The sequence below is a fragment of the Sphingomonas echinoides genome (assembly GCF_029623395.1).
GTDB lineage: Bacteria > Pseudomonadota > Alphaproteobacteria > Sphingomonadales > Sphingomonadaceae > Sphingomonas > Sphingomonas echinoides_A.
The window spans coordinates 1-57671 of the sequence record NZ_JAPYKK010000005.1 but is presented as its reverse complement, the minus strand read 5'-3'; the positions used below and the strand labels follow the sequence as shown (position 1 = coordinate 57671).

The 57671-nt window shown below is 65.7% G+C and carries 47 protein-coding genes (1 of these 47 running past the window's edge); 22 read left to right on the top strand and 25 right to left on the bottom strand.

Translation table 11 applies throughout. From position 1 onward, the window contains the following. From QBJ92_RS04675 to QBJ92_RS04660, 4 genes are all read right to left on the bottom strand, one after another. Positions 1 to 1274, bottom strand: the 5' portion of a protein-coding gene (locus QBJ92_RS04675) for a leucyl aminopeptidase family protein (RefSeq protein ID WP_277968528.1). 118 nt of this gene lie to the left of the window's left edge; 1274 of the gene's 1392 nt are visible here — the first part of the coding sequence; its start codon is at positions 1272 to 1274; its stop codon lies beyond the left edge, outside the window. Next, on the bottom strand, positions 1271 to 2668 hold the full coding sequence (locus tag QBJ92_RS04670; protein WP_277968527.1) for a serine hydrolase domain-containing protein: 1398 nt from the start codon (positions 2666 to 2668) through the stop codon (positions 1271 to 1273). The genes QBJ92_RS04675 and QBJ92_RS04670 overlap by 4 nt, the downstream gene beginning before the upstream one ends. A 72-nt stretch (positions 2669 to 2740) precedes the next feature. Then, positions 2741 to 4072 carry a 30S ribosomal protein S12 methylthiotransferase RimO gene (gene rimO, locus QBJ92_RS04665; RefSeq protein ID WP_277968526.1) on the bottom strand — a complete coding sequence of 444 codons (1332 nt, stop codon included), beginning with the start codon at positions 4070 to 4072 and terminating at the stop codon, positions 2741 to 2743. Between the two features lie 117 nt (positions 4073 to 4189). Continuing rightward, entirely contained in the window at positions 4190 to 6253 is a 2064-nt protein-coding gene (locus QBJ92_RS04660; RefSeq protein ID WP_277968525.1) for a M13 family metallopeptidase, read from the bottom strand. Positions 6254 to 6389: 136 nt separating this feature from the next. Here QBJ92_RS04660 and QBJ92_RS04655 point away from each other — a divergent pair, with 136 nt between their 5' ends. After that, entirely contained in the window at positions 6390 to 7991 is a 1602-nt protein-coding gene (locus tag QBJ92_RS04655) for a carboxyl transferase domain-containing protein (RefSeq protein ID WP_277968524.1), read from the top strand. Positions 7992 to 8173: 182 nt separating this feature from the next. On the opposite strand, the gene QBJ92_RS04650 is transcribed toward QBJ92_RS04655, so the two are convergent. After that, positions 8174 to 8590 (bottom strand): endonuclease domain-containing protein, encoded by a 417-nt coding sequence (locus tag QBJ92_RS04650; protein WP_277968523.1) that lies wholly within the window; start codon positions 8588 to 8590, stop codon positions 8174 to 8176. Between the two features lie 101 nt (positions 8591 to 8691). On the opposite strand from QBJ92_RS04650, the gene QBJ92_RS04645 reads away from it, so the two are divergent. From QBJ92_RS04645 to QBJ92_RS04635, 3 genes are all read left to right on the top strand, one after another. Further along, a complete protein-coding gene (locus QBJ92_RS04645) occupies positions 8692 to 9180 on the top strand; it encodes a nuclear transport factor 2 family protein (protein WP_277968522.1) in 489 nt (162 codons plus the stop codon). 1 nt (position 9181) lies between these two features. Next, positions 9182 to 11038, top strand: coding sequence for an acetyl/propionyl/methylcrotonyl-CoA carboxylase subunit alpha (locus tag QBJ92_RS04640; RefSeq protein ID WP_277968521.1), 1857 nt, complete (start codon positions 9182 to 9184; stop codon positions 11036 to 11038). Positions 11039 to 11186: 148 nt separating this feature from the next. Then, complete coding sequence (locus QBJ92_RS04635) at positions 11187 to 13913, top strand: TonB-dependent receptor (protein WP_277968520.1); 2727 nt, start codon at positions 11187 to 11189, stop codon at positions 13911 to 13913. A 13-nt stretch (positions 13914 to 13926) separates the two neighbouring features. Here the strand turns inward: QBJ92_RS04635 and QBJ92_RS04630 are convergent, their stop codons facing one another. From QBJ92_RS04630 to QBJ92_RS04620, 3 genes are all read right to left on the bottom strand, one after another. Then, complete coding sequence (locus QBJ92_RS04630) at positions 13927 to 14613, bottom strand: NAD(P)H-dependent oxidoreductase (protein WP_277968519.1); 687 nt, start codon at positions 14611 to 14613, stop codon at positions 13927 to 13929. Positions 14614 to 14692: 79 nt separating this feature from the next. After that, complete coding sequence (locus tag QBJ92_RS04625; protein ID WP_277968518.1) at positions 14693 to 17095, bottom strand: TonB-dependent receptor; 2403 nt, start codon at positions 17093 to 17095, stop codon at positions 14693 to 14695. 195 nt (positions 17096 to 17290) lie between these two features. Further along, a complete protein-coding gene (locus QBJ92_RS04620; protein WP_277968517.1) occupies positions 17291 to 17548 on the bottom strand; it encodes a hypothetical protein in 258 nt (85 codons plus the stop codon). A 185-nt stretch (positions 17549 to 17733) separates the two neighbouring features. Here QBJ92_RS04620 and QBJ92_RS04615 point away from each other — a divergent pair, with 185 nt between their 5' ends. The 6 genes from QBJ92_RS04615 (at position 17734) to QBJ92_RS04590 (ending at position 23793) form a co-directional block, all read left to right on the top strand. Next, positions 17734 to 18447, top strand: a complete 714-nt coding sequence (locus tag QBJ92_RS04615) for a response regulator (protein WP_277968516.1) — start codon at positions 17734 to 17736, stop codon at positions 18445 to 18447. Beyond that, positions 18447 to 19754, top strand: coding sequence for an ATP-binding protein (locus QBJ92_RS04610; RefSeq protein ID WP_277968515.1), 1308 nt, complete (start codon positions 18447 to 18449; stop codon positions 19752 to 19754). Before QBJ92_RS04615 ends, QBJ92_RS04610 begins: the two co-directional genes overlap by 1 nt. Before the next feature lie 142 nt (positions 19755 to 19896). Then, positions 19897 to 20592 carry a carbonic anhydrase gene (locus QBJ92_RS04605; RefSeq protein WP_277968514.1) on the top strand — a complete coding sequence of 232 codons (696 nt, stop codon included), beginning with the start codon at positions 19897 to 19899 and terminating at the stop codon, positions 20590 to 20592. Beyond that, complete coding sequence (locus QBJ92_RS04600; protein ID WP_277968513.1) at positions 20589 to 22118, top strand: SulP family inorganic anion transporter; 1530 nt, start codon at positions 20589 to 20591, stop codon at positions 22116 to 22118. Before QBJ92_RS04605 ends, QBJ92_RS04600 begins: the two co-directional genes overlap by 4 nt. 171 nt (positions 22119 to 22289) lie before the next feature. Further along, entirely contained in the window at positions 22290 to 23099 is an 810-nt protein-coding gene (locus QBJ92_RS04595; RefSeq protein WP_277968512.1) for a TorF family putative porin, read from the top strand. A gap of 103 nt (positions 23100 to 23202) precedes the next feature. Then, positions 23203 to 23793: an NADPH-dependent FMN reductase gene (locus tag QBJ92_RS04590; RefSeq protein ID WP_277968511.1), complete on the top strand. Its 591-nt coding sequence runs from the start codon at positions 23203 to 23205 to the stop codon at positions 23791 to 23793. 9 nt (positions 23794 to 23802) lie between these two features. Here the strand turns inward: QBJ92_RS04590 and QBJ92_RS04585 are convergent, their stop codons facing one another. The 10 genes from QBJ92_RS04585 to cyoA form a co-directional block, all read right to left on the bottom strand. Beyond that, positions 23803 to 25101, bottom strand: a complete 1299-nt coding sequence (locus QBJ92_RS04585; protein WP_277968510.1) for an Hsp70 family protein — start codon at positions 25099 to 25101, stop codon at positions 23803 to 23805. Positions 25102 to 25191: 90 nt separating this feature from the next. Then, positions 25192 to 25821 carry a glutathione S-transferase gene (locus tag QBJ92_RS04580; RefSeq protein ID WP_277968509.1) on the bottom strand — a complete coding sequence of 210 codons (630 nt, stop codon included), beginning with the start codon at positions 25819 to 25821 and terminating at the stop codon, positions 25192 to 25194. Then, positions 25818 to 26198: a ribonuclease HI gene (locus QBJ92_RS04575; protein WP_277968508.1), complete on the bottom strand. Its 381-nt coding sequence runs from the start codon at positions 26196 to 26198 to the stop codon at positions 25818 to 25820. The genes QBJ92_RS04580 and QBJ92_RS04575 overlap by 4 nt, the downstream gene beginning before the upstream one ends. Positions 26199 to 26271: 73 nt before the next feature. Beyond that, a complete protein-coding gene (locus tag QBJ92_RS04570; protein WP_277968507.1) occupies positions 26272 to 26805 on the bottom strand; it encodes a response regulator transcription factor in 534 nt (177 codons plus the stop codon). Further along, positions 26795 to 28108 (bottom strand): ATP-binding protein, encoded by a 1314-nt coding sequence (locus tag QBJ92_RS04565; RefSeq protein WP_277968506.1) that lies wholly within the window; start codon positions 28106 to 28108, stop codon positions 26795 to 26797. The genes QBJ92_RS04570 and QBJ92_RS04565 overlap by 11 nt, the downstream gene beginning before the upstream one ends. Continuing rightward, a complete protein-coding gene (locus tag QBJ92_RS04560) occupies positions 28105 to 28806 on the bottom strand; it encodes an SURF1 family protein (protein WP_277968505.1) in 702 nt (233 codons plus the stop codon). The genes QBJ92_RS04565 and QBJ92_RS04560 overlap by 4 nt, the downstream gene beginning before the upstream one ends. Further along, complete coding sequence (cyoD, locus tag QBJ92_RS04555; protein ID WP_277968504.1) at positions 28803 to 29204, bottom strand: cytochrome o ubiquinol oxidase subunit IV; 402 nt, start codon at positions 29202 to 29204, stop codon at positions 28803 to 28805. Before cyoD ends, QBJ92_RS04560 begins: the two co-directional genes overlap by 4 nt. Beyond that, entirely contained in the window at positions 29201 to 29824 is a 624-nt protein-coding gene (gene cyoC, locus QBJ92_RS04550; RefSeq protein ID WP_277968503.1) for a cytochrome o ubiquinol oxidase subunit III, read from the bottom strand. The genes cyoD and cyoC overlap by 4 nt, the downstream gene beginning before the upstream one ends. Next, a complete protein-coding gene (gene cyoB, locus QBJ92_RS04545; protein ID WP_277968502.1) occupies positions 29821 to 31824 on the bottom strand; it encodes a cytochrome o ubiquinol oxidase subunit I in 2004 nt (667 codons plus the stop codon). The genes cyoC and cyoB overlap by 4 nt, the downstream gene beginning before the upstream one ends. A gap of 12 nt (positions 31825 to 31836) precedes the next feature. Further along, positions 31837 to 32895, bottom strand: coding sequence for a ubiquinol oxidase subunit II (gene cyoA, locus QBJ92_RS04540; RefSeq protein WP_277968501.1), 1059 nt, complete (start codon positions 32893 to 32895; stop codon positions 31837 to 31839). A 184-nt stretch (positions 32896 to 33079) separates the two neighbouring features. Between cyoA and QBJ92_RS04535 the strand changes: the two genes are divergently transcribed. Then, complete coding sequence (locus QBJ92_RS04535; protein WP_277968500.1) at positions 33080 to 34414, top strand: MFS transporter; 1335 nt, start codon at positions 33080 to 33082, stop codon at positions 34412 to 34414. Between the two features lie 92 nt (positions 34415 to 34506). Here the strand turns inward: QBJ92_RS04535 and QBJ92_RS04530 are convergent, their stop codons facing one another. The 6 genes from QBJ92_RS04530 to QBJ92_RS04505 all read right to left on the bottom strand — a co-directional run bounded on the left by QBJ92_RS04530 (position 34507) and on the right by QBJ92_RS04505 (position 41745). Next, complete coding sequence (locus QBJ92_RS04530) at positions 34507 to 37620, bottom strand: helicase-related protein (protein ID WP_277968499.1); 3114 nt, start codon at positions 37618 to 37620, stop codon at positions 34507 to 34509. 210 nt (positions 37621 to 37830) lie between these two features. Beyond that, on the bottom strand, positions 37831 to 38673 hold the full coding sequence (locus tag QBJ92_RS04525; RefSeq protein ID WP_277968498.1) for a LysR substrate-binding domain-containing protein: 843 nt from the start codon (positions 38671 to 38673) through the stop codon (positions 37831 to 37833). A gap of 186 nt (positions 38674 to 38859) precedes the next feature. Next, a complete protein-coding gene (locus tag QBJ92_RS04520) occupies positions 38860 to 39300 on the bottom strand; it encodes a hypothetical protein (RefSeq protein WP_277968497.1) in 441 nt (146 codons plus the stop codon). Positions 39301 to 39359: 59 nt separating this feature from the next. Further along, on the bottom strand, positions 39360 to 40817 hold the full coding sequence (locus QBJ92_RS04515) for an AMP nucleosidase (protein WP_277968496.1): 1458 nt from the start codon (positions 40815 to 40817) through the stop codon (positions 39360 to 39362). Between the two features lie 85 nt (positions 40818 to 40902). Beyond that, positions 40903 to 41175: a hypothetical protein gene (locus tag QBJ92_RS04510; RefSeq protein ID WP_277968495.1), complete on the bottom strand. Its 273-nt coding sequence runs from the start codon at positions 41173 to 41175 to the stop codon at positions 40903 to 40905. Positions 41176 to 41265: 90 nt separating this feature from the next. Further along, on the bottom strand, positions 41266 to 41745 hold the full coding sequence (locus QBJ92_RS04505; RefSeq protein ID WP_277968494.1) for a peroxiredoxin: 480 nt from the start codon (positions 41743 to 41745) through the stop codon (positions 41266 to 41268). A gap of 124 nt (positions 41746 to 41869) precedes the next feature. Between QBJ92_RS04505 and QBJ92_RS04500 the strand changes: the two genes are divergently transcribed. The 11 genes from QBJ92_RS04500 to trxA all read left to right on the top strand — a co-directional run bounded on the left by QBJ92_RS04500 (position 41870) and on the right by trxA (position 56232). After that, a complete protein-coding gene (locus tag QBJ92_RS04500; protein WP_277968493.1) occupies positions 41870 to 42430 on the top strand; it encodes a YqgE/AlgH family protein in 561 nt (186 codons plus the stop codon). A gap of 142 nt (positions 42431 to 42572) precedes the next feature. After that, positions 42573 to 43988 (top strand): adenosylhomocysteinase, encoded by a 1416-nt coding sequence (ahcY, locus tag QBJ92_RS04495; RefSeq protein ID WP_277968492.1) that lies wholly within the window; start codon positions 42573 to 42575, stop codon positions 43986 to 43988. Positions 43989 to 44154: 166 nt separating this feature from the next. Then, on the top strand, positions 44155 to 46509 hold the full coding sequence (locus QBJ92_RS04490) for a sensor histidine kinase (protein ID WP_277968491.1): 2355 nt from the start codon (positions 44155 to 44157) through the stop codon (positions 46507 to 46509). Positions 46510 to 46561: 52 nt separating this feature from the next. Next, the gene (locus QBJ92_RS04485) at positions 46562 to 46810 is read left to right on the top strand and encodes a type II toxin-antitoxin system CcdA family antitoxin (RefSeq protein WP_277968490.1); all 249 of its coding nucleotides are present in this window, start codon (positions 46562 to 46564) and stop codon (positions 46808 to 46810) included. Beyond that, positions 46810 to 47109, top strand: a complete 300-nt coding sequence (locus QBJ92_RS04480; RefSeq protein ID WP_277968489.1) for a CcdB family protein — start codon at positions 46810 to 46812, stop codon at positions 47107 to 47109. Before QBJ92_RS04485 ends, QBJ92_RS04480 begins: the two co-directional genes overlap by 1 nt. 1 nt (position 47110) lies before the next feature. After that, positions 47111 to 47551: a tRNA (adenosine(37)-N6)-threonylcarbamoyltransferase complex ATPase subunit type 1 TsaE gene (gene tsaE, locus QBJ92_RS04475; protein ID WP_277968488.1), complete on the top strand. Its 441-nt coding sequence runs from the start codon at positions 47111 to 47113 to the stop codon at positions 47549 to 47551. Next, positions 47548 to 48516 carry an aminoglycoside phosphotransferase family protein gene (locus QBJ92_RS04470; protein ID WP_277968615.1) on the top strand — a complete coding sequence of 323 codons (969 nt, stop codon included), beginning with the start codon at positions 47548 to 47550 and terminating at the stop codon, positions 48514 to 48516. Before tsaE ends, QBJ92_RS04470 begins: the two co-directional genes overlap by 4 nt. Further along, a complete protein-coding gene (locus tag QBJ92_RS04465) occupies positions 48513 to 49277 on the top strand; it encodes a nucleotidyltransferase family protein (protein ID WP_277968487.1) in 765 nt (254 codons plus the stop codon). The genes QBJ92_RS04470 and QBJ92_RS04465 overlap by 4 nt, the downstream gene beginning before the upstream one ends. Beyond that, positions 49270 to 52227 (top strand): double-strand break repair protein AddB, encoded by a 2958-nt coding sequence (gene addB / locus QBJ92_RS04460; protein ID WP_277968486.1) that lies wholly within the window; start codon positions 49270 to 49272, stop codon positions 52225 to 52227. Before QBJ92_RS04465 ends, addB begins: the two co-directional genes overlap by 8 nt. Before the next feature lie 168 nt (positions 52228 to 52395). Next, the gene (gene addA / locus QBJ92_RS04455; protein WP_277968485.1) at positions 52396 to 55845 is read left to right on the top strand and encodes a double-strand break repair helicase AddA; all 3450 of its coding nucleotides are present in this window, start codon (positions 52396 to 52398) and stop codon (positions 55843 to 55845) included. 63 nt (positions 55846 to 55908) lie between these two features. Next, entirely contained in the window at positions 55909 to 56232 is a 324-nt protein-coding gene (gene trxA, locus QBJ92_RS04450) for a thioredoxin TrxA (protein ID WP_277968484.1), read from the top strand. Positions 56233 to 56421: 189 nt separating this feature from the next. Here trxA and argJ read toward each other — a convergent pair whose 3' ends face one another. Beyond that, complete coding sequence (argJ, locus tag QBJ92_RS04445; RefSeq protein WP_277968483.1) at positions 56422 to 57642, bottom strand: bifunctional glutamate N-acetyltransferase/amino-acid acetyltransferase ArgJ; 1221 nt, start codon at positions 57640 to 57642, stop codon at positions 56422 to 56424. Between the last annotated feature and the right edge of the window lie 29 nt (positions 57643 to 57671).

The following is a 57671-nucleotide window of genomic DNA, read 5'->3' as shown; positions in this document are numbered from 1 at the left end:
GCCCAAGGCGTGTTTGCGGGAATGAACCGGCGTAGGAACAGCGCCGCGGTCACCGACCCGGCAAAGCCGCCATCGGGCGCGTTGACCATGTCCGCGATGTCGGAGGCGAGCATATCGTCATATCCGTCCCACAACGGCAACCGCCACAGCGGATCGCCGGTCGCGGTCCCGGCCGCGAGCAGCGCCTCGGCCAAGGCGTCGTCATTGGCGAAGGTCGCGGGCAGATCCGGGCCGAGCGCCACGCGCGCCGCACCGGTCAGCGTCGCGAAATCGAGGATCAGCGTGGGGGCGTCCTCTCCCGCGCGCGTGATCGCGTCGGCGAGGACGAGGCGCCCCTCCGCGTCGGTGTTGGTGTTCTCGACGGTCACGCCCTTGCGGGTCGCGAGCACGTCGCCCGGGCGGAAGGCGTTGCCCGAAATGCTGTTCTCGACCGCCGGGATCAGCAGATGCAGCCGAACGGGCAAACGCGCGCCCATGATCAGCAACGCCAGCGACAGCGCATGTGCCGCACCGCCCATGTCCTTCTTCATCAGGCGCATCCCCGACGACGGCTTGATATCGAGCCCGCCCGAATCGAAGCACACACCCTTGCCGATCACGGCGATCCGCGGATGCGCGGGGTTGCCCCATTCGACTTCGATCAGCCGGGGTTCGCGCCCCTTTGCCGCAGCCTGGCCGACCGCGTGGATCATCGGATAACCCTTCACCAGCGCGTCGCCCCGCGTGACGCTCAGCGTGCCGCCGTGCGCCTGCGCGAGCGCGGCGGCTTCCGCCTCCAGTTCTGCCGGGCCCATGTCGGCGGCGGGGGTGTTGACGAGATCGCGGACCTTGGCGACCGCCTGTGCGATCTGGAGGGTTTCCGCGATCCGCGCGGGCTCGCCCGTCAGCAGGACGCGCGGGCCGTCCGCCGCGTCATCCTTGCGGTAGCGGTGGAAGCCATGCTGTGCGAGCACCCAGCCGAGCATCGCGGCGCCGGGTTCGCCATTGGCAAGGCGGTAGGTGCCGGCGGGAAGCTGCGCGCCGAGCGACGCGATTCGCCACGGCGAATCGAGGCTTTCGTTGCAGACCAGCAGCATCGACCAGTCGTCCGCGCCATCACCCGGCAATACCGCGCGATTGCCGGGCTTCCCGGTCACGCGATGCGCCGCCACGGTGCTGCGCACGCGCTGCGGTTGTGCGGTCAGCCACGTTTCCCACGCATCGGGATGGACGACGTGAATCGTGCGCGCGGGTTGGCCGCGATCGGGTTGGAGCAGGGGGGCGAAATCGGTCATTGCGTTGGGGCCACGATGAATTGCTCCAGCTTTCCGTTGGTGCCGGGCTCGGCATAGGTGCTGATCGACAGGGTCGCGTCGGCATAGCGCACCCGGTACGACCGATTGACAAAGCCCCCGCGCAAGCGGGGCTTGCCGTTCTGGACGATCGCGACGGGCGCGCCGAGCGGGGCGAGGCTCGCGCGGTAATCGCCCAAGGTGGTCGGGGTGAAGTAGAAGTTCGCGTTCTCGGTCAGCATCGTGCGATCGAGCGACCCGTCGCGTAGCTGATCGAACACACGGCGCACCCGCGCCAGCGCGGCAGCGTCGGCGGGATCGGTCGCGGCCGGGCTCAACACGATGCCGGCGAGCTTCTGCGCGATTGTCTGATACGCATTGCTCGACCAGGTGTTGGTCAGCACGACGATCGCGGCTTTCTGGTCGGGATAGACGATGTTCTCCGACAGGAAGCCGACCGCCTCGCCGCTATGTTCGATGGTGCGGCGTCCGTCCGGAGTGCCCACAGAGACACCGAGGCCGTAGCCGCTAGTGCTTCCATCGGCGAGCTTGACCGGGGTCTCCTGTGTCGCCCAGTCCTCGGGAGCGAGCACGGTGTGGTCGAGCCGTGCCACATCCCATGTCGCGAGCGCGCGCGCGCTCATCGCGAGTTCGCCAGCGGCATAGAGCCACCCACGCGCGGGTGGCTGGACCGGGCGGACCGGTCCGAGCGCTGCGCGGCCATAGCCTTGCGGAAAGCCCGGGCCGACCGCCAGATCCTGATCGTAAACGGTCACGCCGAGCGGCTTGAAGATCCGGGCCTTGAGGAAGTCGAGCAGCGGCTTCCCCGACACTTTCTCGACAATCATGCCTGCGACGACATAGCCGGTATTGGAGTATTGCCACTGCGTGCCCGGTTTGAAATCAAGCGGCGTCTTCGCCCAGCGATCGACGATCTGCTGCGGCGTGACCGGGGTCGCCATCGCCTTGAAGCTGTAATCCTGCGGCCAGTAATCGCGCAGTCCCGACGTGTGGCTGAGCAACTGGCGGATCGTGATCGTGTCGCCGTTGGTGATGCCGGAAACGTATTTCGAAACGTGATCGTCGAGGCTCAGCTTGCCCTCGCGCTGGAGCAGCAGGATCGCCGCGGCGGTGAACTGCTTCGAAACCGACGCGATCTGGTACGGCGCCTCGTCGCGCGTCGTACCGGTCTCAGCCTGCTTGCCATACGCTTTGGCGTAAACGATTTGCCCGCCGCGCACGATCGCGACCGATGCCGAAGGGACGCCCGACTTAGCGAGCGTCGCGGTGACGGTCTGGTCGATCTGCGCGGTTTCCGCCGGGGTCAGCGACTGCGCTGCGGCGGGGGCAGCGACCAGCAGAAGGCCGGTCGCCAGCCAGGAATGAGCAAGCTTCACGGGAGCGGGATCCTCAACGAGACACGGGCCGATATGTCACCGTCCCATCCCGAAAGGGAAGGGGTGCCCGCGTCAAACGGTCGGGACGCCGTAAAGATCATGCTCGTCGGCATCTTCGATCGAAACCGCCACGATATCGCCGACCGACAGATGCCCGGCGTCGCGCAGGAACACCTCGCCGTCGATCTCGGGCGCGTCGGCCTTCGATCGGCCGGTTGCGCCGCCTTCGTCATCGACTGCGTCGATGATGACGTCGAGCGTGCGGCCGACCTTGGCCTGGAGCTTGTCCGCCGAGATGCGTGCGGTCAGTTCCATCAGGCGGGCGTAGCGCTCTTCCTTGATCTCCTCGGGCACGTGGTTGGGCAGGTCGTTGGCCGCAGCGCCCTCGACCGGCTCGAACCGGAACGCGCCGACGCGGTCGAGCTGCGCTTCCTCGAGCCAATCCATCAGATAGGCGAAATCGTCCTCGGTCTCGCCGGGGAAGCCGACGACGAAGGTCGAGCGGATCGCGATGTCGGGCGCGATGGTGCGCCAGTTTTTGATCCGCTCGAGCACCTTGGTCTCGTTCGCCGGGCGCTTCATCAGCTTGAGCACGGTGCGGCTGGCATGCTGGAACGGGATGTCGAGATAGGGGAGGATCAGCCCCTCGGCCATCAACGGGATGACCTGATCGACGTGCGGATAAGGGTAGACATAGTGGAGCCGCACCCACGCGCCGAGCTTGCCGAGTTCGCGCGACAGATCGGTCATGTGCGCGCGGACTTCGTTACCGTGCCACATCCGCGGCTGATGCCGGATGTCGACGCCGTATGCCGAGGTGTCCTGGCTGATGACGAGCAGTTCGCGCGTGCCCGCTTCGATCAGCTTCTCGGCTTCGCGCAGGATCGCATCGGGACGGCGGCTGACCAGGTCGCCGCGCAGACTGGGGATGATGCAGAAGGCGCAGCGGTGGTTGCAGCCCTCCGAAATCTTGAGATAGCTGTAGTGCCGCGGGGTGAGCTTGAGTCCGCTTTCGGGGACGAGATTGAGGAATGCGCTCGGCGGCATAGGGGCGGCGGTGTGGACCGCGCCAACGACTTCCTCATATTGATGCGCGCCGGTGACCGCAAGGATGCCGGGAAATTTCGCGCGGATCATCTCCGCTTCCTTGCCCATGCAGCCGGTGACGATCACGCGCCCGTTTTCCGCGATCGCCTCGCCGATCGCCTCGAGCGATTCTTCCTTGGCGGAATCGAGGAAGCCGCAGGTGTTGACCAGCACGACGTCCGCCCCCGCATAATCGGGCGACATGGCATAGCCATCGGAGCGCAGCTTGGTCAGGATCCGCTCGCTATCGACCAGATTCTTGGGACAGCCGAGCGAGACCATGCCGATTTTCGGCGGGGAGGGGAGTATTGTTGCCATGGGAATGGCGGCATGTAGGCGCGTTCGCGGGAATTTTCCAGCCAGTTGCGTCAGCGCGTCGATCGCGGCCGACGCGACGGCCCCCCGGCCTGAACCTGGGAACCGTCGCGGCGGGCTTTACCAGACGTGGACCCGGTCTGCCGGCGCGAGATACAGCTTGTCGCCGGGCTGGACCTTGTAGGCGGGATACCAGGCATCGAGGTTGCGGACCGTGAGGACGCGGAACATCGCTGGGGCGTGGACGTCGGTGGCGATGCGCGCGCGGAGCGCCTTGTCGCGCATCTTGGTGCGCCAGCTCTGCGCGAAGGCGAGGAAGAAGCGTTGGTCGCCGGTCATGCCGTCGATCACGGGGGGTTCCTTGCCGGCATAGGATGCACGGTACGCCTCGTAAGCGGCTGTAAGGCCAGCGGTATCCGCGATATTTTCGCCGAGTTCCTGGCGGCCCTTGAGCTTGAGGCCCGGAAGCGCTTCGTAGGCGTCATATTGCGCGATCAGCGCCGAGCCGGCCTGTTCGAACCGCTTCAAGTCGGCGGGCGTCCACCAGTTGCGATACTTGCCGGTCGAGTCGAAATCAGCGCCGAGATTGTCGAAACTGTGGCTGATTTCGTGCCCGATTACCGCACCTATAGCGCCATAATTGGCAGCCGAGTCGTATTTTGCGTCGAAATACGGCGCCTGCAAAATCGCCGCGGGGAAGTTGAGTGCGTTCTGGAGCGGCAAATTGACCGCATTGACGGTTTGCGGAGTCATCCACCATTCGGTCCGGTCGGGGGCCTTGCCGAGCTTGCCGACCTGATAGCGGTATATCGCCAGATCGGCGCGTTCGAGATTGCCGATCGGGTCCTTCGCATTGACCGCGAACTTGGGGAACGCGCGCCAGTGATCGGGGTAGCCGACGCCGACGTACAGCACCGAGAGTTTGCGGCGTGCCTCGGCCTTGGTCGCGGGGGCCATCCAGTCGAGCTTGCTGATCCGCTGGTCGAACGCGCCGACGATGTTCTTGACCATCGTCTGGATCTCGGCCTTCGACTGCGCGGAGAAATAGCGCGATGCGTACAGCCGCCCGACTTCATCGCCGAGCGCTGCGTTGACCGCCGCGATGCTGCGCTTGTCGCGGGTTTGCTGTGCCGGGGTGCCGTTCAACTGCTTGCCGTAGAAGGCGAAGCGCGCGTCATCGAACGCCTTTGGCAGGACCGACGCGACCGCCGAGATGCGATGCGCGGTCAGCCAGTCCTGCCACGCGTCGAGCGGTTCGCTGGCGACGAGCGCGGAGAGCTTGGTGATCGCTTCGGGCTGCCACGCGATGAAGTCCTGCTGGCCGGCGGGGATACCCGCGGCGGTCCAGTAGGTCGCCCAGTCGATCCCCGGCGCCTTGCGCGCGAAGTCGGCGCGGGTCCACGGGTTGTCGCCCTTGCTGGCGTCCTGACTTGCCTCGATGTCGGTCTGTGCGGCGGCGATCTTCATTTCCAGCGCGAAGACGCGCGCCGCGCGGGCGGCGGGGTCGCTCAGCCCGGCGAGGCCGAAGATCTGTGCAAGATACGCCTTATAGCCCTCGCGGAGTTCCGCCATCTGCGGGCTTGGCGACAGGTAATAATCGCGGTCCGCGAGGCCGAGGCCGCCCTGCATCAGATAGGGCACGTTGCGCTTGGGCTGGTTGAGATCCTGCGAAACGAACAGGCCGAACAGGTTGGTCGTGCTCGCGTAATTGTTGTTGTTGAACGGGTCGGTGTCGGCGCGCATCTGCGCGCCCATCACCTTCGCCAGTGCAGCCTTGTCGCGCAGCGCGTAATAAGGCGCGATCAGCGTCTTGAGCGGCGCGACCCCGCGCGCTTCGATCGCGGCGGCGTCGTGATAGGCAGCGTAATAATCCGCGATCAGCCGCTGGCTGCTGCCCGGGGCGGCGTTCGCCTTGGCGGCATCCTCGATGATCGTCGCGTTGCGCATCTCGGCGACCTTCGAGACTTCGACGCCGACACCGGTCGAGGAGCGCGCGGGCTCGATCTCGGCGGTCTTGCGCCAGGTGCCGTTGGCATAGTCGTCGAAATTGTCACCCGGCTTGACGCTTTGGTCGATCAACGCCTTGTCGACGCCCGATTGCGTGCCGACCGCCTGCGCTGCGAGCCCGGTGCCGATTGCCGAGGTCGCGAGCAGCGCGATGGAAAAGACGGTCAGGCGTTTCATCGACAAGTATCCTCGGTAACTATCACGTGGGGCGGCGATAGACCCGCGCCACGGTTCTGCCAATCGGCTTTCCTTCGCCGTCCGGGGTCGCTAGGCAGTTTCAAATGCAACGGATACTGCAAGCAGGAAACCGCCCTTGAGCGCCCCCGTCCTAGACTCTAAGATCAGCATCGACAGCGGCACTTTCAACGCCAATGCCGCGCACAATCGCGCGCTTGTAGAGCGGCTGGCGGCGGACGTCGCGACCGCCGCGCTGGGGGGCAACGCCAAGAGCCGAGAGCGCCATACCGCGCGCGGCAAATTGCTTCCGCGTGAGCGGGTCGAGCGGCTGCTCGATCCGGGGTCGCCGTTCCTCGAGATCGGCCAGCTTGCGGCGAACGGCCTGTATGATGACGAGGTGCCGGGCGCGGGCGTGATCGCGGGGATCGGGCGCGTGTCGGGGCGGCAGTGCATGATCCTGTGCAACGATGCGACCGTGAAGGGCGGGACCTATTATCCGCTGACCGTGAAGAAGCATCTGCGCGCGCAGGAGATCGCCGAGGCGAACCATCTGCCGTGCATCTACCTCGTCGACAGCGGCGGCGCGAACCTGCCGCATCAGGCGGAGGTGTTCCCGGATCGCGATCATTTCGGGCGGATCTTCTTCAACCAGGCGAACATGTCGGCGAAGGGCATTCCGCAGATCGCCTGCGTGATGGGAAGCTGTACTGCGGGCGGGGCGTATGTTCCCGCGATGTCGGACGAGACTATCATCGTGCGCGGGCAGGGGACGATCTTCCTCGCCGGACCGCCGCTGGTGAAGGCGGCGACGGGCGAGGTGATTTCGGCTGAGGAACTTGGCGGTGCGGATACGCATGGACGCAAGTCGGGCGTGGTCGATCATGTTGCGGAGGATGACGATCATGCTCTGACGATCGTGCGCGATATCGTTTCGATGTTGCCGCCGCAGACTGAGGGTGCGGTCAATTACGTCGAACCGCGGTTGCCGAAGTTTGCTGCCGAGGAATTGTACGGGATCGTGCCTGCAGATGTGCGTGCGCCGTATGACGTGCACGAGATCATCGCGCGGCTGGTCGACGGGTCGGAGTTCCACGAGTTCAAAGCGTTGTACGGGACGTCGCTGGTGTGCGGGTTTGCGCATATCTGGGGAATTCCGATCGCGATCCTCGCCAACAACGGCGTGCTGTTTTCGGAGAGCGCGCAGAAGGGCGCGCATTTCATCGAGCTCGCGTGCCAGCGGAAGATCCCGTTGCTGTTCCTGCAGAACATATCGGGGTTCATGGTTGGCGGGCGGTATGAGGCGGAGGGGATCGCCAAGCATGGCGCGAAGCTCGTTACCGCCGTTGCGACGGCTACGGTGCCCAAGATTACCGTGCTGATCGGGGGGAGCTTCGGGGCGGGGAATTACGGGATGTGCGGGCGGGCCTATTCGCCGCGGTTCCTGTTCAGCTGGCCCAACAGCCGGATCTCGGTGATGGGGGGCGAGCAGGCGGCTTCGGTGCTGGCGACGGTGCACCGGGATGCTGAGGGCTGGTCGCCGGATGAGGCGGAGGCGTTCAAGGCACCGATCCGGCAGAAATATGAGGATGAGGGCAATCCCTGGTATGCGACCGCGCGGCTGTGGGATGATGGGATCATCGATCCGGCGCAGACGCGCGACGTGCTGGGGTTGGCGTTCGCGGTGACGCTGAACGCGCCCATCCCGGAGCGGCCGGCGTTTGGCGTGTTCCGGATGTGATGGGGGTGCACGCTTTTCAATCCTCCCCCAACGGGGGAGGGGGACCGCCAGTCTTCTTCAGACTGGTGGTGGAGGGGTCTGCGCGACCGCAGACGTCGCACCCGGCATCCACCCCTCCACCGGTCGCTGAATGCTCACGGTCCCCCTCCCCGAGCAGAGCTCGGGGAGGATTTAGGAGAGAATCATTCCTTCCCGAGCTCGTTTCGGGGAGGGGGACCGCCCGGCGCAGCCGGGGGGTGGAGGGGTGCGCGCTCCGTAGCGTGCGCGACGATGGCCCGCAGGACTGCATCGAGGTCGCGCAGGATGTCGATTGCCGGGATTCGCAGCGTGACGATCCTCTGTGCTTCGAGCCAGGCGTCCCGTCTGGCATCGCGTTGCGGCCGGTCGCTGCGATTGTGTGCCTCGCCGTCAACCTCGATGCAAAGCCGCGCGGCATAGCAATAGAAATCGAGCGAGTAGTCGCCTGCGGGATGTTGCCGCCGCCATTTGTGCCCCGTGCCGCGTTTGCGCAACTGCTGCCACAGCAAGACCTCGGGCAAGGTCATTTCGCGCCGCGACGCGCGCGAGCGACGAAACGCGTCGGCTGTGCCCCTGATCATGCTGCTCGCTCCCCCAAGCGTCGCGCCAACCCCTCCACCATGCTTCGCATGGTCCCCCTCCCCGAGACAAGCTCGGGGAGGAATTTGCCGGAGTGCCTGCCATGTCGATGATCTTCGCCCTTCTCGCTGCGCAAATGTCGTCGCAAGTCACCCCGGTGCAACCGATGCCCAAGGGCACCGGCCTGCCGCCCCCCGCTTCCGAGGAGGGGCAGGTCCTCGCCCCCGTCACCGCGCTGCTTGCCGGGATCGGCGCGCGCGATGCTGCGCGGATCGGGGAGGCGATGCGCCCCGATGCGACTGCCACCGCAGCGACGGAAAACGCCGACGGTACCCGCACCGTAAAGCACATGACTCGCGCCGAACTGCTCGCACGTTTCGCCCCGGGAGCGGAGCAGTACGCGGAAAAGATCGCCACCCCCGCGATCGAGATCGACGGTGATATCGCCATGGTGTGGGCGCCTTATACCTTCAGCATCAACGGCGTGCGGCACCATTGCGGCTACGATCATTTCGATCTGGTCCGCGAGAACGGGCGCTGGCTGGTGCAGAACATCACCTGGTCGTCGCGGACGACGGGTTGCGAGAACTGACGTGATCCAATCGCTGCTCATCGCCAATCGCGGCGAGATCGCCTGCCGCATCATCCGCACCGCGCGCCACATGGGGGTGCGGACGATCGCGGTCTATTCCGACGCCGATGCGGGCGCATTGCACGTGCGCGAGGCGGATGAAGCCGTCCACATCGGGCCGAGCCCGGCGCGCGAAAGCTATCTGGTCGGCGACAGGATCATCGCGGCGGCACGCCAGACCGGCGCGGAGGCGATTCATCCGGGCTATGGCTTCCTCTCGGAGAATGCCGATTTCGCGCAGAGCGTGATCGACGCGGGGCTGATCTGGGTCGGACCTAATCCCGACAGCATCCGCGCGATGGGGCTGAAGGATGCCGCCAAGGCACGGATGATCGAAGCGGGTGTCCCGGTGACGCCGGGCTATCTTGGCGAGGACCAGTCGCCCGAACGGCTTCGCGCCGAGGCGGATGCGATCGGCTACCCGGTGCTGATCAAGGCGGTCGCGGGCGGCGGCGGCAAGGGGATGCGACGCATCGAAAGCGCAGCCGAGTTCGCCGACGGGCTGCTGTCGTGCCAGCGCGAGGCGGCGGCGTCGTTCGGCGATGCGCGCGTGCTGATCGAGAAGTATATCCTGTCGCCGCGCCATCTCGAGGTGCAGGTGTTCGGCGATACACAGGGCAACGTCGTCCATTTGTTCGAGCGCGACTGTTCGCTCCAGCGCCGCCACCAGAAGGTGATCGAGGAAGCGCCGGCCCCCGGCATGACGCCCGCAACGCGTGACGCGATTTGCGCGGCGGCGGTGCGGGCGGCGAAGGCGGTCGATTATGTCGGCGCAGGCACGATCGAGTTCATCGCGGATGCGAGCGAGGGGCTTCGCGCCGACCGCATCTGGTTCATGGAAATGAACACCCGGCTGCAGGTCGAGCATCCCGTCACCGAGGAAATCACCGGGGTCGATCTGGTCGAATGGCAGCTTCTGGTCGCCAGTGGCGAGCCGTTGCCACGGCAGCAGAATGAGCTGAGCATCAACGGCTGGGCGATGGAAGCGCGGCTCTATGCCGAAAATCCGTCGACCGGCTTCCTGCCCTCGACCGGGCCGCTCGATCATCTCGTCCTGCCCGAGGACGCGCGGGTCGAGACCGGGGTCGAGCAGGGGGGCGCGGTGTCGCCCTTCTACGATCCGATGATCGCCAAGCTGATCGTCCACGCGCCCACGCGCGTCGCGGCGATCGACCGGCTGTGGGACGCGACCACCGAGGTCGAGGTGTGGCCGGTCCAGACCAATGCGGGCTTCCTCGGGCGGTTGTGCAGCGATCCAGATTTCCGGTCGGGCGCGGTCGACACCGGGTTGATCGCGCGGCGGGGGGATGCGCTGACGCAACCGCCGGAGACCGAGCCGGCTGCGTTGCACGCGGTCGCTGCCGCGCTGGTGAGCGCGGACGAGAGCGCGCCGTGGACGGCGGGTAGCGGGTTCCGGTTGAATGGCGCGCCACGCCGGACCGTGCGGATCGTCGATCAGGCGGGGACGGTCCATGCGATCGAAAACGTGATCCCGGACGACGATCTGGCGGAGGACGAAATCACGCTGTTCGCGCTCGGCGAGGCGCGGTCGTATCGGTTGTGGCGGCCGTACGGCACCGCGTCCGGGGCGGCGGCGGATGGCGCGATCCTGTCGCCGATGCCGGGGCGGATCATCGCGGTCGATGTCGCGGCAGGGGATGTGGTGACCAAGGGGCAGAAGCTCGTCACGCTCGAGGCGATGAAGATGGAGCACAGCCTGACCGCGCCGTTCGACGGCACCGTCGCCGAGCTGTCGGCGGCGAGCGGCGGGCAAGTGAGCGAGGGTACGGTGCTGGTGCGGATCGCGCGGGCGGACTGAGGGGCAGCTCTCCACCTTCGTCATCCGGGCTTACCGCCGGGATGAAGGCGCAATTGTTTCGCCCGGCGCGATCCCCGGCACAATCTTGCGACACTTGCGCCGTACCGGGGGCATGCACCCTGCGCCACTGCACTACACCGGAACCCCAATGACGCGATCGACTGTCCTGCTTACGCTCGCGCTTGCGGCGACCCCAAGCTTTGCCCTGGCGCAACAGGCGACCGTGCCCGCGCAGGCCGCCCCGCCCGTGACCGAGGCAGGCGAGGGTGGCACCGATGCGGGCGAGGACGGCCCCGATATCGTCGTGCAGGGCGCGCGTCCGCCAGGGTCCGTGGTCGGCGACATTCCGCCCGAACAGCAATTGAGCCCGGCCGACATCCGCTCCTACGGCGTCGGGTCGGTGACCGAATTGCTCGCCGAGCTTTCCCCGCAGATCCGCAGCGATCGGGGCAGCGGGGGCGCGCCGGTGGTGCTGATCGACGGCAAGCGCATTTCGGGGTTCCAGGAGATCCGCGACCTGCCGACCGAGGCGATCCAGCGCGTCGATATCCTGCCTGAGGAAGTCGCGCTCAAATACGGCTATCGCGCCGACCAGAAAGTGGTGAACTTCGTCCTGCGCAAGCGCTTCCGCGCGGCGACGGTCGAACTGGCCGACCGGCTGGCGACCGCGGGCGGTCGGAATGCGCCGCAAGCCGAGCTCGACCTGCTCAAGATCGCACGGACCGGCCGGCTCAACCTCCACCTCGAATATCAGGGCGCGAATGCACTGACCGAGGACGAGCGCGGAATCGTCCGCACCCCGACGCCGTTCGCGCTCGGGGGCAATGTCGTCGGGCTTGGCGGCGCGGCGATCGATCCGGCGCTTGGCACCGCGACGATCGCCGGCGTGCCCGGCACGACCCCGACGCTCGCGGACTTCGCGGGCACCGCCGGGCGCCCGAACAGCACCGACGTGACGCGGTACCGCACGCTGTTGCCCGAGACGCAGACGTTCAACGCCAACGCCACCTACGCCCGGTCGATCGGCAAGGTGTCCGCGACGATCAACGGCACGCTGGGGACGACGACCAGCGATTCGTTGCTCGGGCTGCCGACGGTCGCGCTGACCTTGCCGGCGGGGAATCCGTTCTCGCCGTTCGCCAACACGGTGGTGGTCGATCGCGCGCTCAGCGGGGACTATCTGCCGCTCAGCCAGCATGCGTCGACCGTCGCAGCCCACTTCGGGACGGTGCTCAACGGGACTGTCGGGTCGTGGCAATGGTCGGTCACCGGGGGTTATGATCATAGCGAGGCCAAGACCTTCACCAATACCGGGCTCGACGCGAGCGGGTTCCAGGCCCGCCTCTCCGCCAATGACCCGAGCGCCAATCCGTTCGGGTTGCTGACCCCCGGCATGATCGGTCCGCTGCCGTCCAATTTCGGCTATTCGGTATCAAACGATACGCAAGTCGATGCGCTGTTCACCGGCAGCCTGTTCAAGCTGCCCGCTGGCGACGTGACCACCAGTATCCACGTCGGCGGCGACATCACCGATTTCAGCAGTCGTTCGTTGCGTGCCGGGCTGACCTCGACCGGGGCGGTTTCGCGCAAGACCGGGAGCGGGCAGCTTAACCTCGACGTGCCGATCGCCAGCCGGGCAAAGGACGTGCTCGGCGCAATCGGGAGCCTGTCGGTCAACGGCAATTTTGCGCTGGACGAGCTTTCCGACTTCGGGACGCTCAAGACGATTGGCTATGGCCTCAATTGGTCGCCGGTGGTGCCGCTGCGGATCATCGCGTCGGTGACCGATCAGGACGGCGCTCCGACCCCGCAGCAACTCGGCAACCCGCAGATCACCACGCCGAACGTGGCGGTGTTCGATTACGTGCTTGGGCAGAATGCGGTGGTCACGACCTTGTCGGGCGGCAACCCCAATTTGCGCGCGAGCAACAGCCATACGGTCAAGGTCGGTGCGACCTTGAAGCCGTGGAGCACGAAGCAACTCACGCTGTCGGCCAATTACGTTCAGGCGCGGGTCGAAAATCCGATCGTGGCTTTCCCGACCGCGACCGCAGCGATCGAGGAGGCGTTTCCGGATCGCTTCCTGCGCGACACGAGCGGTGTGCTGCAACGCCTTGATACGAGGCCGATAAACTTTGCCGAGACGAGCCGGTCCGAGTTGCGCTGGGGAGTCAATTTCTCCGCGCCGCTCAAGTCCAAACTTCAGAAACAGATCGAGGCCTTCCGGGCCGGGACCGGGCCGAACCCGTTCGCGGGGATGCGTCGCCCCGGTGGCGGCGCGGGCGCGGGCGAGGGTCCTGGGGCGGGTCGTGGTGCTGGTGGTCCTGGTGGTCCAGGTGGCGGCGGTGGTGGTCGGGGCTTTGGCGGCGGCGGACGCGGCAATGCCGGGGGGCGGTTGCAGTTCGCGCTGTATCACACCTGGCACTTCACCAATCGCGTGCTGGTTCAGCAAGGCGGCCCCGCGCTCGACTTGCTCAACGGCGATGCGATCGGCGCGAGCGGCGGGCAGCCGCGGCACGAGCTCGAAGGGCAGGCGGGGTATAACAACAACGGTCTCGGGGTGCGCATGTCGGCCAATTGGCAAAGCGCGACCGACGTCAACGGCGGGACGATCGGCAATCCGCAAAACCTGCGGTTCTCGGGGCTCGGCACGGTCGGCGTGCGGTTTTTCGGCGATCTCGGGCAGCGGCTCGATCTCGTCAAGGCGCACCCTTGGATGCGGGGCATGCGCGTGGCAGTGTCGGTCGACAACCTGTTCGACACGCGCCAGCGCGTGACCGACGCGAATGGCACGACACCGGTCGCCTATCAGCCCGGCTATCTCAACCCGCTCGGACGGACGGTGCGGCTGTCGATCCGGAAACTGTTTCTCTAACGAAGCCGCCCGGTCACTCCGCGATCGCGAACGTTCCGATCGCACGTTGCGCGCCGATGGCGTGACGCGCGGCGGCGAGCGTGCTGCAAATCTTGCGCGCGTTGTGCTCGACGGTCTCGAGCATTTCGCGCGCATATTGCGGGTTGAGATTTTCGACGACCGCCTCGAAATGCGTGTGCCCGCCATCGGCCATGGCGAAGATCGACAACAGATAGCGGTCGAACGCCTGATGGAGCGATTGCCACTGGCCCTGTTCTTCCAGCCAGGCGCGCGTCGTGGCGGAGGTCGAGAAGGTCGCGAAGGTTCGACCATTCAGCACCGCATCCGGAACGTTGTGCACGATCGCATCCGGGGTGAGCGCCGCGCCGAGGACACGGTCGACATAGCCCTTGATGATCGCGGGCGGCATGCCGAACCACAAGGGATAGACGAAGACGACGACGTCCGCTTCCCGCAACAGCCCGAGTTCGCGGGAGACATCCGACGACAGATGGTTGCTGACCGATCCGGGGCGATGTTCCGCGCGAAGGCGCGGGTCGAAATCGAGCGCATACAGGTCGCGCAGAACCACTTCCTGCCCGCGCGCGCGAACCGCCTCGCAATAGCGTTCGGCAATGGCGTGGTTGAAGCTGTCGGGTGACGGGTGGCCAAGCACGACGACGTGGCGAAGCGACTGCGCTCTACTGGTACCATGCGCCACGACTGATCTCCGATAAGGGACGTTCGGGGCAGTGTGCTGTCGGCGTCCGGTGTGCGCCATCCGTAGTGTTACGCAGCCCTTATTGCCGCGCGCGCCATGTTATGCCGATCACGCGCGGTTCGCTCGGCGTGCCAAGAATGAGCCCGGAGTTGCCGGCCTGGATCGTCACGTTCTGGATGTAGTTCGCGTTGAACAGGTTGCGTGCAAATAGAAAGATTTCCAGTCCCTTTGCGGCACGGAATCCGAGGCTTGCGTTGGTCTGGTTATAGCCTTGGATCAGGGTGAAGCGGGACAAGGTCGGATCGCCGTAATAGCGCGACCGGAAGTTGGAATCGGCGTGAAGCACGATCGTGCCAGACCCCAGGGGAAGCGCATAATCGACGCCGATCGTCTCCGACCATTTCGACAGCCCCGCCAGCGGTCGCCCGGTGAGGTCGCACGCGGTGGTCGCGTTGGTTTGTCGCTCCAGCGGGCAGGGGCCGGCGGGATAGGCGCTGTAGCGCCCGTCCGCAAAGGCAAGGTTTGCCCGCAGCTGAAACCTAGGCGTCACTTGCGCGGTGAGATCGGCCTCGACCCCTTTGACCGTCACTTTCGGAATGTTCGACAGATATCCCCGAAGCGCGACGGTCTGCGAACTGTCGACCAGCGTTGCCTGGAAATCCCGAACGTCCGTCAGATAGGCAGCCAGGTTCGCGGTCAGGCGCCGGTCGAAAACCTGCGATTTCAGCCCGGCTTCGTAAGTCTGGTTGCGTTCCGGGCGGATGACGGCGGTGGTCAGCACGGGCCGGTTCTGCGCGTCGAGCGGCAAGCCGGACAGGTTGATCCCGCCCGATTTGAACCCCCGCGCGTAACTTGCGTAGGCGAGCACCTGATCGGTGACTGTCCACGCGAGGTTCACGCGGCCCGAAGTATTGCTTTCGGCGTTGTGCGCATCGTAGCTTTGTGGGCGCAGTACCCCGAGTTTGGCGTTGAGCAGCGCGGCGTTGGTCGTCTGCAATCCGCCGAAAACGAAGCTTGCGTAGCTGCCGTCTTTGATCTCACGCGTGTAGCGCACGCCGCCGGTGAGCGTGACTCGTGGGACGATCCGGGCATTGACCTCGGCAAAGGCGGCGTAGCTGTCCTGCGTAAGTCGGGTCTTGCCATCGGTGCCGTACCCGTCGAGCAAATTCACAGGCACCCGCACGGTATTCGTGCCGGTTCCGGTGGTCGGCCCGATCAGCCAATAAGCGGCCTGCGACCCGTAGACACTGTTGGGCCGGCCGACGATTTTCTGATCGAAGACATACAGGCCAGCGACATAGTCCAACCGGTGATGGCCGTTGGAGGCGAGCCGCAGCTCCTGACTGAACTGGTCCTGCCGTGACGGGATGTGCTGGATCAATTGGATCGGAATGCCGGTGTAATCGCGATCGTTGGCCGCATCCCAGTTCCAGAAACGCCACGCGCTGACCGACGTCAGCGTCGCGAACCCGAGGCTCCAGTCCACGATCGCGGAGACGCCGCCTTCGCTGGTGTCGACGGACAGGGGTGCATCGATGTTGGTCAGCCGGTCGTATGGGTTGGTACTGGGCGGCGCGTAGTGGAGCCCCGCCGCGAGCGCTGGATATTGCCGTGCGGCGGGTCGCAAGCTCTGCCCGACGCGCAAATAGACCTGGGTGCAGCATTCACTTTCAAAGTTCGAAAAATCGGCGGTTAGCCGCACCGAGAGATCGGTGGTCGGCCGGAACAGCAACTGGCCGCGGATCGCCTGATTGCCGATGCCATTCTGGCGCGCGCCGGTCGCGACGTTGCGGATATAGCCGTCGCGCCGCGTCACCATACCGGACACCCGGTAGGCGAGGGTGTCGTCGATCAGTGGTCCGGATGCTGCGGCCTTGGCCTGGACGAAGCCGCTGCTGCCGACCGACAGTTCCTCGCTGGCCTCCGGCGTAAAGGCGGGTGCGCGAGTCACGATGTTGATGGCGCCCGCGGTGGTGTTCTTGCCGAACACGGTGCCTTGCGGCCCGCGCAGGACTTCGATCCGTTCGATATCCGAGAAATCGAACGCGGCGGTTGCCGGGCGCGCGTGATAGACCTGGTCGACGTAGAAGCCGACGCCTGGTTCCAACCCGTCGTTCGCCTGACTGACGGCGACGACGCTGCTGCCCAGTCCGCGGATCGTGAAGGCGGTGTTGCGCGGATTGGCCGAACTGTAGGTCAGGCTCGGCACCAGCAGCGCCAGTTGCTGCGTGTTGACCGTGTAGGACCGGTCGATCAGCGCGTCGCTAACGACGGATACGGCAAGGGGAACGGTCTGGGCATTCTCGCTGCGTTGCCGCGCCGTGACGACGATTTCTCCATCGGGCGACGCGCTCTCGGGTTCGGTCGCCCCTGTGCGGTCGGATGGCGTCTCACGGGCGGCAGCGGATGTGGGAGTGGGAGTGGCAACTATCGCAATCAGTGCTGCCGTCAATGTCGTCGCGGCGCATGTTCTGGTTGGCATGGCGTCCCCGTAATCTCGCCATCAAACGGGCGACTCGCTATATTCTGCCAGATATAGCGGGGGACGTTTTGTGTCTCGACGAAAAAGCTGCCGGACAAAAAAGAAGCCCCGGTTTCCCGGGGCTTCCAAGTCTGTTCTGAACCGTCGAGGATCAGGGTGGGGGGAACGACGGTCCCTCGGGTCGCTGAGGCTGCCTCAGTCGAGCCCAACTCCGCGCGAAGCCAGGGGAAGCTTCGGCGAAAGATTGGCAGTCTCGACACGGGCGATCTGGCGGCAATTCTGCGGCTGGAAGATCAAGCCCTTGCCCGACTGCATATGGGGTTGGCGAAGTTGGCACCGCGCGAAGGCGGTTTGTTCGGCCTTGCTCATGGACGATGTACCCTCCGCGACGGCGGGGGCGGCTGCGATGAGGAGTGCCGGCATGGCGGCGACCGTTAATGCAAGGCGAAGCATGATGCAGTCTCCGAAGAAATGGACTGCTCAGGATATATGGGGGGCGATTGTCTCGCCCTTCGCTCCACTGTGATGAAACGTTGCTCTTCAAACCCCCTTGCGGCAGGCTACGGTGCCGCGTTGACCGCGCTGGTCGCCGTCCGTACCGAAGCCCCTCCAACCCTCAACGGTTAGACGTGACGCTTATGACAACTCCCCCCACGATCGTGCTTGTCGAGGACGACCCAGCATTGCGCACGCTCACCACGCGAGCGTTGCAGGAACACGGCTACCTCGTCCGCCCCGCCGCCTCGGCGCCGGAGATGTGGCTGGCGATGGAGGCGGGGCCGGTCGATTTGGTTCTGCTCGACATCATGCTGCCCGGGACCGACGGGATCGAATTGTGCCGCAAGTTGCGTCAGCAGAGCAACGTGCCGATCATTTTCGTCAGCGCGCGCGGCAGTGAAACCGATCGCGTGGTGGGCCTGGAACTGGGTGCGGACGATTATCTGGCGAAGCCGTTCGGGACGCGCGAGCTGACGGCGCGGATCCGTGCGGTCCTGCGACGCGTCGACGCGCCGCGCGAAACCAAGGACCGCGAGCAGGGGCTGATCACCTTCGACGGCTGGACGGTGAACTTGCCCAGACGCGAATTGCGCGCGCCGAGCGGTGCCGTGGTCGATCTGACCGGCGCGGAGTTTGACCTGTTGACGAGCCTGCTCGATCACGCGGGGCGGGTGATTGCGCGTGAACGGCTGATCGAATTGTCGCGGACGCGGATGGGCGACAGTACCGATCGCAGCGTCGACGTGCTCATCAGCCGACTTCGGCGCAAGCTTTCGATCGACGACGGCCCGCCGCCAATCGTCACCGTCCGCGGCGTAGGCTATATGTTCAACGCGACCGTCGAGCGGTCGTAATGCCGATCCCATCGCCCTCGCTCGGACTGATCGGGCGAGTGGTCGCGATCCTGCTGTTCGCCACGCTGGTCGAATTCGGCATGAGTACAGTGCTGTACGAGCGTGCGAGCCAGTTTTCGGTGCGCGACGACGAAGGGCGGCGGCTGGCCGAGCATCTGGTCATCGCGAGGCGCCTGATGGCGGAGCACCCGCGCGAGGGACGCGAAGCGATGGCGCGCTCGGTCTCCACCGCGCATTACGCGATGGCGTGGCATACCGTTGCGCCACCCCCGAGTGATCCCGCGCTGTCGGAAATGCGCGCGAAGGTGCTCGCTTGGGAACCCGTGCTGCAATCCTCCCCACTCCGGATGCGGCTCGAACCTGCGACGACCGGCTCCTACGTGTCTGGCGCCGCGCAGTTGCCGGATGGCAGCTGGCTGTATTTTCGGACCGCCGAGGCGATCGATAGCCTGGATCAGTCCCGCAACCGGATCCTGATCGCCTTGGGGATTGCGGGCGTCGTGATGACGCTCGGCGGCGGGTTGATCGGCCGAGCCTTGCGGCCGATGCGCCTGCTCGCCAGTGCCGCGGACCGGTTCGGAACGGCCGAAGCCGCGCCGCTGGCGGAGGAGGGGCCGACCGAAGTCCGGCGCGTGATCACCGCGTTCAACCGGATGCAGGCGCGGATCCAGCAGCTCATCACCGATCGCACGCAGGCGCTGGCGGCGGTCGGGCATGATATTCGCACGCCCCTCGCGCGGTTGCGGTTGCGCGCGGAAAGCATTGCGACCGAACCGGTCCGGGACGAAATCCTGGAGGACGTCGCCGAGATGGACGCGATGGTGGGATCGTTGCTGGCGTTCCTCGGCGGCGAGGATGATCCGGAAAAGCCCGTGCTGGCGGATCTTGCGGTCCTTTGCGCGACACTGGCCGACGATGCCGCCGATCATGGGCGCGCGGTCACGTATGTCGGGCCCGATCATCTGGAACACGTGTTCCGCCAGCTTGGCGTCAAGCGCGCGGTTTCGAACCTGGTTGAGAACGGCCTGCATCACGGCGAGCACGTCATCCTAGGGCTGCGCCGTGAACCGGACTGCGTGATCGTGCGTGTCGAGGATGATGGTCCAGGAATTCCCGAAGACTTGCTGCAGAGCGTGCTCGAGCCGTTCGTTCGGCTCGATACGGCGCGACGGCGCGATACGCTTGGGCTCGGGTTGGGGCTCGCGATCGTGTGCCGTGCGGTCGAGCTCGAGAAAGGCAAATTGACGCTCAGCAACCGCCCGGAAGGTGGCTTGTGCGCGGAGATTCGGTTGCCGCGACCCGACTGACCGACAGTGCCGTGACGCCGGTTTGCCCCTGACCGGCAATTCTTTTTTACAATGCTGCCGCATCGCAGCAAGCCCCGCCGTGTATTCGGTCCTGTGAAATCCGCGAGTTCCATAAGCGGAAGCAACAGCAGGAGCATAGTGCATGAACGAGCTCATCGGTCGGGTCTTCGACTTCCAGAAGAACGTCTTTCCCCAGAAGAGCGCGCTCTATCAGAACCTGGCCGCCAACGGGCAGAGCCCGAAGGCGCTGATCATTTCCTGCTCGGATTCGCGAGTCGTCCCCGAGGAAATCCTCCAGGCGAACCCAGGCGATCTGTTCGTTTGCCGCAACGCCGGCAACATCGTCCCGCCGTTCAGCAACGCGAATGGCGGCGTGACCTCGACAGTCGAGTTTGCCGTGATGGTGCTCGGTGTGCGCGACATCATCATCTGCGGCCATTCCGACTGCGGCGCGATGAAGGCGCTGATGAAGCCGGGCTCGCTGGAGACCATGCCCAACGTTGCCGCGTGGCTGCGCCACAGCGATGCCGCGTTCAGCGTCGTGCGGGACGGTTATCCAGAATTGTCCGGGCCGGAACAGGCCCGTGCCGCCGCGCTCGAGAACGTCGTGGTCCAGCTTGCGCATCTGCGCACGCACCCGTCGGTCGCCTCGGGCATCGCGCGTGGTGAGATCGCACTCCACGGCTGGTTCTTCGACATCCACCACGGCGTCGTGCTTGCGCTGGACGGCGCGAGTGGCCGGTTCGAGGAAATCGACGCGAGCCGCCCGATGCCGGTCGCGTTGGCCGCACAGAAGCGGTTCGCTGCCGGTGAACCTCTCCTGGAGGCTGCGGAATGACCAAATTCGGTGTGAAGCTCCCCACGATGGCCGTGGCAACGCGTGACTTCACGGCGTCGATCGTCGTGTTTCTCGTCGCGATGCCGTTGTGCATGGGCATTGCGGTCGCGTCCGGCGTTCCGCCGGAAAAGGGGCTGATCACCGGTATCATCGGCGGCATTGTCGTCGGTGCGTTTTCAGGCTCCCCGTTGCAGGTCTCCGGACCGGCGGCGGGGCTTGCCGTCGTCGTGTTCGAACTCGTTCGCGACAAGGGTCTCTCGGCGCTCGGGCCGATCCTCATTCTCGCTGGGCTGATCCAGCTCATTGCGGGCATTGCTAGGCTTGGTGGATGGTTCAGGGCAATTTCACCCGCAGTCGTTCACGGGATGCTGGCCGGGATCGGTGTGCTGATCGTCGTCGGTCAATTTCACGTGCTGTTCGATGCGCGCCCCTTGCCAAGCGGGTTGCAGAATCTGGTCGCGGCGCCCGAACGGTTGATGGGCCTGTCCCCGCTCAACGTCAGCAACGTCGAGCATGCGTTCATGATCGGTGTCCTGACGATCCTAGTGATGCTGGGCTGGGAACGCTTCCGTCCCGCCGCGCTCAAGCAGGTTCCTGCTGCACTGATCGGCGTGCTGGTCGGAACGCTTACGGCGTTTGCGCTGGGGCTTCAGATCAACCGCGTCGACGTCCCGCAATCGATCGTCTCGGCGATCGCGCTGCCGGGGCCAGAGTTCCTCGCGAAGTGGGTCGATCCGTCGATCATCGTCGCGGCGATCGCGATCGCGTTCATTGCGAGCGCGGAGACGTTGCTGTCGGCGGCAGCGGTCGACCGGATGCACGATGGCGTCCGGACTGATTACAACAAGGAGCTTCGCGCGCAGGGCATCGGCAATTTGTTGTGCGGCGTTGCCGGGGCGTTGCCGATGACCGGCGTCATCGTGCGCAGTTCGGCGAACGTCCAGGCGGGCGCAACCTCACGCTTGTCGACGATGCTCCACGGCGTCTGGATCCTCGGCTTTGTTGCGCTGCTGCCATGGCTGCTGCGCGAGATTCCGATGGCAGCGCTTGGTGCGGTACTCGTCATCACCGGCGTGCGGTTGGTAAGCCTCGCGCACGTCAAGCACCTGTTCCACAGCTATGGGGTTCTCCCGGCGTTGATCTGGTTCGTCACGCTCGTCACCGTGGTGACGCAGGATCTTCTGACCGGCGTGCTCGTCGGGATCGCGCTTTCCGTGCTGGAACTGGTCCCGCACGCCCGGCGGCTCGGGCTCAAGGTGGACCGCGAGCATGTCGCCGCCGGGACCGACATGGCCCTGTCGGGCAGCGCGACCTTCGTGACGCTGCCCAAGCTCTCGGATACGCTGGAATCGCTTCCGTTGCGCGGGACCGACCACCGCACGGTGCGGATGGATGTCTCCGGCTTGACCAAGGTCGACCATACCTGTGCCGAACTGTTGAAAGAGTTCCTCGTGCGCCGTCGCGCAGGCGGCAATCCGATCGAGATCACCGGCGCTTCCCCAAAATTGGCGGCAATGATTGCCTGACGAACTCCGGCGTCAGCAATGTTTTGTTACGAAGTAGCAAGGTAGCGGTGATGTCCGGTTGGTAGAGGATGCGGGTTCGAGTGGACCGCCCACCGTTGCTCTTCGGGGCAGTGAGATGCGCGGCAGCTCGGCCCCAGGCGGGAACCTTTCCTTGGATCAGAAGGGTATCCCATGTATCGCTACTATATTGCATCGACCCTTTGCCTCGTCGCCGTCCCGGCGACCGCACAGGAAACCGCACCACCGCCACCGGTGACGGTCACCGGCAACGTTGCGCTCGTTTCGGATTATCGTTTCCGAGGTGTTTCCCAATCCGATGAAGAAATCGCCGTCCAGGGTGGCGTGACGATCACGCACGAAAGCGGCCTTTACGGCGGCTTCTGGGGATCGAACCTCGCCGGTTGGGGGACGTTCGGCGGCGCCAACATCGAGCTCGACGTGATCGGCGGCTACAAGCGCACGATTGGCAACGGCACGGTCGACGTCGGCCTGACCTGGTACATGTATCCGGGCGGCGCGGCGCTTACCGACTTTGCCGAGCCCTACGCCAAGGTGAGCGGCACGCTCGGGCCAGCGACCTTGCTTGCCGGCGTTGCCTATGCGCCCAAGCAACGTGCGCTCGGCAATTTCTCGAACACCCCTGAAAGCCGCGGGCAGAGCCAGGACAATCTGTATCTGTGGGGCGACACGAGCGTGGGCATTCCGTCCACCAAGATGACCGCGAAGGCGCATATCGGCTATTCCAAGGGTAATCCGGGCCTCGGTCCCAACGGGACGAGCGTCGCTCCGACCGGGAAGTATTGGGACTGGCTGATCGGGCTCGATTATGTCGTCGGTCCGCTGACCTTCGGAGCTGCCTATGTCGATACCGACATCAGCCGGGCGGAGGCGGCATATTTGCAGCCCAACTTCTCGCGTACCAAGAACGGGGAATCGATCGCGAACGGGAAGGTCCTGTTCTCGATCACGGCAGCGTTCTGACGCACGGGCGGCAGGACGGCTGAAGCCGGGACACGGACGCGTGCGGTGTGATAGCACCGCCGCGTTCCGCATCGGTGTTGGACCGTGGCTGTTGGAGTGACGCATGAGCGACCGTATCCTGATTTTCTACGGCTCCTACCGATCGGACCGGTTGGGCATTCGTCTCGCCCAATATCTCGTGACCGCGTTCGCCGAGCGTGGGGCCGCCCCCGAACTGATCGACGCAAAGGCCATCGGCCTTCCGATGCTCGATCGCATGTACAAGGAATATCCCGCGGGTACCGCCCCGGCGGCGCTGGAAACGCTCGCGGGCAAGATCAAGGCGGCGGACGCGTTCGTGTTCGTCGCGGGCGAGTATAATTGGAGCGTCCAGCCCGGGCTCAAGAACCTTACCGACCATTTCCTCGAGGAATGGTTTTGGCGTCCCGCGGCGATCGCTAGCTATTCCGCGGGACGTCTGGCCGGCGTGCGCTCGGCGACCGCATGGCATCCGATCCTGTCGGAAATGGGCATGGTGATCAGTCCCACGCCGCTGTCGGTCGGCGGAATCGGTAAGGCGTTCGATGCCGAGAACACCCCGGTCGGGGACGGGGGCGCTGCGGTCGTCAAGGCGTTTCCGCGCTTTGCCGACGATCTCGCGTGGTGGACCGAAGCCGCGCGTGCACAACGCGACCGGCGCGACCCGCCGTACTGAGCGCCTGCGTTACGCTGCCCAGGCGGCGAGGTCGTCCTGCTCGCCGATGAGGGCAAGCCCGTGGGCGATCGACGTCAGTTCGCCCCCCGTTGCGATGCGATCGTCACCGAACCGGTCGGTGAACATCTGGCGCACGCGCGGCGTCAGCGACGATCCGCCCGTCAGGAACACGCGGTCGATGCTCGTCGCAGGTGTTGCCGAAACCTCGAGCACGCGATCGACCGCTGCTTCGATCCGCGCAATGTCGGGGGCGATCCACGTTTCGAAGGCGGTGCGCGTGACATCAGCCTCGATCGACAGGCCACCGCCTTCGAAGCGGAAGGTTGCCTGTTCCGCAGCGGACAGGTCGCGTTTTACCCGACCGACCGCTTCGTGCAGCTGGAAGCCGAGTTCTTCCTCGATCACCGCGATCATCCGGCCGATCGCATCCGGATCGAGCGCCGATTTGCGCAGCTTCTCGAGTTCCGCGATCGTCCTGCGGTTGCGCATCAGCGCGAGCCGCGACCAGTCCGCAAAATCGGCGAAATAGCCGCGGGGAATCTCGAGGATCTTGTCGAACGAACGATAGGATCCCCCCTTGCCGAGCAGGGGCATGACGAGTTGGTCGACAATCCGCGCATCGAACCGGTCGCCCGCGATGCCGACCCCGGCGTGGCCGAGCGGAACGCACCGCCGCGCGGCGCCCGGCGCCTCGATCCGCACCACCGAAAAGTCGCTCGTCCCGCCCCCGAAATCGGCGACGAGGATGGTCGCGGGGTCGCTGATCCGCGAGGCGTAGCTGAACGCCGCGCCAAGCGGTTCGTAGACGTAATGGACCTCCGCGCCGAGCTTGGCGAACATCAGGTCGTAGCGTTGCCGCGCCAGCGCGTCGTCCGGGCGGTACCCGGCGTATTCCACCGGACGCCCGACCACGATCCGCGCGGCACGATCGAGCATGCCGCCCGATCGCGCCGCCATCTTGGCAAGGAAGGTCTGGCCGAGATCCTCGAACCGATACCGCCGCTCGAAGATCGTCGCGTGTTCGAACGCGGCGTTGGCGGCGACCGACTTAAACGACTGAAGGAAGCGGCTGCCTTGCGGATATTCTAGATATTCGGCGATCGCCCATGGCCCGGCCTCCGCAGCGATGCCGCCTTTGACCGAATCCTCCTCCCAGAAGCACAGGGCGGACCGGAACGCGGCGTCGGGCCCGCTGGGGGATTCGAGCGCGAGCAAATCCGACGTCCCGTTCCGCGCGACTGCGGCGACCGAGTTGGTGGTCCCGAAATCGAGACCGAGCGTGAACGGAGCGGAGCGCGGATCAGACATGCGCATTGCCGCTACACAGGACGGTGCATGAGCGCAAAGCCGTTCGGGCCGGATCGTGGTGGCTTCGTCGCGGATTGCGCCTTGTCGACTTCAAGTTGGCCAAAGGACCGTTGCGGAGTCCGGCTCCCACGGTGCGTACCGCGCCATGACTATCGCGAAGAGTGGCGATCGAATGTGGCGTTCGAGCCATGTCTGGACCCGCGGCAAGGGTTCAGCGGCGAACCAAGCTGGATCGATCGCGGCAAACTGGCGGACGAACGGAAAGATTGCGGCATCGGCCAGCCCACGCGCCGGACGGCAGAGGTTGTCGTGCCGGTTCAGACGCTCCTCCAGGTGCCCGAGCCACTCCAACCCCGCTGCGCGGTGTACGGTCGGGTCGGAGGCGTGGCGTTCGGGATATTTGGTCCGGTCGAGGTGGAATTTGAAGTGGTCGTCGCAACTGGCGATCAGGGCAGGGTCGTCCCCGTCCAGCCACGCTTCCGGATCGTACTGCGCCAGCGCCCAGCGCATGATGTCGAGGCTTTGATCGATTACGACGCCGTTGGGCGGGATCAGCACGGGCACCGTGCCCTTTGGGGAGGCCACAAGCATCGCGGCGGGTTTGGTGCGGAGCACCACCTCGCGCAGTTCGACGGAGACGCCGGCCACGGCAAGCGCGAGGCGGGCGCGCATCGCATAGGGACAGCGCCGGAAGCTGTAGAGGACTGCAGGCGCGGTCACCGGCCCGCCCGCCGCGCCAGCGCGATCCCGGCCAGATTTTGCGATCGCTTGATGTAGCGGATCGGCGGAGCGACCCCGCCTGTCATTTCGTGGAGCACCGCAAGATGCGCCGCACCCGATCCGCGACAGCGATGCCCGCCGGTCGCTTGCGCAATCACCGCCGCCGCATCGCCGAGCAGGACGTATGTGCTGGATGCAAGGCCCAAATCGCTGGCAACGCGCTGGGCGGCGACGAGCGCATGCCATTCGGCGTCCATGCTCGCCCCTTCGCCGAGATCGAAGATCCGCACCTTGCCCTGAACGACGACCGCGACTTCCATGCGACCGGGGTTAGGGCGACACCCGCCGTCGAAGTAGATTTTGACCCGCGATCCCATCGGCTTCGGTTACGCGCAACGCGCCAGCAGCGCGAGTCCGTCCTGCGTGCGGTTGGTGCCAACTATCGCCTAGTTAGCTGATACGCCGTTTCTCGAGTTTTCGCGCGAGCGTGCGGCGGTGCATGCCCAGACGCCGTGCAGTTTCCGAGACGTTGAAGCCGGTCGCCTCGAGCGTTTCGTTGATCCGCTCCCACTCGATCGTCTTGATCGACGTCTGGCGATCGCCGATCGGCACGTCCGCGTCGCCCAGCGTCATGCCGAACGCGCGTTCGATATCATCGGTGTTGGCTGGCTTGGCGAGGTAGGAGGTGGCGCCAAGCTTTATCGCCTGCACCGCGGTGGAAATGCTGGCATATCCCGTAAGAACCACGATGACGGTGTCAGGGTCGTGCGCGCGCAGGGTCTCAACGCAGGCCAGGCCGGAGCTTCCGGCGAGCTTGAGGTCCACCACGGCATAATCCGGCGTCCGTTGCGCGAGCAAGGCTGGCAGTTCGGCGGGGCCTTCGGCCAGCACGACCTCGTAATCGCGACGCTGGAACGAGCGTTGCAGGGTCCGCGCGAAGGCGGCGTCATCCTCGATGATCAGAAGCACGGGATTACTCGCCATCATCGTCTCCGCCCAGCGCAATCGCAGCCAGCGGCAGGCGGAAGGTCACCTCGGCACCGCTGCCGGGCTGGTTACGCGCGGTCAACGCGCCATCGAGTTTACGGGCCACGTTGCTTGCCAAAAATAGTCCCATGCCGCGACCGAGCTCATGCTTGGTGCTGTTGTACGGCTTGCCGATGTTCGCGAGCTGCTCAGCGGCGAAGCCGGGGCCGGTATCTCGAACGATCAACATCATCGCCTCCGCCTCTCGGGCCAACGTGATGCTGATCCGCTGCGGGGAGTATTCGGCGGCATTGTCCAGCATGTTGAAGACGGCCTGCTGGAGGACGACGTCGGAAACGATCGGCAGGTCCTCCCCGAAACGATCCTCATACGTCGCGTTGGCAAAGCCGCGCGCCGCGATCCAGTCCGCCACGACCCGGTCTACGAAAGCGCGCACCGTCGTTGCTGCGGAATTCTCCCCACGGGCATCGCCCGATGAAAGCAGGATGCTGGTGACGATCGCCTTGCAACGGTGCACCTCCGCCTGCATTTCCTCGATGTCGCGCATCAGTTCCGCGTCGCGCGCGACGGTCGGGTTGCGGCGCCAGTCCCCGAGAATGACCGACAGCGACGACAAGGGGGTGCCCAGTTCATGCGCCGCGCCGGACGCGAGCATCCCGATCCGGACGATGTGTTCCTCCTCGACCGCATGGCGCTCGATATCCGCAAGGCGCATGTCCTGCGTGCGCAGGTTGATGTTGATCCGGCCGACGAACGCCACGAGCAACACGGCGACCAGCGCGAAGCAGACCCACATCCCCTGGACGTGCAGCGCGAACAACGATCGGTCGAAGCCCGGGGGCAGGATGATCGGGCGGTAGAAGGCGGTGAGGATCACGAACGACAGACTGGTCGCACCGACGATCGTCCAGGCCGACCAACTCGCCAACAGCACCGACCCGAGGACGACTTGCAGCAGAAAGAGCGAAACGAACGGGTTGGTCGCGCCGCCGCTGAAATAGAGCTGAGCACTGAGCGCGAGGACGTCGAGCAGCAGTCCGCCGAACAGCGTCTTGTTGGTGATCGGCGATTCCAGCCGAAGTCGCAGCAGGCTCGCGGCGTTGAGTACGACCAAGCCGGTCAGCACGCTCAACATCGGCATCATCGGCAAGCGGATGCCGAACACGACGTGTGTCAGCAGGATCGTCCCGAGCTGCCCCGCCACCGCCATCCAGCGCAGTTCGACGAGTTGCAGCATGTTGGCATGGCCCGCGGTCTGCGAGACCGGGACACCCCGCCAGTTCGCCACCCGCGGACTCATGTCTTGTGGTCGGGACGCAGCCGTTCCTGACGGAGCCAATACACGAATCCGGCGGTGCTCATGAGCGCGAGAATGTACCATGTGACCGCATAAGCAAGATGGCTGTTGGGGAAGTGGATCACCGTCAGGCCGCCAACCGGCGCACCCGTGCGCGTGTCGCTCGCATCGGCATCGACGAAATAGGGTAGGGCGGGGGAAAGACCGCGGCGCTTGGCGATCGCGCCGACGTCGCGCGAATACCAGCGTTCGTCCGCCGGTGCATTGTCGCGCAAGAACCCGCCGTGTGGCTCGTCAAGCCGGAGCAGGCCGGTCACCGTGACGGCTCCCGGAGTTGGTGACAGTGCGGCGCGCGTGGGGACGTACCCGCGATTGATCAGGAGGATCGAGCCGTCGTCCCGCCGCAGCGGGGTCATCGCCCAGAAGCCCGGTCCGCGCACGGTTGATGCCTGGACGAAGGTTTCCCGGCCGGGGAGATAATACCCGGTCGCCCGGACCCGGCGATAGGCATCGTCGGTACCGGCAGTGGCGGGCGCGGGGACCGGCGTGGCGTGAACGCGCGCGTCGACGCGCGCGGTGAGGTCCAGCTTCCACGCCCGCCGCTGGACCTGCCAAGTGCCGAGACCGAGCAGCGCGACGATGACAAACAGCCACGCAACCGCGACCGCGCCCCGCCGTACGCGCCGACCCGTGTTGCTCACCCCATCTGGCTCATGTCTTGGGTCGGCATCATGTTCGCGTTCATGTGGTACATCACCCACAGTGATCCGCTCAGCGCGATCCCGACGATGACGATCGTGAAGATCAGCGCCATCATCGACCAGCCGCCTTCCGCACGACGGTTCATGTGCAGGAAGAAGATCATGTGGACGACCATTTGCACCGCGGCGAACGCCATGATGATCAGCGCGGTTGCTTGGTTGGTCAGCGTCCGCGTCATCACCAGCCAAAAGGGAATGGCGGTAAGGATGACCGACAGGCCGAAGCCGATCGCGTAGCTCTTGTACGAACCGTGCGACTCTTCGTGCAGATGCGCGTCGTGATCGTCGTGGCCGTGGCCGGCGTGATCGTGCGCGGCGTGGTGGAGGTCAGCGCTCATCGCAGCATTCCCAGCAGATAGACAAAGGTGAAGACGCCGATCCAGATGACGTCGAGGAAGTGCCAGAACAGGCTGAGGCACATCAGGCGGCGCTGGTTGGCGGGGATCAGGCCCTTGACCTGGATCTGCACCATCAGTGTGAACAGCCAGATCAGCCCGAAAGTGACGTGCAGCCCGTGCGTCGCAACCAGCGTGAAGAAGGACGACAGGAACGCGCTCTTCTGCGGGGTCGCCCCTTCATGGATCAGGTTGGCGAACTCGTAGAGTTCGATGCTGATGAAGGCCATGCCGAACAGCGCGGTGACGAACAGCCACAGCTGGGTCTGGCGCACCTTGCCGTTGGTCATCGCGAGCATCGCGAAGCCATAGGTGATCGACGAAAACAACAGCATCGCCGTGTTGACCGCGACCAGCGGCAGCTCGAACAGCTGCTTGGGGCCGGGGCCCCCCGCATAGCTGGTGCCGAGCACGCCGTAGGTCGCGAACAGCATCGCGAAGATTAGGCAGTCGCTCATCAGGTAGAGCCAGAAGCCGAGCATCGTGCTCGACCCCTCTGCGTGATGCGGCTCCTCGGCGAGGTGGAACGTGTCGATATCGTAATCGGACGTGGACGCGCTCATGCCTTTGCCTCCGCGAGGGCCGCCGTGCGGGCGTCCTCCTTTGCGGCGACGGTCGCCTTGGGGATGTAATAGTCACGCTTGTAGATGAACGTGTGACCGATCGAGACGCCGAGGATGGCGACGAAGCTGACCGCGGCAAGCCACCAGACGTACCAGATCATGCCGACGCCGAAGGCAACGCACAGACCCGCGAGGATGACACCCGAGCCGGTATTCGAAGGCATGTGGATATCCTTGAAGCCAGTCGTCGGACGCTCGTAGCCGCGCGTCTTCATGTCCGCCCACGCATCGCCCTGATGGATGACCGGGGTGAACGCGAAGTTATAGTCTGGCGGCGGCGACGAGGTTGCCCACTCAAGCGTACGACCGTTCCACGGATCGCCGGTGGTATCGCGCAGCTTCTCACGATCGCGGATGCTGACCGCGAACTGAAGGAGCATTGCACCGATGCCTGCGGCGATCAGCAACGCACCGATCCCGGCGATGATGAACCAGATCTGCAGGCTCGGGTCATCGAAGGTACGCAGGCGACGCGTAACGCCCATCAGGCCGAGCACGTAGAGCGGCATGAATGCGAGGTAGAAGCCTACGACCCAGCACCAGAACGACACCTTGCCCCAGAAGTCGTTCAGGCGGAACCCGAATGCCTTCGGCCACCAGTAGTTGATGCCGGCGAAGGCACCGAACACCACGCCGCCGATGATGACGTTGTGGAAGTGGGCGACGAGGAACAGCGAGTTGTGGAGCACGAAGTCGGCTGGCGGCACCGCGAGCAGGACGCCGGTCATGCCGCCGATCGTGAAGGTGATCATGAACGCGATCGTCCACATCATCGGCAGCTCGAAGCGCACCCGGCCACGGTACATCGTGAACAGCCAGTTGAAGATCTTCGCGCCGGTCGGGATCGAGATGATCATCGTGGTGATGCCGAAGAACGAGTTGACGCTCGCGCCCGACCCCATGGTGAAGAAGTGGTGCAGCCAGACGAGGTAGGCGAGCAGGGTGATGACCATGGTCGCATACACCATCGAGGTGTAGCCGAAGATGCGCTTGCCCGAGAAGGTCGAGGTGACCTCGCTGAACACGCCGAACATCGGGAGAATCAGGATGTAGACTTCCGGGTGACCCCAGATCCAGATCAGGTTGACGTACATCATCGGGTTGCCGCCGAGCGTGTTCGTGAAGAACGCGGTGTCGACGTAACGGTCGAGGCTGAGCAGCGCGAGCACCGCGGTCAGGACCGGGAAGGCTGCGACGATCAGGATGTTGGTGCAAAGTGCGGTCCAGCAGAAGATCGGCATCTTCATCATGGTCATGCCCGGTGCGCGCATCTTGACGATGGTGGCGATCAGGTTGACGCCCGACAGCAGCGTGCCGACACCCGCGATCTGGAGCGACCAAATGTAATAGTCGACACCAACCCCCGGGCTGTAGCCGATCCCCGACAGCGGCGGCATGGCGAGCCAGCCGGTCTGTGCGAACTCACCGACGAACAAGCTCATCATGATGATCACCGCGCCTGCGGTGGTCATCCAGAAGCTGAAGTTGTTGAGGAAGGGGAAGGACACGTCGCGCGCACCGATCTGGAGCGGGACGACGTAGTTCATCAGGCCCGTCACGAACGGCATCGCGACGAAGAAGATCATGATGACACCGTGCGCGGTGAACACCTGGTCATAGTGGTGTGCGTTGAGATAGCCTTCGTTGCCGAACGCCATCGCCTGTTGTGCACGCATCATGATCGCGTCGGAGAACCCGCGCAGCAGCATGACAATGCCGAGGATCATGTACATGATCCCGATCTTCTTGTGATCGACGCTGGTGAACCACTCTTTCCAGAGGTAGCCCCACAGTTTGAAGTAGGTGAGGGCCGACAGCAGCGCGATCCCGCCGAGTGCGACGCCACAGAAGGTGGCGACGACGATCGGTTCATGGAGCGGCAGCGACTCAAGCGTAAAGCGGCCGAGGATCGGACTGACGTTGAGGGGTGAAGCTTGCATGGTACTGGCCATTTAGAGGGGGCGCTGCTTGGGCGTGTTGGACTCTTCGGGAGTCGAAGGTCCGCGTTGCGGTACGTCGGACGGGCTTTTCGGCGGTGCCTGTCCGGCGCTGCGCGTTGTCAGCGGGGACGAAGAGCGTTTGCCTTCAGCGTTGCCGCTGTTGGGCATGCCTTCCATCGCCGCGCTGTCCTGCATATCCTTCTTCATCATGTCGCTCATGCACGTCGTACCGGGGCGGATGCACTGGTTGACGACGGCACTGTAGATCGTCGGATCGACGTTGGCGAAGCGCATCACCGGAACCTTCTCCGACGGCTTTTCGAGCTTGAGATAGTCAGCGCGGGTCAGATTTCCACCCGCCGCTTTGTTCCGGGCAACCCAGGCGTTGAAGTCGCCTTCGGTCATTCCGTGGAAACGGAACTTCATGTCCGAGAAGCCCGCGCCCGAATAGTTGGACGAAAAGCCCTCGTAATTGCCGGGCTTGTTGATGACTGCGTTGAGCTGCGTTTCCATCGACGGCATCGCGTAGATCATGCCGGCGAGCGTCGGGATGTAGAAGGCGTTCATGACCGACGACGATGTCAGACGGAAATGGATCGGCCGGTCGACCGGCGCCGCGAGCTCGTTGACGGTTGCGAAGCCGTATTGGGGATAGACGAACATCCACTTCCAATCGAGCGCGATCACTTCGACCTCGAGCGGCTTGACGTTGGCTACCAGCGGCTTGCCCGCCGCAACGCGCCCGATCGGACGATAGGGGTCGAGCAGATGGGTCGCGGTCCAGGTCACCGCGCCGAGGCAGATGACGATCAGCAGCGGTGCCGCCCAGATCAGCAACTCGAGCTGCGACGAGTGATCCCAGTCGGGATCGTAATCGGTCGTCTCGTTGCTCGCCCGGTATTTCCAGGAGAACAAGCAGATCAGACCGATGACGGGCAGCACGATCACCAGCATCAGCGCGGTCGAGAAAACGACGAGGTCGCGTTGTTGCAGGGCGATGTCGCCGGCGGGGTTCATGACGACCATGTTGCAACCCCCCAGCAGCATCGCGAGCATGCCAGCGGCAGCCAATTTGCGAATCGGGCGGCGGAGAATCGGGGTGTGACGGAGGGAGGACATACCGGCGCGCTATACACAGATGCTGCGGTGCGACATTGGACATTTTGTCCAATCCCATTGGGTCATGTTATGCGGCATACCGCCCGTAATGATTGCACCAATGACCGATCGTTCCCGGTCCAGGAAAACGCCAACGATGACTGTACAAACTGCATCCCATAACGCCGAGCGTGATGCACGTGCGATCAACGCGCGCCACGCGCATGGCGATGGCCATGTCGACCCGAACGAAATAGCGATCGGCGTGGTCATTGGCCGCACGTCCGAATTCTTCGACTTTTTCGTTTACGCGATCGCATCGGTGCTGGTGTTCCCGGCGCTGATCTTTCCGTTCGTGGATCGGTTGACGGGCACGCTTTACTCGTTCGGCATCTTCGCGCTGGCGTTCATTGCCCGCCCGATCGGTTCGCTGATCTTCCTCTCGGTCGATCAGGTGCTCGGACGTGGAACGAAGCTGACAATCGCCTTGTTCCTGCTCGGCGGGTCGACCGCGGCGGTCGCGTTCCTGCCGGGTTACGAGACGATCGGCGCCTGGGCGATCGTCCTGCTCGCGCTGTTCCGAATCGGCCAGGGGATCGCGCTCGGCGGGGCATGGGATGGCCTTGCATCGCTGCTCGCGCTCAACGCACCCGAGAACAAGCGCGGCTGGTATGCGATGATCCCGCAGCTTGGCGCGCCGCTCGGTCTCATCGTGGCAAGCGCTTTGTTCGCGTTCTTCCTGAGCACCTTGTCGCCGGCGGACTTCCTCGATTGGGGCTGGCGCTATCCGTTCTTCGTGGCGTTCGCGATCAACGTGGTGGCATTGTTCGCGCGGCTTCGCATGGTTTCGACGCCGCATTATGCCGCGATGTTCGAAAGCCGTGAGCTGGAGCCGTCGCACGTCTTGGAGACGATCAAGAGCGACTGGCGCAACATCATCATCGGCGCGTTCGCGCCGCTTGCGAGCTTTGCACTGTTCCACATGGTCACGGTGTTCCCGCTGTCGTGGGTCCACCTCTTTACCGACCAGAGCCCCGAGCGTTTCCTGTCGATCGAGATTTTCGGCGGTATCGTCGGCGTGATCGGCGTGATCGCGTCGGGCCTGATCGCGGATCGGGTCGGTCGTCGCTACCTGTTGGGCGTCACGGCTGCCGGAATCGCGGCATTCAGCGGCTTCGCGCCGCAGTTGCTCAGCGCTGGATACACCGGCGAGTTAACGTTCGTGCTCGTCGGCTTCGCGCTGCTTGGTGTGGCGTTCGGTCAGTCGTCGGGTGCGGTCGCGGCAAACTTCGGCAGCACGCGCCGCTACACGGGTGCTGCGCTCACGTCGGATCTGGCATGGCTGGTCGGCGCCGGGTTCGCACCGCTGGTCGGTCTGCTCCTCGCGAGCAACTTCGGCTTGATCGCCGCCGGTGGGTATCTGCTGTCGGGCGCGCTTGCCACGCTGATCGCGCTGGGCGTCAACAAGGAACTGGGTCGACGGATCTCGTAACCATCCGAAGAAACGCCCCCCGGCATCCGTGCCGGGGGGCGTTTTTGATTCCTGAGGGTAGGGGGTTGTGGCGGAAGGGACGTAAAGCCGTGTCAGCCGACCAATTCCTCCAGTAGCGCCTGAACCCTGGCGGTTCGAGCCGCATCGTCGGTAGGTTCTGCGAGCAGATACCGACCGTTCTTCTCGGTGAGCCCGGCGTCTGCGACGTCCGCGTCGAAATCGCGGCGTGGCGTCAGGGCGATCGCCGCAGCCCCCGCATCGATGCGCTCCACCCGTGCCGATCGCGCGAGCAATCGAACCCGGGCACGCATGAGCAGCGCGGCAGCATCGTCCGGCAGGGCGCCGAAGCGATCGACCAGTTCGTCCTCTAACGCATCGAGTGCTGCATCGTCCGTCACGCGACTGAGCCGGATGTACAGCGATAAGCGCACGTCCTCTTCCGGTATCCAGTCGGCGGGGAGACCGCCGCCCGCGCCCAGATTCAGTTCGGGAGTCCAGCGTTCGACGTCCTCGCCACGCGCCTGCCGCAATGCACCACCAAGCAGATGCTGGTACAGATCGATCCCGATCAGCTTGGTGTGCCCCGCCTGAGTTTCCCCAAGCAGGTCGCCGGCACCGCGCATATCGAGATCCTGCGCGCTGATATCGAACCCGGCGCCCAGCCGGTCGAACGTCGCGAGCGTCCGCAACCGCTTGATCGTTCGGTCGGCAATGGCATCCTCCGAGTCCGTCAGCAGAATGACTTGGCCGCGCCGGTTTCCACGGCCTACGCGCCCGCGCAGCTGGTGCATTTGCGCCAGTCCGAACCGATCCGCGCGCCAGACGATCATCGTGTTTGCACGCGGCACGTCCAGCCCTGCCTCGATGATATTGGTCGCGAGCAAGACGTCGCCTTCGCCGTCCGAAAAAGCGACCATGACGTCGTCGATCTCCGAAGCGGGCATCTTTCCGTGCGCTTCGACGATCGTCAGGTCCGGAACAGCTCGGCGCAGCTTCGCTCCCACGCCAGCCATGTCCTCGATCCGCGGGACGACGACGAAGCTTTGCCCACCGCGCCCCTTTTCGCGCAACAGGGCCGTCCGAACCCGCGCTTCGTCATATTGATCCAGGCTGGTCCGGGTCGGTTGGCGACGCGCGGGCGGTGTTGCGATGATTGATATCTGCTGCAACCCGACCAACGCCATCTGCAGCGTTCGGGGGATTGGCGTCGCGCTGAGCGTCAGCAGGTGCACGTTCCCCGATCCGCGCAGCCGCGCCTTGTCCGCGGCACCGAAGCGCTGTTCCTCGTCGATAATGACCAGACCGAGATTGGCATAGCGAACCCCCTTGGCCATCACCGCGCCAGTCCCGATCACGATCCGGATCGATCCGTCGGCAAGGCCTGCCTTGGTCGCCTTCTTGTCCGCCGCGCTCGACAGCCGTGACAACCCGGCAACCTTGATCCCGGCGGCTTCGAACCTTCGTCGGAAGCTGTCGAGATGCTGGCGGACCAGTACCGTCGTCGGCGCGGCGATGACGACCTGATAGCCGGCAAGTGCCGCGATCCCTGCCGCCCGCATTGCAACCTCGGTCTTGCCGTACCCGACGTCGCCCACGACGAGGCGATCCATCGGTCGCCCGCGCGCAAGATCATCGCGGACCGCGTGGATCGCGCGCGCCTGATCAGCGGTTTCGTTGAATGCAAATCCGTTGGCGAAGCGCTCATATGCCGCCGGGTCGGGGGCGAGCACTGGCGCCTCGAGCGTCTCGCGCGCCTTCGCCAGTTCGGTCAGGCCACGCGCGCTTTCCGCGATCGCGGCGTCGATGTCGCCGCGGCGTTTCTGCCACGAGGAGCCGTCGAGTTTGTCGAGCGTGACTGCGTCGGCATCCGCACCATAACGCCAGATGCGATCGGCGTCGTCGATCTCGACCAATCGCCGCGCCCCCCCGGCGTATTCGAGGGCGATCATTTCGCCTGAAGTGGTTTCCGCGCCCGGTGCTGGCTGGAGACCGAGCACGCAACCGATGCCATGATCCTCGTGCACCACAACATCGCCGACGCGCACTTCGGTGGTCCCGGCGAGCGGGTTAGCAACCTCCGGCTGGACGTCACCGAGCAGGGCGCGACTGCCAAGCAGATCCGATGCGGCGATCACGAGCATCTTGTCGTCGACGAACCCAGCATCGACGGGCATTTCAACAATGGCGGCCTGGCCTGCGGGAAGATCGCGGAGGGCCTCCCAATCCGGCACCGTGGAGAAGGTTACGTCGAGCCTTTTCGCAACTCGACCGCGGAGGAAACGCAGGTCACGGCGGCTTCCGGCCAATACCAGCGCATGGTCGGCAAGCAATGGCTTCGCAAACCGGACCAGCTTTGCAAGTGGCGCCTTGACCTCGGCAAAGCGCGGAACTTCGGCTGCCGCACCGCCGAGATCGGTCGTCTCCCAACCCTGCAGCGCGCGCTGCCATTGCTTGTCTTCGATCGCATCGACCTTGCCGGTCCCGCGATTGGCGACGTCGCTCGCCAATTGAAGAAAGCGCAGGCGGCGCTGATCGGCTTTGGCTGATAACGCGATCTTACCGGGGACGAGATGATCGAGAATGGCCACCGGGTCCGTCATCGGAGGTTCCGACGCACGGCCGATTTCCAGCGTCTCGAGCGTATCCAGGGTGCGCTGCGACGCGGGATCGAAACAGCGGATCGCGGAGATGCGACCCTCTACTACGTCGATGCGAGCGGGACGGGTCGCATCGGCGGGGAAAATGTCGACTACCTCTCCACGCACCGCAACCTCGCCCGGTTCGTCGACGCGGTCGTCCGCGACATAGCCGAGTTCCTCGACCATCGGTGCGAAGGCTTCCAGATCGATTGCGTCGCCAGTCCGCAACGCGGGCGGCGCGCGATCGAACGATGCGGGGGAAGGGTATCGTCGAGCGGCGGCCTCCCCACTGAGGATCAGCGCTATTCGGACGCGTTCGGCCTTTGCCTGAGCGAGACGCAGCGCGTGCAGCGTCGCGACCCGCCGCCCGGCGTTCGCCGGAGACGCAGGCGCAATATCGCCGGGTAACGTATCGCTGGACGGCAAGAAGAAGACCCGTGATCGCGCCGTGATCGCCTCCAGCGCACAGGTGATTGCCTCGGCTTGCTGGTCGTCGTCAGCGAGGAAGATAAGGTCGTCCGTCCGCAGCGCTTCGGCGATGCGGGTTGCGATATGCGCGATATTCATGCCGCGCTGCGCCGGTAGCGGCTTTGGCGACCATAGGGTCCAGCAGGCGGGAGCATTCCAGAGCGGTCGATCATCGTAGCGGCAAGCGCGATCGGTTCGGCGATGTGTTCCAGCTGCGTATCCTTCGCAATTCTAACCCTTGAAGGCAGAACGCGCCGTCGCTTTATCGTTTCATGGTTCCGGGGGAATTATCGGCCTGATCCAGAGCAACTACTGGCGGGCGGCGAATTGGGCGATTAGCCAGCTACGGACGAGGCTGATCGTCGGATCGGCAAGGTCGTCGGGGCGTAGTTTGAGGTAATAGCCGAAGCCGTCGTCAATTGCCGCATCATAGGGAACGACCAGTTGGCCCCCAGCAATTTCGGGGGCGAACATTGCCAGATCGGCGAGTGCGACACCCCCGGATTGCATCGCGTAATGCACTGCGAGCGACAGCGTATCAAATGCGTGGCCACGGTTCGTGTCGATCGCGACACTGGTCGCTCGCGCAAAGGTGCTCCACAGGAGTCCGCGTTCCTCGCCTTCCAGCGTAACGTGAAGCAAGTCATTGTCGGACAGGAAATCTTCGATCGACTTGCCGGCATGGCGTTCCGCCAGCGCGGGAGAACAGACCGGAGCGACGCGGACCAACCACAACAGATCGGTAATGCGATCGTCGATGTTGGGCCGGTCGAACACGATCGCCATGTCGGTCTCGGTATTTGGCAATCCCGTTACTGGCGCGCTGGACACATCGATCCGGACATTCGGATGGGTCTGGTGGAACGTGCGGAGCATCGGCATGACGACTTGCTGCAACAGCGACGGCGGGATGTGGATACGGATCGGTCGGCCATTCTGCGGATCCTGGCTGACCGCTGCCATCGTCTGCTCCAGCAGATCGAACGCGCGGCGGACTTCCGGCAGCAGTGCCGCGCCGGCCGCGGTCAGGACGAGGCGCTGACCGGAACGATCGAACAGTTTCTGTCCAAGCGCTTCCTCGAGGCTGATGACGTGCCGGCTGACCGCACTCTGAGAAACCTCGAGCGCTTGCGCGCCCGCGGTGAAACTCATGCGTTGGCCCACCGCATCGAAGGCGCGCAAAGCGTTGAGCGGGAGCCAGCGACGGCTGATGATCTTCGACGACGCGATCGCCTGTACTCCGGAAGCGTGCGGGCCATGAGTGCCCCGCTCGCTTCAATCCGCTTTTCTTGCCAAACGCAATCCGCTCCGCCGACCGGCAACGCCTTCGTCGCTTGCTTACTCCGGGATCGTCCCCTCATCGGCGATGCCGGCTTCGAACGAAGCACTTGAATTCTTGCCGTCTGCCTGATGCGCGCGCTTGCCGCGGTTGGGTTTGGCAGTGTCCGGCGTGCTTCCACGCAGCGCGAGCAGCGCGGCGACGGTAGCGCCGACAGCGGCGATCCCACCGACGACTGCGGCTGCACCCCAGCGCTTTCCGGTAGGAACGGGGTGGGGCGCCGGGGCGGTGGGCTTGACGATAGGCTTGCCGGGATTGATCGGGCGTCCGGACGCGGCGCTGCGCGGCTTGGCGGGCTTGCGGGGCGCAGGCGCTTTGCCTGCGGTCGCTGCCTTTTCCCGAGCGGGTTTTTCCGGTTTTGGCGGCTTGGGCGGCTTCGGCAAGGCGGTCGCTTCGGTTTCCGTATCGGTATCGGTCGGCTTTTTCGGTGGCATGGCCATCGTATCATCCTTGAATTGGTAGCGACCTCAACGCGTGACGCGGCGCCGGTTTCCGTGCCTTACCGGAATGGCGGCTCATTGAATGCACGCAATTTGCGCGAATGGAGTTTGTTGCCTTCTCGGCGCAGTTCCTCGCACGCTTCGATTCCGATCCGCATATGCTCGCTGATCGCGCGTTCGTAGAAGCGGTTGGCTTGGCCGGGGAGCTTGAGCTCGCCATGCAGCGGCTTGTCCGACACGCAGAGCAACGTCCCGTAGGGGACGCGGAAACGGTAGCCTTGTGCCGCAATCGTTGCCGATTCCATGTCGATTCCGACCGCTCGAGACAACGAAAAGCGCAGAGCGGAGCGGGAATACTGCAGTTCCCAATTGCGGTCGTCGGTCGTCACGATCGTGCCCGTGCGCAAGCGGCGCTTGAGCTCGTCGCCGGTCTGGCCCGAGACCGTTTCGGCAGCACGCGCGAGCGCGAGCTGGACCTCGGCGATCGCTGGAACCGGGATCTCGGGCGGGAGCACGTCGTCGAGGATGTGGTCGTCGCGCAGATACGCATGCGCCAACACATAGTCGCCGATCCGCTGGCTCGGGCGGAGCCCGCCGCAATGGCCGATCATTAGCCATGCCTCTGGGCGCAACACCGCGAGATGGTCGCAGATCGTCTTGGCGTTGGAGGGGCCGACGCCGATGTTGACCAGCGTGATCCCGGTGCCGTCCTCCGCCATCAGGTGATAGGCGGGCATCTGGTGCCGCCGCCATGCGCTTGTGTCGGCGAGCATCGCCTCGACATCGTCGCCTGCGCGCATCATCACGCCGCCTGCGCCCGAGACGCCGACGTAGCGGCTCGGCGTGCCGTCCGCCTGCGGTTCGAGTTGCGCGCACGCCCAGCGGACGAATTCGTCGACATAGCGGTGGTAGTTGGTGAACAGCACGTAGCGCTGGACATGCTCTGGCTGCGTGCCCGTATAGTGCCGCAGCCGCGCGAGCGAGAAGTCCGTGCGCAGACCATCGAACAAAGCGAGCGGACGTGGCCCGCCGTTGAGAACGGCGTAACGGCCGTCCGCGATCTCGTCGCCGATGTGCGCGAGTTCGGTCGCGGGGAAGTGTCGCGACAGATCGACTGCCGAGACCGCATCGAGGCTGAGCGCGTGGCCCGGATCGATCACATAGGGGAACGGTATTTCCTGCCGCCCCGGAACCGCCTCGACCGTGACGTCGTAATCCTCGATCAGCAACGTAAGCTGTTCGGTCAGATAGTCGGCGAAGATCGCGGGCTTGGTAACGCTGATCGCATAGGCGCCCTCGCTGACGAGGCGTCCGAACGAGCGCGCGGGAACGGGTCGATCCTCGCCGCCGCGATACTGCAGCCGGATTTCGGGATAAGCGAAACTGCCATCCTTCCGACTCTCGGGGGCGGGGGGCTGGCTGGTGGTGATATAGGTCGTGAGCGCGGCCTGGAGCCGCTCGACCGAAGCGCGATAGAGACGATCGAGTTCGGCGACGATGTCGGATGCTTGCGTCATGCACAGCGGCTAATGCGGTATCGTTACACGCGCAAGACCGGGCAGGAATAGGGGCACGCACCACGGTGGCGCGTGCCCAATCGCATTACTTCTTGAGCGCCGGAATGACGTCTTCGCCTTCGCGGAGCTTCTTGACGCCATAGACCGTGCCGGCCACCGCGGCCGCCGCACCGGTTGCAATCGCCGCCGCCGCGACCGGATGTTCCTTCACGGCTTCGACGGTCGCGTTGAAGGCGTCGGTGACTGCCTCCTGCGCTTGCGTGAGAATCGAGGGGTCGACCACTTTCTTCACTTCGCTCGCAGCCTTGTTGCCAAGATCCTGTGCGGTGTCGGTGGCCTGCTTGATCGTATCCGTCATGATGATCTCCCTTCGCATAACGACGTGTTACGGGAAGGAAACGAAGTGCGACGACGGCTGGTTCCGTCGCCGCACTCGTTTCGTCGTGCGTTAGATTTCGCTCAACAGATGTTCTGCCGACGAAACCTTGAATTCGCCGGGGGCTTCGACGTTGAGCTGCTCGACGACGCCGTCATTGACGAGCATCGAATAGCGCTGGCTACGCTCACCCATGCCGAACTTCGATCCGTCGAAGGTCAGGCCGACTGCCTTGGCGAACTCTGCATTGCCGTCCGCCAGCATCGTGATGTCGCCCGCGTCGCTAGCCTTGCCCCATGCGCCCATCACGAACGCGTCGTTGACCGAGGTGAAAGCGATCTCGTTGATGCCCTTGGCCTTCAGGTCGGCCGCCTTGTCGACGAAGCCGGGGAGGTGGCGCGCCGAGCAGGTCGGCGTGAAAGCACCAGGGACCGCGACGAGCGCGACCTTGCGGCCCTTGAAGAAATCGTCCGAGCTGACCTGATCCGGGCCATCGGGCGTGACCTTGGTGAGCATGGTGGTAGGGACGCGGTCGCCGACGTTGATCGTCATGGGGAATCTCCTGATGCCGCCGCTCCGACACGGAATTGGGGGAGCAGCGTAGCGCTACGTCGGCCAGCCACGGCCAAATTTCAAGCGTGGCGAGGCTTGGTTCGCGCGCCTATGATGCGGGATGATGGAGTCGACGACATATCTTACCGGCCAGTTCCTACTGGCGATGCCCGGCATCGGCGATCCGCGCTTCGACCGTGCGATCATCGCGATGTGCGCGCACGATGCGGAAGGCGCGCTTGGGATCGGCATCGGCGACACGATTCCGGGCGTCGGTCTGCATACCGTGCTCGCCCAGCTTGATATCGATCCCGGCGTGGCGCCCGATGCGCCGGTGCACATTGGTGGTCCAGTCGAGCCGCAGCGCGGCTTCGTGGTGCACAGCCAGGATTGGGGCGGCCAGGATACGGTCAGCGTCGCGAACCGCTGGGCGTTGTCCGGCACGACCGACGTGCTCCGCGCGATCGCCACGGGGACCGGGCCGTCACGCTGGATCGTCGCGCTCGGCTACGCTGGATGGGGGCCGGGGCAAGTGGATTCGGAGATGACGCGGCACGGCTGGTTCAGCACGCCTGCCGATCTCGAGCTTCTATATGACACAGACGCCGATCTTCGTTGGGAGAGTGCATTCAGCGCCGCGGGGATCGATTCGCGATTGCTGGTGAGTGGTGCCGGGAATGCATGACGGGTCGCATCCGATTACGAATGGACGCTTGCCGGATGCCACGGATGTCCGCTGACGGACCGTCATATAAAGACATCTTTATATTTGATCCGGGCGGCATTCGCGACTAAAGGCGCGGCATCAACTTTTCCGGAGAAGCCCCGTGGCCACCGTTCTCGACAAGCCGACCGACTATGTCGTCGCAGACATTACCCTCGCCGATTTCGGCCGCGCGGAAATCAACATCGCCGAGACCGAGATGCCCGGCCTGATGGCGCTGCGCGAGGAATTCGGCACAACCAAGCCGCTCAAGGGCGCGCGCATCACCGGTTCGCTCCACATGACGATCCAGACCGCGGTTCTCATCGAGACGCTGACCGCGCTCGGTGCCGACGTCCGCTGGGCGACGTGCAACATCTATTCGACGCAGGACCATGCCGCTGCCGCGATCGCAGCGTCGGGCGTGCCGGTGTTCGCGATCAAGGGCGAGAGCCTTGCGGACTATTGGGACTATGTCGGCAACATCTTCGACTGGGACAATGGCGACGGCCAGACCTGCAACATGATCCTCGACGACGGCGGCGACGCGACGATGTTCGCTTTGTGGGGCGCCAAACTCGAAGCCGGCCATTCGTTCGGCGAGCCCGAGAATGAGGAAGAAGTCGAGATGCAGCGCGCCGTCAAGGCGTTCATCGCGAAGAAGCCCGGCTACCTCACCGAGACCGTCAAGAACATCAAGGGCGTGTCGGAAGAGACCACGACCGGCGTTCACCGCCTGTATGCGATCGCCAAGAAGGGCGAGCTGCCGTTCCCCGCGATCAACGTCAACGACAGCGTGACCAAGTCGAAGTTCGACAACCTGTACGGCTGCAAGGAATCGCTGGTCGACGCAATCCGTCGCGGCACCGACGTGATGCTCGCGGGCAAGGTCGCCACGGTTGCCGGCTTCGGTGACGTCGGCAAGGGTTCGGCCCAGTCGCTCCGCAACGGCGGCGCACGCGTGCTCGTCACCGAAGTCGATCCGATCTGCGCACTGCAGGCGGCAATGGAGGGCTTCGAGGTCGTGACGATGGAAGAGGCCGTCACCCGCGCCGACATCTTCGTGACCGCGACCGGCAACGCCGACGTCATCACCGCCGACCACATGCGCGGCATGAAGAACATGGCGATCGTCTGCAATATCGGCCACTTCGACTCCGAGATCCAGATCTCGGCGCTGTCGAACTACAAGTGGACCGAAGTGAAGCCGCAGGTCGATCTCGTCGAGTTCGACGACGGCAAGCAGATCATCATCCTGTCCAAGGGCCGTCTGGTGAACCTCGGCAACGCGACCGGCCATCCGTCGTTCGTGATGTCGGCAAGCTTCACCAACCAGACGCTGGCGCAGATCGAACTGTTCACCAACCCCGAGCAGTACAAGAACGACGTCTACGTCCTGCCGAAGCACCTCGACGAGAAGGTCGCGGCGCTTCACCTCGAGAAGCTTGGCGTGAAGATGACCCAGCTGACCAAGAAGCAGGCCGATTACATCGGCGTGCCGGTCGAGGGTCCGTTCAAGCCGGATCACTACCGCTACTGATTTCACTGCGACAAACGGTGTGCAGGAAAGGCGGCGAGCATTGGCTCGCCGCCTTTTTTGTTGATCTCTGCGATGGATCGGTCGCACGCTCTGTCAACGTGGTGGTACCAGTGGTAGCGCTGCGGGGAGCGGGGGTACGGACGATGCGCCGTCGCAAAGGGTTGGAATGATCGGTCTGGTGCAGAGTTCGCTGCTGCTGAGCGGGGTAGGGTTGGCGGTTCTGCTGACGGGCGCTTCGGTGATCCTGTACGGCGGCCTGCGCGCACGGCGTGAGGCTTCCGCGACGTTTGCGGAGAATGCGCGCCTGTCCGCAACGCTCGCATCTGCACCGGCCTTGGCGATGATCGTCCGGGCGGATGGCCGAGTCGATTGTTCCGAACGTCTCGCCGACTGGTTCGGCCTGGCCACGCCGCCGCGCTATCTCAACGACCTCGCGGTCCCCGACGCAGGGTTGTCGCCCGAGGATTTCACCGCGCTGGCCGCGGAAGTCACCGCCGCGCAGAAATCGGGTCGAGCGTTCTCGCTTGCGGTGCGGGCGATGGGATCGTCGCGGGCGCTGATGATCCGCGGCAGCCGCGCGGCGCGCGACGTGCGCGTTCCGGGCGGAGTGATCGTGTGGGTGTTCGACGCAACCGACAGCGAAGCCGAGATCGCGCAACTGCGCGCGGCGGTCGACGAAGCGACGACGCACTATGATGAATTGAGCGGCATCATCCAGGCGGCGCCAATGCCGATGTGGTACCGCGGTGCGGATCTTCGGTTGGCAATGGTCAACTCGCATTATGTCGATGCGGTCGAAGGGGCTTCGCCGCAGGACGTCGTCGAGCGCGGGCTGGAACTGGTCGAGGGGTCCGGCGTCGGTGGCCCGCTGGCGAGCGCGGTGATGGCGCGCGACGCGAAGGCGATCCAGACACAGACGCTGCCCGCGACGATCCGCGGCGAACGGCGGATGCTGCGCGTATACGACGCGCCGCTGTCGGCGGGCGGAGTCGCAGGGTTCGCGATCGATATCGAGGATCTCGAGCAGGCGCGCGCGCAGCTCAAGCGGTTCGACGATGCGCAACGCGCGATGCTCGATCGCGTCTCGGCGGCAGTGGTGCAGTTCGGGCCCGATCGGGCGCTGGTGTTCTGCAACCAGCCGTTTCGGCGGATCTTCGCGATGAAGCCCGAATGGCTCGCCGATCGTCCCGAGTTCGACCGTGTGCTGGAACGGATGCGCGAGGCGTCGCGCTTGCCCGAGGTGCGCGACTTTCCGGGATGGAAGAACGAGCGGCGCGAATGGTTTCTCGCAGCGGACGGCGCGATCGAGGAGGAATGGCATCTGCCGGGCGGGGTCCATCTCCGCGTGGTTGCACAGCCTTTGCCCGATGGCGGATTGCTGTTGATCTTCGAGGATCGGACCGAACAGGTCCAGCTCGCCAGCGCGCGCGATACGCTGCTGCGGGTCCGCACCGCGACGTTCGACAATCTGTACGAAGCGCTGGGGGTGTTCGCCGCGGATGGGCGGCTGCAACTGTGGAACAACAAGTTTCGGACGCTGTGGGGCTTCGAGGAGGCGTTCCTTGCGACGCACCCGCGTGTCGACGTGCTTGCGGAGGCTGCGGCGAAGCAGCTCGCCAACCCCGCGCGCGCCAGTTTGATCGGCGATCTCGTGCGGGCCGCGACGGTGGAGCGTCAGCAACGGGCCGGACGCGTCGCCTTCGCCGACGGTCGCCATTACGAATTTGCCGCGGTGCCACTGCCGGACGGCAACGGGCTGTTCACGATGCTCGACATCTCCGACAGCCGCCGGATCGAACGCGCGCTGCGCGACCGCAACGAGGCGCTGGAGGCTGCCGATCGCGTCAAGACCGCGTTCGTCGCGACGATGAGCTATGAGCTGCGGACGCCGCTCACCTCGATCAGCGGGTTCGCGGAAATGCTCAACGAAGGCTATGCGGGCGCGCTGAGCAAGGCCGCGGAAGGCTATGTCGAGGCGATTCTCGAATCGGTCGACCGGCTGGGAATGCTCGTCGACGAAGTTCTCGATCTGACCCAGGCGGAAGGCGGCACGGTTACGCTCGACAAGCGCGACGTCGATCTGGTTGTGACGGCGCAGGCGGCGGCGGCGTCCGTTTCGCCGCTGGCGGCAAAGCGCAAACTCGATTTCGTGGCGGACCTGCAGCCATCGACCGGGCACGTCCTGGGCGATGCTCGCCGGCTCCAGCAGATGATCGAGCATTTGTTGCGTCACGCGATCGCAGGGACGCGCGAGGGCGGGCGGATCGTGCTGCGAGTCGACGGCACGGCGGCGGCGGTCCGCCTGATCGTCTCGGACGACGGGATCGGAATGACCCGACAAATGGTCGAACGCGCGTTCGATCGGTTCGGCCAGCCTGGGATCACCCGCAACGGCGAGCGGGCGCTCGGGCTGGGGCTGCCGCTTGCACGGCAATTCGTCGAGGCGCATGGCGGGGAAATCGAGCTGATGTCCGAACCTGGTCGAGGGACGGTCATCACGGTGCGCCTGCCACGACGCTGACTTGCGGCGGCAGATCTATGCGCATAGGTTCTGCGCATATCGGGAGGAAGCGATGGGACGTGTTCGGGAGGATCGGACCGCATTTCGTCGGCCGACCAATGTGACGCTGGACGAGCAGCTCGTCGCGTCGGCGAAGGAACTCGGCATCAACGTATCGCGCGCTTGCGAACAGGGCTTGAGCGACGCGGTCAGTGCCGAGCGGAAGCGCCGGTGGCAGGAGGACAATCGCGCGGCGCTGGAGGCATCCAACGCCTACGTTGCCGAACACGGGTTGCCGCTTGCCAAATATCGTCCGTTTTGATGGCGCGGTTCGATGTGTATCGCGGCGCGCCGGGGCAGGGCTATCTGCTCGATTGCCAGACGGACTCTCTCTCCGGCCTCAATACCCGGCTGACGGCGCCGCTGTTCCTGCGGGACAGTTTCCCGCACTACGCGGCACGTCTCAATCCGGTGTTCCAGGTCGAGGGGAATGCCGTCGTCATGCTCACGCAATATGCATCGGCGATCGAGACGCGCCATCTTGGCGAGCACGTCACGTCGCTTGCGGATCAACAGGATGCGATCATGAACGCGCTCGACATGCTGCTGACGGGATATTGAGATGATCCTTGCCGATCCCGCCGCGACCGAGGCGCTGGGCGCGCGGCTGGCGGGCCTTGCCCGACCCGGCGATGTCATCACGCTGGAAGGGCCGCTCGGCGCGGGCAAGACGAGCATTGCGCGCGGGTTGCTCGCGGCGCTTGGGCTGGTGGGCGAAGCACCGTCGCCGAGCTTCGCGATCGTCCAGCCCTATGCGCCGCCCGAGGTGCGCTTTCCGGTGTTGCACGTCGATCTCTACCGGATCGACGACGCGGACGAGATTGCCGAACTGGGTCTGGACGAAGCCGAAAGCGATTCGCTGCTGCTGATCGAATGGCCCGAACGCGCGCCCGGTTACTGGCCCGATGCGCTGATGCTGACGCTGGCGATCGAAGAAGACGGGCAGCGTCGCTTGACAGCCGCCGTCCCGCCGGGCTGGAGAGAGCGATGGCAGCAGATATGACCCCACCCGCCGCCGCCGCGGCATTCCTCGCGGCGCACGGCTGGTCCGACGCGACGATCGATCCGGTTGCGGGCGATGCGTCGTTCCGGCGATATTTTCGTGTGCGCGCGGGGGATCGCAGCGCGATCCTGATGGATGCGCCGCCGCCCGAGGAAGATCCGCAGCCGTTCATCGACATAGCGCGCTGGCTGATCGAACGGGGGTTTGCCGCGCCCGCGATCCATGCGACCGATCTGGCGACGGGGCTGGTGCTGCTCGAGGATTTCGGGGACGTACGGATGCGCGAAACGATCGATGCGGACCCCGCGCGCGAAGCGGGGCTGTACCGCTCGGCGATCGATACGCTGGTCCGGTTGCAGCGCGAGGAAGCAGCCCCCGTGCCGCGCTACGATCTGGCGGTGCTCCACCGCGAGGCGAACCTGATGACCGAATGGTATTGCCCCGCGATCGGCGTCACGCCCGACCAGGCGGCGTATGACCTGGCGTGGGATGCGGTGCTGGGCACGACGCTCCACGGCACGATGGTGACGGTGCTGCGCGATTATCATGCCGAGAATCTGATGCTGCTGGGCGACGGCGATGCGCTCGGCCTGCTCGATTTCCAGGACGCGCTGGCGGGGCATCCGGCCTATGATCTCGTGTCGCTGCTGCAGGATGCTCGCCGCGATGTCGCGGAAACGGTCGAGACCGAGATGCTCGCGCATTACCGCGCCGCGACCGACGCTGGCGAGGATTTCGATACCGCTTATGCCGTGCTCGGCGCGCAGCGGAACGCCAAGATCGTCGGAATCTTCACGCGGCTGTGGCAGCGCGACGGCAAGCCGCGCTACGCCGCTCTGTGTCCGCGGGTGTGGGCGTATCTCGATCGCGATCTTGCGCATCCCGCGCTTGCGCCGGTCAAGGAATGGTTCGACGCCACGATCCCGCCCGAATTGCGTGGCAACCCGATGGAGCTGTCGGCGTGATCGACCCCAAGCGCACGCTGCACATCCGCCCCGATCCGGGCGGGGTCGTCCCCAAGACCGCGATGGTGATGGCGGCGGGGCTGGGCAAGCGGATGCGCCCGCTCACCGCGACACGACCCAAGCCGCTGGTGGTGGTCAACGGGCGTGCGCTGATCGACCATGTGTTCGACCGGCTTCGCGCGGGTGGGATCGAGCGTGCAGTGGTCAACGTCCATTACCTCGCCGACACGCTCGAGGCGCATCTGCGCAACCGCGTGTCGGGGATCGACGTGGTCGTCTCCGACGAACGCAAGCAGTTGATGGAGACGGGCGGCGGGATCGTCCAGGCGCGCGACCTGATCGGCAGCGATCCGTTCCTCGTCGTCAACAGCGACAATCTTTGGGTCGATGGCCCGAGCGACGCGATCCGGATGCTCGCCGCGCGGTGGGACGACGAGAAGATGGACGCGCTGCTGCTGATGGTGCCGCTCGCGCGCGCCAATCATCATGCCGGGCAGGGCGACTTCCGGCTGGCCGCCGACGGCAAGATCATCGGGCGGCGTCAGCCGGGCAAGCTCGCGCCCTTCGTTTATACCGGCGTCCAGATCCTGTCGCCGCGCGTGATCGCGGACTGGCCCGAGGGGCCGTTCTCGACGATGCTGTTCTGGGAACGCGCGATCGCGGCGGGGCGCGCTTACGGGCTGGTGCATCAGGGCCTGTGGTTCGACGTCGGCACGCCGGCGGCGGTCGGCAAGACCGAGGTCATGCTCGCGGATGGCTGAGCCCGTCCGGCCAACAGTCTTCACGATCCCCGCGCACCGCGCGTTTGCCGATGCGTTGGCGGCGGGGCTTATCCGGCAGTTCGGGCCAGATGCCAAGGGCGATGATCTCGGGCTCGCGCGCGGGTTGGTGCTGCTCCCCAACAATCGCGCCAAGCGCGCGCTGACGGAGGCGTTCGTCCGCGCGAGCGACAACGGCTTGCTGCTCCCGCGGATGGTCGCGATCGGCGATCCGGCGCTCGACGAAGGCGTCGGCGCGGCGCTCGATCCGGCGGATAGCGCGGAGCCGATCCCGCCTGCGGTCGGGCCGCTCGAACGGCGGATGATCCTCGCGCGGCTGATCGGCGAGGAACGCCAGCGTGGCGGACAGCCGATCGATGCGGCGGAAGCGGTGCGGCTGGCGGGCGATCTCGCGCGGACGCTCGATCAGTTGCTGGTCGAGGACGTCGCGCCGATCCGGTTGCGGCAGATCGAGCTCAACGAAGCAATGTCGGCGCATTGGGAACGCGCGCTCGCGCTGTTCGAGATCGTGCTCGACCGCTGGCCGGGCGAACTCGCGCGGATCGGGCGGATCGACCTGGCGGACCGGCGCGCGCGGTTGCTGCGGCGGCTGGCGGAGCGGTGGGATGCGACACCGCCCGCGGGGTTCGTCTGCGCGGCAGGGATCACCGACAGCGCGCCTGCGGTGGCGCGGCTGTTGCGCTGCGTCGCGGACAGCCCGCGCGGAATGGTCGTGATGGCGGATCTTGCGATCGGGATGGACGAGACCGAGTGGCAGGCGCTCGGGCCGCACCGGTTCGACCCCGAGAGCGGCAGCACGCGCCGATCGATCGAGACGCACCCGCAATTCCATCTCAAGCTCCTGCTCGAGCGGATGAGCGTCAACCGCACCGAAGTCCGCCAGTGGCGTGACGGCAGCGATCACGACGCGACGGTCGCGCGCGGCAAGGCAGTGGCGAATGCGCTGGCGGCGGCGGAGGCGACGGCCAAATGGACGTCGCTCCCCGCCGAGCAGCGGCGCTTGAGCGGGATCACCGCCGCCGAACTCGCGACGCCGGGGGAGGAGGCGCAGGCGATTGCGCTCGCCTTGCGCGAAGTGGTCGAGATGCCGGGCCGCACCGCTGCACTGGTGACGCCCGATCGCGGGCTCGCGCGGCGCGTGGCGGCGCATTGCAAGCGGTGGAACATCATCGTGGACGATTCGGCCGGGCGACCGTTGTCGATCCTGCCGCCGGGGACATTGCTGACCGCGCTCGCGGAGGCGGCAACCCAGCGGTTCGCGCCGCTCGCCTTGCTGACGTTGCTCAAGCATCCGCTGGTACGCTCGGGGCCGGCGCGGACGGCGTGGCTCGACGGGGTGCGGTCGCTCGACCGCGTTCTGCGCGGGCCGCGTCCAGCGGCGGGGCTGGCCGGGATCGACGCACATCTACGACAGGCACGGCGCGCTGGTGATGCGACCGCGTGGTGGCCCGAGGCGCGGGCTTTGCTGGAGCCACTCGAACCGTTGTTCGCGCGCGCGGCTCCGCTGGCGGCGCTCGTTGCGGGGTTGCGCGAGACGGCGCAGACGCTGTGCGGCGATGCGCTCTGGGCTGGCCCCAACGGTCGTGCTGCCGCGGAATTGCTCCGCGGGATCGAGGATCATGCGGGCGAGGGTCCTGCGATGGTCGACCCGGCCAGCCTTGCGCCGTTGCTCGCGACGCTGATGGAAGAAGTCGCAGTGCGCGCGCAGCAGGGCGGGCACCCACGTATCGCGATCTATGGATTGATCGAGGCGCGGTTGCAGACCGCCGACGTGATGATTCTTGGCGGGCTCAACGAGGGGACTTGGCCGGGCCTGCCCGCGCCGGACCCGTGGCTTGCGCCGCGGATCCGGATCGAACTGGGGCTTCCGGGGCTCGATCGTGGTGTCGGGATGGCGGCGCATGATCTTGCGCAGGCGTTGGGCGCCCCGGCCGCGCTGATCACGCGCGCGCGGCGCGGGGGCACGCAACCGGCGATCGCCTCGCGCTTCTGGCTGCGGTTGCAGGCGCTGGCGGGCGAGCGGTTCGAGCGGGCTGCCGCGCTGGAGGGCTGGGCGCGCGCGCTCGACGATCCGCGCGCGCATGAGCCCGCGACGCGCCCGGTGCCGGTGCCCCCCGCCGAGCGTCGCCCGACGACGATCGCGGTGACCGACGTCGACCGGCTCAAGGCCGACCCTTACGCTTTTTACGCCAAGCGCATCCTCGGGCTGGTGCCGCTCGATCCGGTCGATGCCGATCCGAGTGCCGCGTGGCGCGGCACCGCGGTCCACGCGATCCTCGAGCAATGGGCGCGCGAGGATGCGTGCGCGCTCGATACGCTGCATGGCCGCGCGCTCGCGATGTTCGACGGCGCGCATCCGATGCAGCGCGCTTTGTGGCGACCGCGGCTGATGGAGGCGATCAACTGGATCGTCGCGGAAATGGGCAAGCAGGCGGATGCGGGGCGGAGCGTGCTCGCGGTCGAGCAGTCGGGCAAGGTCGCGATCGCGGGTGTCACGCTGACCGGCAAGTTCGACCGGATCGACCGCAACCCGGACGGGACGCTCGCGATCATCGATTACAAGACCGGCAAGGCCCCCTCGGCGGCGGCGGTGCGCGAGGGGTTCAGTCTGCAGCTCGGGCTGCTTGGGCTGATCGCGGAGCGCGGAGGGTTTGAGGATATCGCGGGGATCGCGCGCGGGTTCGAATATTGGTCGCTGACCAAGAATGGCGATGCGTTCGGCAAGGTCTCGTCCCCGGTCGATCCGGCGGGCAAGCTCGACAAGGTGCTGCCCGAGGATTTCGTGACTCTCGCCGCGCGGCACTTCAGCGATGCGGCGGGGGAATGGCTGACGGGGATGCGCGGGTTCGAGGCAAAGCTGCACCCGGATTATGCGCCGTTTGCGGAGTATGATCAGTTGATGCGCCGGGATGAATGGTATGGGCGTGAGTAGCTTTTTCCAGTTCTCTTCCCCGGCGGAGGCCGGGGCCCAGTCGCGGTGGCCGAGGTTTGGCAATGCTGCGCTCTCCAACGACCCGCTCGCTCCTGGGCCCCGGCCTTCGCCGGGGAAGCGAGTAAGGCGAGCGGGGAAGCGCAGCGCTATGGCGGGGAGCCACGCCCGATGAGCGAACCCAAGGGCCACCGCCCGCTCCCGATCCTCAAGGACGCCCAAGCCCGCGCGAGTGATCCCGGCGGGCACGTCTGGTTGTCCGCCTCGGCGGGTACCGGCAAGACGCAGGTGCTCACCGCGCGCGTCTATCGCTTGCTGCTGCGCGGGGTCGATCCGGCGGCGATCCTGTGCCTGACCTTCACCAAGGCGGGCGCGGCCGAAATGGCGGGGCGGATCGGCGAGCGGCTTGCGGCGTGGGTGCGGATGGCCGAGCCCGATCTCGCACGCGATCTCCATGCGCTCGGCGAAGACCCGTCGCCCGAGCTCAAGCAGCGTGCGCGGACGCTGTTCGCGCGCGTGCTCGATTCCCCCGGCGGCGGGATCCGGATCCAGACGATCCACGGGTTCTGCCAGAGCCTGTTGTCGGGCGTCCCGGTTGAGGCGGGGCTCGTCCCCGGCTTCCGCCCGATCGAGGCGCGCGAGGAAGCGGTGATGGCGCGCGATGCGCTCGCCGAGATGCTCGTCGCCGCCGAGACCGAGGGGCGCGAGAAACCGATCACCACCGTCGGCGCGCTGAGCCTGCGGCTGGGCGAGGGCGAGGCGGAACGCTATCTGCTCGCCTGCGCACGTGCGCCCGCCGCGATGGCGGAACTGCCGATGGGCGATGGCGTACAGCCCTTCATCCGCCGCGCGCTCGACTTGCCGACCGGCGATATCGAGGCGGTGCTGTGCGAGGCGTGCGACGATAGCGAGTTCGACGTCGACAGCGTCGCACGGCTGGCAGCGGCCAACCGCGCCTGGGGCACCGCGACCGGCGGCAACCATGCCGACATCGCCGAATGCTGGGTTGAGGCGACGCCCGAGATGCGCGTGCGGATGCTCGGCGATTTGATCGGCGTGCCGTTCACCGCCAAGCGCGAACCGCGCAAATATTCGCCAAAGCTGATCGCGGCGGACGAGGACTATGCCGGCATCGCGATCGAGGTCGGCGAGGCGTGCGCGACGCTGCTGGGCTTGCGCGAGCGTGCGGCTTATGCCGATCTGCTCGCCGATGCGCTGATGGTCGGGCGGGATTACGCCGCGACTTATGACCGCGCGAAACACCGGCTCGGCGCGGTCGATTTCGACGATCTGATCCGCGCGACGATCGCGTTGCTGCAACAGCCCGGCATGGGCGAGTGGGTCCGCTACAAGCTCGACCAGGCGACCGAGCATGTGCTGATCGACGAGGCGCAGGACACCAACCCCGAGCAATGGGCGATCATCCGCGCACTCGCCGAGGAATTCTTCGCGGGCGACGGCAGCCACGGCGAGCGCGTCCGCACCTTGTTCACGGTCGGCGATTTCAAACAGGCGATCTTCGGCTTCCAGGGCACCGACCCGCGCTATTTCGGTGCGGCGGAACTGAGTTTCGGGCGGCTGGCGGAAGCCGCGTGGGATTCGGACAGCGCCGAACGCGGGCGGACCGGTGAGATGCGCGCGCGGCCGTGGCATCGGCTGTCGCTGACGCAATCGTTCCGCTCGACCCGGCCGGTGCTCGAATTCGTCGATTCCGCGCTCGAACTGCTGCCCGAGCCCGGCATGGGGCTGATCGCGGACCGCGAGCGGCACGCGAGCGAAGTCCCGGGGCCGGGGACGGTCAGCCTGTGGCCGCTGGTGATCGCAGGCGCTGGCGACGAGGACGAAGAGGGCTGGATCGGCGACGCGACCCGCGCGCTCGCCGGGCAGATCGCGCGGACGATCAAGGGCTGGGTCGGCACGCTGATGCTCGAGAGCAAGGGGCGCACGCTCCAGCCCGAGGACATCATGATCCTCGTCAAGCGGCGCGGCGACCTCGCGTCGCTGATCGTCGCGCGGCTGTATGCGGAGGGCGTGCCCGTCGCGGGGGTCGACCGGTTGCGGCTCAACGCGCCGTTGTCGGTGCAGGATCTGCTCTCCGCGATCCGCTTCGTGCTCCAGCCCGAGGACGATCTGTCGCTGGCGTCGCTGCTGGTCTCGCCGCTGATCGGGTGGAGCCAGGACCAGTTGATGCATGCCGCGCCCAAGCGCGCTGTCAGCCTGTGGCGGCATATCAGCAAGACGCTGCCGCGCGTCGATCTCGCACCGGTCTATGGGATGCTCGATCGCGCCGATTTCGCGACGCCCTATCAGTTCCTTGAGGAACTGCTGTCCGGGCCGCTCGGCGGGCGGCGCAAGTTGCTCCGGCGGCTGGGGCAGGAAGCGCGCGATCCGATCGAGGAATTGCTCAGCGCAGCACTCGATTTCGAATCGCTCGGCACGCCGTCGCTGCAACGCTTCCTCGACTGGTTCGATCGCGGCGAGGTGGAGATCAAGCGCGATCCGTCAACGCCGCATGATTCGGTCCGCGTGATGACCGCGCATGGCGCGAAGGGGTTGCAGGCCCCGCTGGTGATCCTCGCGGATGCGGCGGTCGACCCGACGCGCTCGCCGCGCTCGACGCTCAAATGGACCGCGGGCGACATGGCGGCGGCGATCCCGATCATCCGTCCGCGCAAGGGCGAGGCCACTGGGCCGCTCGCCGAGCTGGTCGACGACGCTGCCGCGCGCGATCTGGAGGAGCATTGGCGGCTGTTCTACGTCGCCGCGACGCGCGCCGAGGAACGGCTGGTGATTGCCGGATCGGTCGGGCCGAGCGCGAAGGGCGTCGCGCCTGAGGCAAGCTGGTACGCCGCCGCCGACCGCGCGATGACCGCGCTCGGGTTGCCCGCCGAGACCGCGCCGCGCGATTTCATCGGCCATGCGCCGCAAAAGCCGGTGCCGCTGGTGCGGGCGAAGAACGGCGAGGGGCGCGAGCCCGTGACGGTGCCGGACTGGGCGCTACGCGACGCGCCGGTCGAATCGCGTCCGCCGCGCCCGCTCGCGCCATCGTCGCTGGGCGATGACGTGGTGTCGGATGCGCCGCCGACGCCTGCGATGCGCGATGCCGCCGAGCGCGGGCGGCTGATCCACGCGTTGTTCGAACGGTTGCCGCCGGTCGCACCCGAGGAGCGCGCGGTGGCGGCGGATCGCTGGCTCGAGCGGAGCGGGGCGGTGGCCGATCCTGCGGTGCGCGCGGCGATTGCCGACCCGGTGTTGACGGTGCTCGACGATCCGCGCTTTGCCGAGGCGTTCGGGGAGCGGTCGCTCGCCGAGGCACCGATCGCGGCGGTGCTGCCCGACGGGTTCGTCGTGTCGGGGAAGGTCGATCGCCTGCTGGTCGAGCCCGAGCGGATCCGGATCGTCGATTTCAAGACCGGGCGCAGCGTGCCCGGCAGCGATGCCGAGATCCCGCCCTATCATATCAAGCAGATGGCGGCCTATGCCGCGGCGCTGCGGGTGATCTTCCCGGGGCGGGCGGTGGAGGCGGCGCTGCTCTATACCAGCGGGCCGACGCTGTACCTGCTGTCGCCCGAGGCGCTCGCCACGCACAAGCCCGGCTTTGCGAGCGCGGAGCAAAGCTAGGCTTCGTGCGCTTGAGGTGCGAGGGCGGCGACCTTACGTTCAGCCCAACACAAGGAGACAGACATGCCGACCAAGAAAATCACCGACGCAAGCTGGGATGCCGACGTCACCAATGCGCAGGGCGCGGTGCTGGTCGATTTCTGGGCGGAATGGTGCGGCCCGTGCAAGATGATCGGGCCGAGCCTCGAAGAGATTTCCGAGGAACTGGGTGAGCAGGTGACGATCGCCAAGCTTAATATCGACGAGAACCCCGATGCGCCGGGCAAGTATGGCGTGCGCGGGATTCCGACGATGATCCTGTTCAAGAACGGGCAGCCGGCTGCGACCAAGGTCGGGGCTGAGCCGAAGAGCAAGTTGAAGTCGTGGCTCGAGGGTGAGCTGGCTTAAGGTGATTGGCCTCCGGGTTTAGTGATCCGGGGGCCTTTTCTAATTGCGCCCTACTGTTGCGCTTCCCCGGCGAAAGCCGGGGCCCAGCAGCGAGACGTCGATGATTGAGCGCTGCGCCCAGTTGGAGAAACCTCCGTTACTGGGCCCCGGCCTTCGCCGGGGAAGCGGTTAAGATAGACGTGTTTGCGTTCAGCTCCGATAATCCGCGTTGATCGAAATATACCCGTGCGTCAGGTCGCACGTCCACATCGTCGCCACACCGTCGCCGAGCCCCAGATCAACCCCGATCTCGATGTCCTGGCCCTTGAGATGCGCAGCAACCGGCGTCTCGTCATAGCCCGTCACCGCCAGCCCCTCGCGCGCCACTTGCGTATCACCGAAGCGGATCGCGAGCAGGTCGCGCTCGGCGGGTTCGCCCGCCTTGCCGACCGCCATCACGACGCGGCCCCAGTTCGCATCCTCGCCCGCGATCGCGGTCTTGACGAGCGGCGAGTTGGCGATGCTGAGCGCGATGCGGTGCGCGCTGCGGTCGCTTTCCGCGCCGGTCACCGCGACTTCGATGAACTTGGTCGCGCCTTCGCCGTCGCGCACCACCAGATGCGCGAGCTGGCGGCACAGGTCGCCGAGCGCCGCGCGAAACGCGCCGGCACCGTCGTCCTCGGCGCCGGTCAGGGGCGGGTTGCCTGCCTTGCCGGTCGCGAAGGCGAGCACGCTGTCGCTGGTCGAGGTGTCGCTGTCGACCGTGATGCACGAGAAGGTCGCGCGATTGGCTTCGCCGAGCGTGACCTGGAGGAATTCCGCCGAGACCGCGGCGTCGGTGAAGATATAGCCGAGCATCGTCGCCATGTCGGGTGCGATCATTCCCGAGCCCTTGATGATCCCGACCAGCGTGACCGTACGCCCGCCAAGGACGGCGGTCGTCATCGCACCCTTGGCGAAGGTGTCGGTCGTGCCGATCGTGTTGGTGGCGTCTTCCCACGAACAGGGGGCAGCCGCGAACGCCGCGTCGAGCCCGGCCTCGGCCTTGTCGATCGGCAGCGGCACGCCGATTACCCCGGTCGAGGAGACGAACACATCCGATGGCCGGCACGCGAGCGCCCCCGCCACCTTGGCGGCGATCGCCTCGACCGCGGCGCGCCCGCGCCCGCCGGTGAAGGCATTCGCGTTGCCCGCATTGACGACGACCGCGCGCGCTTCGCCGAGGATCAGCGCGGCGCGGCACCATTCGACTTCGGGCGAGGGGCATTTGCTTTGCGTCAGCACGCCCGCGACCGTCGTGCCCGGATCGAGCGTGATGAAGGTGAGGTCGTTGCGCTCCCACGGCTTGTACCCGGCGCGCGCGACACGCGGTGTGACCCCGGCGATCGCGGGCAGGGCGGGGAAGGGGCGAGCGAGCGGGGAGCGGTCCATGTGCGCGGCTTTAGCAGATCGCTACCGCG

Excerpts from the sequence above, each read along its gene's own strand:
- rimO (WP_277968526.1), bottom strand. The coding sequence starts at position 4,072 with ATGGCAACAATACTCCCCTCCCCGCCGAAAATCGGCATGGTCTCGCTC.
- QBJ92_RS04660 (WP_277968525.1), bottom strand. The coding sequence starts at position 6,253 with ATGAAACGCCTGACCGTCTTTTCCATCGCGCTGCTCGCGACCTCGGCA.
- QBJ92_RS04650 (WP_277968523.1), bottom strand. The coding sequence starts at position 8,590 with ATGATCAGGGGCACAGCCGACGCGTTTCGTCGCTCGCGCGCGTCGCGG.
- QBJ92_RS04645 (WP_277968522.1), top strand. The coding sequence starts at position 8,692 with ATGTCGATGATCTTCGCCCTTCTCGCTGCGCAAATGTCGTCGCAAGTC.
- QBJ92_RS04635 (WP_277968520.1), top strand. The coding sequence starts at position 11,187 with ATGACGCGATCGACTGTCCTGCTTACGCTCGCGCTTGCGGCGACCCCA.
- QBJ92_RS04625 (WP_277968518.1), bottom strand. The coding sequence starts at position 17,095 with ATGCCAACCAGAACATGCGCCGCGACGACATTGACGGCAGCACTGATT.
- QBJ92_RS04620 (WP_277968517.1), bottom strand. The coding sequence starts at position 17,548 with ATGCTTCGCCTTGCATTAACGGTCGCCGCCATGCCGGCACTCCTCATC.
- QBJ92_RS04615 (WP_277968516.1), top strand. The coding sequence starts at position 17,734 with ATGACAACTCCCCCCACGATCGTGCTTGTCGAGGACGACCCAGCATTG.
- QBJ92_RS04610 (WP_277968515.1), top strand. The coding sequence starts at position 18,447 with ATGCCGATCCCATCGCCCTCGCTCGGACTGATCGGGCGAGTGGTCGCG.
- QBJ92_RS04605 (WP_277968514.1), top strand. The coding sequence starts at position 19,897 with ATGAACGAGCTCATCGGTCGGGTCTTCGACTTCCAGAAGAACGTCTTT.
- QBJ92_RS04600 (WP_277968513.1), top strand. The coding sequence starts at position 20,589 with ATGACCAAATTCGGTGTGAAGCTCCCCACGATGGCCGTGGCAACGCGT.
- QBJ92_RS04595 (WP_277968512.1), top strand. The coding sequence starts at position 22,290 with ATGTATCGCTACTATATTGCATCGACCCTTTGCCTCGTCGCCGTCCCG.
- QBJ92_RS04590 (WP_277968511.1), top strand. The coding sequence starts at position 23,203 with ATGAGCGACCGTATCCTGATTTTCTACGGCTCCTACCGATCGGACCGG.
- QBJ92_RS04585 (WP_277968510.1), bottom strand. The coding sequence starts at position 25,101 with ATGTCTGATCCGCGCTCCGCTCCGTTCACGCTCGGTCTCGATTTCGGG.
- QBJ92_RS04575 (WP_277968508.1), bottom strand. The coding sequence starts at position 26,198 with ATGGGATCGCGGGTCAAAATCTACTTCGACGGCGGGTGTCGCCCTAAC.
- QBJ92_RS04570 (WP_277968507.1), bottom strand. The coding sequence starts at position 26,805 with ATGGCGAGTAATCCCGTGCTTCTGATCATCGAGGATGACGCCGCCTTC.
- QBJ92_RS04565 (WP_277968506.1), bottom strand. The coding sequence starts at position 28,108 with ATGAGTCCGCGGGTGGCGAACTGGCGGGGTGTCCCGGTCTCGCAGACC.
- cyoD (WP_277968504.1), bottom strand. The coding sequence starts at position 29,204 with ATGAGCGCTGACCTCCACCACGCCGCGCACGATCACGCCGGCCACGGC.
- cyoC (WP_277968503.1), bottom strand. The coding sequence starts at position 29,824 with ATGAGCGCGTCCACGTCCGATTACGATATCGACACGTTCCACCTCGCC.
- cyoB (WP_277968502.1), bottom strand. The coding sequence starts at position 31,824 with ATGCAAGCTTCACCCCTCAACGTCAGTCCGATCCTCGGCCGCTTTACG.
- QBJ92_RS04535 (WP_277968500.1), top strand. The coding sequence starts at position 33,080 with ATGACTGTACAAACTGCATCCCATAACGCCGAGCGTGATGCACGTGCG.
- QBJ92_RS04530 (WP_277968499.1), bottom strand. The coding sequence starts at position 37,620 with ATGAATATCGCGCATATCGCAACCCGCATCGCCGAAGCGCTGCGGACG.
- QBJ92_RS04525 (WP_277968498.1), bottom strand. The coding sequence starts at position 38,673 with ATGAGTTTCACCGCGGGCGCGCAAGCGCTCGAGGTTTCTCAGAGTGCG.
- QBJ92_RS04520 (WP_277968497.1), bottom strand. The coding sequence starts at position 39,300 with ATGGCCATGCCACCGAAAAAGCCGACCGATACCGATACGGAAACCGAA.
- QBJ92_RS04515 (WP_277968496.1), bottom strand. The coding sequence starts at position 40,817 with ATGACGCAAGCATCCGACATCGTCGCCGAACTCGATCGTCTCTATCGC.
- QBJ92_RS04510 (WP_277968495.1), bottom strand. The coding sequence starts at position 41,175 with ATGACGGATACGATCAAGCAGGCCACCGACACCGCACAGGATCTTGGC.
- QBJ92_RS04505 (WP_277968494.1), bottom strand. The coding sequence starts at position 41,745 with ATGACGATCAACGTCGGCGACCGCGTCCCTACCACCATGCTCACCAAG.
- QBJ92_RS04500 (WP_277968493.1), top strand. The coding sequence starts at position 41,870 with ATGGAGTCGACGACATATCTTACCGGCCAGTTCCTACTGGCGATGCCC.
- QBJ92_RS04490 (WP_277968491.1), top strand. The coding sequence starts at position 44,155 with ATGATCGGTCTGGTGCAGAGTTCGCTGCTGCTGAGCGGGGTAGGGTTG.
- QBJ92_RS04485 (WP_277968490.1), top strand. The coding sequence starts at position 46,562 with ATGGGACGTGTTCGGGAGGATCGGACCGCATTTCGTCGGCCGACCAAT.
- QBJ92_RS04480 (WP_277968489.1), top strand. The coding sequence starts at position 46,810 with ATGGCGCGGTTCGATGTGTATCGCGGCGCGCCGGGGCAGGGCTATCTG.
- tsaE (WP_277968488.1), top strand. The coding sequence starts at position 47,111 with ATGATCCTTGCCGATCCCGCCGCGACCGAGGCGCTGGGCGCGCGGCTG.
- QBJ92_RS04470 (WP_277968615.1), top strand. The coding sequence starts at position 47,548 with ATGACCCCACCCGCCGCCGCCGCGGCATTCCTCGCGGCGCACGGCTGG.
- addB (WP_277968486.1), top strand. The coding sequence starts at position 49,270 with ATGGCTGAGCCCGTCCGGCCAACAGTCTTCACGATCCCCGCGCACCGC.
- addA (WP_277968485.1), top strand. The coding sequence starts at position 52,396 with ATGAGCGAACCCAAGGGCCACCGCCCGCTCCCGATCCTCAAGGACGCC.
- trxA (WP_277968484.1), top strand. The coding sequence starts at position 55,909 with ATGCCGACCAAGAAAATCACCGACGCAAGCTGGGATGCCGACGTCACC.
- argJ (WP_277968483.1), bottom strand. The coding sequence starts at position 57,642 with ATGGACCGCTCCCCGCTCGCTCGCCCCTTCCCCGCCCTGCCCGCGATC.